The organism is Deltaproteobacteria bacterium (assembly GCA_028818775.1).
GTDB lineage: Bacteria > Desulfobacterota > Binatia > UBA9968 > JAJDTQ01 > JAJDTQ01.
On sequence record JAPPNE010000050.1, the window covers coordinates 1 to 49,562 of the forward strand.

The 49,562-nt window shown below is 65.8% G+C and carries 46 protein-coding genes and 1 pseudogene; 17 read left to right on the top strand and 30 right to left on the bottom strand.

What is annotated here, in order from left to right; translation table 11 throughout:
• The 3 genes from OXU42_05445 to OXU42_05455 form a co-directional block, all read right to left on the bottom strand.
• Nucleotides 1-446, bottom strand: a 446-nt coding sequence (locus OXU42_05445) for a M48 family metalloprotease (protein ID MDE0028836.1), incomplete at its 3' end; no start/stop codon positions are given.
• A 134-nt stretch (nt 447-580) separates the two neighbouring features.
• The gene (locus tag OXU42_05450) at nt 581-1,795 is read right to left on the bottom strand and encodes an MFS transporter (protein MDE0028837.1); all 1,215 of its coding nucleotides are present in this window, start codon (nt 1,793-1,795) and stop codon (nt 581-583) included.
• A 143-nt stretch (nt 1,796-1,938) separates the two neighbouring features.
• Nucleotides 1,939-2,190, bottom strand: coding sequence for a hypothetical protein (locus OXU42_05455; protein ID MDE0028838.1), 252 nt, complete (start codon nt 2,188-2,190; stop codon nt 1,939-1,941).
• 71 nt (nt 2,191-2,261) lie between these two features.
• Here OXU42_05455 and OXU42_05460 point away from each other — a divergent pair, with 71 nt between their 5' ends.
• Together OXU42_05460 and OXU42_05465 are read left to right on the top strand one after the other, a co-directional pair.
• Nucleotides 2,262-3,440: a CaiB/BaiF CoA-transferase family protein gene (locus tag OXU42_05460; protein ID MDE0028839.1), complete on the top strand. Its 1,179-nt coding sequence runs from the start codon at nt 2,262-2,264 to the stop codon at nt 3,438-3,440.
• Between the two features lie 210 nt (nt 3,441-3,650).
• Complete coding sequence (locus OXU42_05465; protein MDE0028840.1) at nt 3,651-4,886, top strand: hypothetical protein; 1,236 nt, start codon at nt 3,651-3,653, stop codon at nt 4,884-4,886.
• A 52-nt stretch (nt 4,887-4,938) separates the two neighbouring features.
• Here the strand turns inward: OXU42_05465 and OXU42_05470 are convergent, their stop codons facing one another.
• From OXU42_05470 to OXU42_05485, 4 genes are read right to left on the bottom strand one after another with little or no spacing between them, the layout of a single operon-like run.
• Complete coding sequence (locus OXU42_05470) at nt 4,939-5,664, bottom strand: hypothetical protein (GenBank protein ID MDE0028841.1); 726 nt, start codon at nt 5,662-5,664, stop codon at nt 4,939-4,941.
• 23 nt (nt 5,665-5,687) lie between these two features.
• Nucleotides 5,688-6,887: a TraB/GumN family protein gene (locus OXU42_05475; protein MDE0028842.1), complete on the bottom strand. Its 1,200-nt coding sequence runs from the start codon at nt 6,885-6,887 to the stop codon at nt 5,688-5,690.
• A 5-nt stretch (nt 6,888-6,892) separates the two neighbouring features.
• Entirely contained in the window at nt 6,893-7,708 is an 816-nt protein-coding gene (locus tag OXU42_05480) for a creatininase family protein (protein ID MDE0028843.1), read from the bottom strand.
• Nucleotides 7,709-7,726: 18 nt separating this feature from the next.
• On the bottom strand, nt 7,727-8,674 hold the full coding sequence (locus OXU42_05485; protein ID MDE0028844.1) for a cyclase family protein: 948 nt from the start codon (nt 8,672-8,674) through the stop codon (nt 7,727-7,729).
• Between the two features lie 93 nt (nt 8,675-8,767).
• On the opposite strand from OXU42_05485, the gene OXU42_05490 reads away from it, so the two are divergent.
• Nucleotides 8,768-9,031, top strand: a complete 264-nt coding sequence (locus tag OXU42_05490) for a hypothetical protein (protein ID MDE0028845.1) — start codon at nt 8,768-8,770, stop codon at nt 9,029-9,031.
• 28 nt (nt 9,032-9,059) lie between these two features.
• On the opposite strand, the gene OXU42_05495 is transcribed toward OXU42_05490, so the two are convergent.
• A complete protein-coding gene (locus OXU42_05495; GenBank protein MDE0028846.1) occupies nt 9,060-10,211 on the bottom strand; it encodes an amidohydrolase family protein in 1,152 nt (383 codons plus the stop codon).
• Nucleotides 10,212-10,417: 206 nt separating this feature from the next.
• Here OXU42_05495 and OXU42_05500 point away from each other — a divergent pair, with 206 nt between their 5' ends.
• Genes OXU42_05500 through OXU42_05515 form a run of 4 tightly spaced genes read left to right on the top strand, consistent with a single transcriptional unit; the run spans nt 10,418 to nt 13,415 of the window.
• Nucleotides 10,418-11,383 (top strand): ABC transporter substrate-binding protein, encoded by a 966-nt coding sequence (locus tag OXU42_05500; protein ID MDE0028847.1) that lies wholly within the window; start codon nt 10,418-10,420, stop codon nt 11,381-11,383.
• A gap of 27 nt (nt 11,384-11,410) precedes the next feature.
• On the top strand, nt 11,411-12,250 hold the full coding sequence (locus OXU42_05505) for an ABC transporter permease (GenBank protein MDE0028848.1): 840 nt from the start codon (nt 11,411-11,413) through the stop codon (nt 12,248-12,250).
• Complete coding sequence (locus tag OXU42_05510) at nt 12,247-13,017, top strand: ATP-binding cassette domain-containing protein (protein MDE0028849.1); 771 nt, start codon at nt 12,247-12,249, stop codon at nt 13,015-13,017. The genes OXU42_05505 and OXU42_05510 overlap by 4 nt, the downstream gene beginning before the upstream one ends.
• Nucleotides 13,014-13,415 carry a hypothetical protein gene (locus tag OXU42_05515; protein MDE0028850.1) on the top strand — a complete coding sequence of 134 codons (402 nt, stop codon included), beginning with the start codon at nt 13,014-13,016 and terminating at the stop codon, nt 13,413-13,415. The genes OXU42_05510 and OXU42_05515 overlap by 4 nt, the downstream gene beginning before the upstream one ends.
• Before the next feature lie 48 nt (nt 13,416-13,463).
• Here the strand turns inward: OXU42_05515 and OXU42_05520 are convergent, their stop codons facing one another.
• From OXU42_05520 to OXU42_05565, 10 genes are all read right to left on the bottom strand, one after another.
• Complete coding sequence (locus OXU42_05520; GenBank protein ID MDE0028851.1) at nt 13,464-14,777, bottom strand: TRAP transporter large permease; 1,314 nt, start codon at nt 14,775-14,777, stop codon at nt 13,464-13,466.
• 7 nt (nt 14,778-14,784) lie between these two features.
• Nucleotides 14,785-15,246, bottom strand: a complete 462-nt coding sequence (locus OXU42_05525; GenBank protein MDE0028852.1) for a TRAP transporter small permease — start codon at nt 15,244-15,246, stop codon at nt 14,785-14,787.
• A gap of 184 nt (nt 15,247-15,430) precedes the next feature.
• On the bottom strand, nt 15,431-16,453 hold the full coding sequence (dctP, locus tag OXU42_05530; protein ID MDE0028853.1) for a TRAP transporter substrate-binding protein DctP: 1,023 nt from the start codon (nt 16,451-16,453) through the stop codon (nt 15,431-15,433).
• A gap of 92 nt (nt 16,454-16,545) precedes the next feature.
• A complete protein-coding gene (locus tag OXU42_05535) occupies nt 16,546-17,613 on the bottom strand; it encodes an amidohydrolase family protein (protein MDE0028854.1) in 1,068 nt (355 codons plus the stop codon).
• 165 nt (nt 17,614-17,778) lie between these two features.
• On the bottom strand, nt 17,779-18,810 hold the full coding sequence (dctP, locus tag OXU42_05540) for a TRAP transporter substrate-binding protein DctP (protein ID MDE0028855.1): 1,032 nt from the start codon (nt 18,808-18,810) through the stop codon (nt 17,779-17,781).
• A gap of 214 nt (nt 18,811-19,024) precedes the next feature.
• On the bottom strand, nt 19,025-19,795 hold the full coding sequence (locus OXU42_05545; protein ID MDE0028856.1) for an SDR family oxidoreductase: 771 nt from the start codon (nt 19,793-19,795) through the stop codon (nt 19,025-19,027).
• A gap of 74 nt (nt 19,796-19,869) precedes the next feature.
• Entirely contained in the window at nt 19,870-22,182 is a 2,313-nt protein-coding gene (locus OXU42_05550; protein ID MDE0028857.1) for a xanthine dehydrogenase family protein molybdopterin-binding subunit, read from the bottom strand.
• Between the two features lie 42 nt (nt 22,183-22,224).
• Nucleotides 22,225-22,686 carry a (2Fe-2S)-binding protein gene (locus OXU42_05555; GenBank protein ID MDE0028858.1) on the bottom strand — a complete coding sequence of 154 codons (462 nt, stop codon included), beginning with the start codon at nt 22,684-22,686 and terminating at the stop codon, nt 22,225-22,227.
• Nucleotides 22,687-22,723: 37 nt separating this feature from the next.
• Entirely contained in the window at nt 22,724-23,599 is an 876-nt protein-coding gene (locus tag OXU42_05560; GenBank protein MDE0028859.1) for a xanthine dehydrogenase family protein subunit M, read from the bottom strand.
• A 92-nt stretch (nt 23,600-23,691) separates the two neighbouring features.
• A complete protein-coding gene (locus OXU42_05565; GenBank protein ID MDE0028860.1) occupies nt 23,692-25,038 on the bottom strand; it encodes a UbiD family decarboxylase in 1,347 nt (448 codons plus the stop codon).
• Between the two features lie 128 nt (nt 25,039-25,166).
• On the opposite strand from OXU42_05565, the gene OXU42_05570 reads away from it, so the two are divergent.
• From OXU42_05570 to OXU42_05595, 6 genes are all read left to right on the top strand, one after another.
• Nucleotides 25,167-26,282 (top strand): ABC transporter ATP-binding protein, encoded by a 1,116-nt coding sequence (locus OXU42_05570; GenBank protein MDE0028861.1) that lies wholly within the window; start codon nt 25,167-25,169, stop codon nt 26,280-26,282.
• Nucleotides 26,283-26,532: 250 nt separating this feature from the next.
• Complete coding sequence (locus tag OXU42_05575; protein ID MDE0028862.1) at nt 26,533-27,651, top strand: extracellular solute-binding protein; 1,119 nt, start codon at nt 26,533-26,535, stop codon at nt 27,649-27,651.
• Between the two features lie 45 nt (nt 27,652-27,696).
• Nucleotides 27,697-29,436, top strand: a complete 1,740-nt coding sequence (locus OXU42_05580; protein ID MDE0028863.1) for an iron ABC transporter permease — start codon at nt 27,697-27,699, stop codon at nt 29,434-29,436.
• Between the two features lie 83 nt (nt 29,437-29,519).
• A complete protein-coding gene (locus tag OXU42_05585; protein ID MDE0028864.1) occupies nt 29,520-31,763 on the top strand; it encodes a xanthine dehydrogenase family protein molybdopterin-binding subunit in 2,244 nt (747 codons plus the stop codon).
• 24 nt (nt 31,764-31,787) lie between these two features.
• Nucleotides 31,788-32,534, top strand: a complete 747-nt coding sequence (locus OXU42_05590) for an SDR family NAD(P)-dependent oxidoreductase (GenBank protein MDE0028865.1) — start codon at nt 31,788-31,790, stop codon at nt 32,532-32,534.
• A 53-nt stretch (nt 32,535-32,587) separates the two neighbouring features.
• The gene (locus OXU42_05595) at nt 32,588-33,439 is read left to right on the top strand and encodes an isocitrate lyase/phosphoenolpyruvate mutase family protein (GenBank protein ID MDE0028866.1); all 852 of its coding nucleotides are present in this window, start codon (nt 32,588-32,590) and stop codon (nt 33,437-33,439) included.
• On the opposite strand, the gene OXU42_05600 is transcribed toward OXU42_05595, so the two are convergent.
• Nucleotides 33,436-34,365, bottom strand: a complete 930-nt coding sequence (locus OXU42_05600; protein MDE0028867.1) for a sulfotransferase domain-containing protein — start codon at nt 34,363-34,365, stop codon at nt 33,436-33,438. The two genes, OXU42_05595 and OXU42_05600, sit on opposite strands and share 4 nt — an antisense overlap.
• Before the next feature lie 45 nt (nt 34,366-34,410).
• Nucleotides 34,411-35,838: a hypothetical protein gene (locus tag OXU42_05605; GenBank protein MDE0028868.1), complete on the bottom strand. Its 1,428-nt coding sequence runs from the start codon at nt 35,836-35,838 to the stop codon at nt 34,411-34,413.
• Nucleotides 35,839-35,965: 127 nt separating this feature from the next.
• Here OXU42_05605 and OXU42_05610 point away from each other — a divergent pair, with 127 nt between their 5' ends.
• Nucleotides 35,966-37,441: an MFS transporter gene (locus OXU42_05610; protein MDE0028869.1), complete on the top strand. Its 1,476-nt coding sequence runs from the start codon at nt 35,966-35,968 to the stop codon at nt 37,439-37,441.
• A 60-nt stretch (nt 37,442-37,501) separates the two neighbouring features.
• Here the strand turns inward: OXU42_05610 and OXU42_05615 are convergent, their stop codons facing one another.
• The 7 genes and pseudogenes from OXU42_05615 to OXU42_05645 all read right to left on the bottom strand — a co-directional run bounded on the left by OXU42_05615 (nt 37,502) and on the right by OXU42_05645 (nt 43,004).
• The gene (locus OXU42_05615; protein MDE0028870.1) at nt 37,502-37,846 is read right to left on the bottom strand and encodes a ribbon-helix-helix protein, CopG family; all 345 of its coding nucleotides are present in this window, start codon (nt 37,844-37,846) and stop codon (nt 37,502-37,504) included.
• Nucleotides 37,843-37,947 (bottom strand): annotated as a pseudogene (locus OXU42_05620) (VapC toxin family PIN domain ribonuclease). Before OXU42_05620 ends, OXU42_05615 begins: the two are co-directional and overlap by 4 nt.
• A 122-nt stretch (nt 37,948-38,069) precedes the next feature.
• Entirely contained in the window at nt 38,070-38,315 is a 246-nt protein-coding gene (locus tag OXU42_05625) for a plasmid stabilization protein (GenBank protein ID MDE0028871.1), read from the bottom strand.
• Nucleotides 38,316-38,355: 40 nt separating this feature from the next.
• Nucleotides 38,356-39,234 carry an inositol monophosphatase family protein gene (locus OXU42_05630; GenBank protein ID MDE0028872.1) on the bottom strand — a complete coding sequence of 293 codons (879 nt, stop codon included), beginning with the start codon at nt 39,232-39,234 and terminating at the stop codon, nt 38,356-38,358.
• Nucleotides 39,231-39,953 carry a heparin lyase I family protein gene (locus OXU42_05635; protein ID MDE0028873.1) on the bottom strand — a complete coding sequence of 241 codons (723 nt, stop codon included), beginning with the start codon at nt 39,951-39,953 and terminating at the stop codon, nt 39,231-39,233. Before OXU42_05635 ends, OXU42_05630 begins: the two co-directional genes overlap by 4 nt.
• Before the next feature lie 20 nt (nt 39,954-39,973).
• Nucleotides 39,974-41,554, bottom strand: coding sequence for an ATP-binding protein (locus OXU42_05640; protein ID MDE0028874.1), 1,581 nt, complete (start codon nt 41,552-41,554; stop codon nt 39,974-39,976).
• Between the two features lie 229 nt (nt 41,555-41,783).
• The gene (locus OXU42_05645; protein MDE0028875.1) at nt 41,784-43,004 is read right to left on the bottom strand and encodes an AAA family ATPase; all 1,221 of its coding nucleotides are present in this window, start codon (nt 43,002-43,004) and stop codon (nt 41,784-41,786) included.
• Between the two features lie 309 nt (nt 43,005-43,313).
• Here OXU42_05645 and OXU42_05650 point away from each other — a divergent pair, with 309 nt between their 5' ends.
• Both OXU42_05650 and OXU42_05655 read left to right on the top strand, forming a co-directional pair.
• Nucleotides 43,314-43,970: a hypothetical protein gene (locus OXU42_05650; protein MDE0028876.1), complete on the top strand. Its 657-nt coding sequence runs from the start codon at nt 43,314-43,316 to the stop codon at nt 43,968-43,970.
• A gap of 3 nt (nt 43,971-43,973) precedes the next feature.
• A complete protein-coding gene (locus OXU42_05655) occupies nt 43,974-44,612 on the top strand; it encodes an RES family NAD+ phosphorylase (GenBank protein MDE0028877.1) in 639 nt (212 codons plus the stop codon).
• 170 nt (nt 44,613-44,782) lie between these two features.
• Here the strand turns inward: OXU42_05655 and OXU42_05660 are convergent, their stop codons facing one another.
• From OXU42_05660 to OXU42_05670, 3 genes are all read right to left on the bottom strand, one after another.
• A complete protein-coding gene (locus tag OXU42_05660) occupies nt 44,783-45,889 on the bottom strand; it encodes an amidohydrolase family protein (protein ID MDE0028878.1) in 1,107 nt (368 codons plus the stop codon).
• A gap of 35 nt (nt 45,890-45,924) precedes the next feature.
• A complete protein-coding gene (locus OXU42_05665) occupies nt 45,925-47,031 on the bottom strand; it encodes an amidohydrolase family protein (GenBank protein MDE0028879.1) in 1,107 nt (368 codons plus the stop codon).
• A 91-nt stretch (nt 47,032-47,122) separates the two neighbouring features.
• On the bottom strand, nt 47,123-48,736 hold the full coding sequence (locus tag OXU42_05670; GenBank protein MDE0028880.1) for a fumarate hydratase: 1,614 nt from the start codon (nt 48,734-48,736) through the stop codon (nt 47,123-47,125).
• Nucleotides 48,737-49,036: 300 nt separating this feature from the next.
• Here OXU42_05670 and OXU42_05675 point away from each other — a divergent pair.
• A partial coding sequence (locus tag OXU42_05675) for a hypothetical protein (GenBank protein ID MDE0028881.1) occupies nt 49,037-49,562 on the top strand: 526 nt, incomplete at its 3' end.

Below are 49,562 nucleotides of genomic sequence, written 5' to 3' on the forward strand. Positions count from 1 at the left end.
TGGCTCACCTCGTGGCCCAGCACGGCCGAGGCCTGTTCCGGCTTCATGGCCCGCAGCAGCCCCGTGCTCACCGCCACCAGCGAGTTGTTGCGGCTCGGGCCCGTGGCAAAGGCGTTGGGCTCGGGGGAATCGTAGATCGCCACCTCCGGCATGGCGATGTTCGCGGCCCGGGCGTGGTCCTGCACGGTGTTGACGAGCCAGATCTCGGTGTTGGTCCGGGGCTCATCGATGACCGTCAAGCCCATCCATCTCTTGGCCGTCCACTTGGAGATGCGCAACGAGATGAACGCGCCGCCCATGCCGAAGACGAACGAGAAGATCAGCAACGGCCAGAAATCGATCCCGTTCTGGTAGAGCAGCCAGTCGAGACCGAGCACGCGAAGCGCGAAGGCCAGCACAAGGAGGACCGCAAGGTTGGTGGCAATAAAGAGGAACCATCGTTTCATGGAACTCGTTCCCTTCTTCTCGGGAGTTCAATGCCCGAATAAAAATCTACAATGCGCATGGCGCCGAATCAATTCGCCGGGATCGCGGCTTCCAAAGAATGTAACCATCCCTGACGGCGTGTAAAGGCGTCCGCCTACTCGATCTCCCGCACCGCGGGCAGCCGCGCCAGGCCGTACAGACCCAGCGCCGCCACCAGGAACCCACCCAGGGCCACGGCCGTGGGGGCGCCGGCGAACTCGGCCACGGTGCCCGAGATGGCGCCGCCCAGCGGCATGAGGTCCCAGGTGAGGCCGAAGAGGCCGAGCACCCGGCCGCGCAGGTCGTTGGGCAGGTTCAGTTGGAGGATGGTGTTGATGGAGGTGAGGTAGATCTGGTTGAACAGGCCCAGGAAGAAGATCAGGCCCAGCGAGAGCGCGAACGAAGACGAGTACGCGAACAGCATGAGCAGCGCGCCGAAGATCGCCGATCCCACCAGCACCTGCCAGCCCCGGCGTCCGGCCTGGGCCAGGTAGGCGACGATCAGTGTGCCGATGAGCGCCCCCACGCCGGAGAACGACTGGAGCAGCCCGAACCCGCGCGCGTCCACCTCCAGGATGATGCGCGCGAACACCGGCAGCAGGATCACGTAGGACATGCCGAACAGGCTGTTGAAGCACGTGAGCCCCAGCAGGCTGTAGAAGAGCTGGTTGCGGCGCACGAAGTCGAGCCCGGCCAGGATGTTGCGCCAGACGCCGCCCTGGGGCTGTCCGACGAGGGGGCGGGTACGGATGAACGCCCACAGCGCCACCGCCGCCGCGGAACTCACGAAACAGGCGATGAAGGTATGGCCCACGCCGAACCAGTGGATAAGCAGGCCGGCGAGGCCGGGGCCCACCAGGCGGCACGCCTGCCACACCGAGCTGCCCAGCGCCACCGCGTTGGCGATCTCCTCCCGCGGCACCATCTCCGGCAGCAGCGCGTAGCGGCTGGGGCGGTCGAACGACCGCATCAGGCCCGAGTTGAACGCGAACACGAGCACGTGCCAGAACACGACGCGCTCGGTCAGTATCAGCAGTCCCAGCACGAGATAGGCCAGGGCCAGCAGCGACTGGGTGCACACCATGATGCGGCGCTTGTCGGCCCGGTCGGCGATGGCCCCGCCCACCAGCACCAGCGACACCCGCGGCACGGCGTAGACGATGCCGGCCACTCCCAGCATCAACGGCGAGTCCGTCAACAGGAACACCAGCCAGGCCTGCGCGGCCATCTCCATGTTGAGCGCCAGCACGGAAGAGAGCTGTCCAAGCCAATAGAGACGGTAGTTGCGATAACGCAACCCGGCGAACAGCCGGCTCAGCAGGGTTCCCATGAGCGGTTTTGTTTCCCGAAGTCTTTTGGGTCCGGCGCCGGCCACGTGCGCGCGTGGATGAACATCGGCGGCGTCGCCCACGCCCACATCAAGGAATCGATGCAATGCTTCGCCGACGACGCGCTGGCCGCGGTGCGGGAGATCTAGTGCCCTGCGGTCGGGTCGAATGCGTCGTCCCGCCGCGGCGACCGCCCCAGGCGACCCATCAACACCACGAGGAAAGCGGCGCTGATCGATACGGTGGCGATCAGCAACGCCAGCCCGGCCTGCGCCGCGTGGAGCGTGCTCTGGGAGGTCAGGGCGGCGACGGCGGCGTACGCGCCGTAGCCGGCCGTCACCGCGCCCCAGGCGAACAGGACGATTGCCGCAAGAGCCACCATCCGACGAAACGTCACACAAAGGCCCCGGCGAGTCAATGTGGACCCGCTCACCCAAAATTGTTAGGGTCGTGTCGAGGCTTGAACACATGGCGGGAACACTCGAAGGCATCAGGATTCTGGAACTCTCCAGCTACGTCACCGGCCCGTTCGCTTCCATGCTCATGGCGGACCTGGGCGCCGAGGTCATCAAGGTCGAGGACCGCGAGCACGGCGACCCGTTCCGTGGCTGGGGCGGCGGCAAGATGTATTCCGCCACCTTCTGCAGCCTGAACCGGAACAAGAAGAGCATCACGCTGGACCTCCGTGCCGAGGAGGGGCAGGAGATCTGCCGCAAGCTCGCCGCCGGGGCGGACGTGCTCATCGAGAACCACCGTCCGGGGGTCATGGCCCGGCGCGGACTGGGTTATGACACCCTCCATGAGTTGAACCCGAAGCTCATCTATTGCTCCATCTCCGGCTTCGGCCAGGAAGGACCCTACCGCGACCGGCCCGGGTACGACACGGTGGGCCAGGGCATGAGCGGCCTCTTGAGCCTGCTGACCGACCCGGACGATCCCAAGGGCATGGGCATCTCCCTGTCCGATCATCTGACCGGCGTGTATGCGTGCTACGGCGTGCTGGCGGCCCTGGTGAACCGCATGATGACGGGCGAAGGACAGATCATCGAGACCTCCCTGCTGCGCGCGTCGGTGTCGTTCACCGCCGAGAACTGCGCGCGCTACTTCGAGACCGGGGTGGTGCCGAGCCGTGCCGACCGCACGCGCACAGCCGGGGTGTTCGCCTTCGTCGACCGGGACGGCCGGCCCTTCGTCGTGCACCTGTCCTCGCCCAACAAGTTCTGGGTGGGGCTCGTGAATGTGGCCGGCAAGCCCGAGTGGGCGGACGACCCGCGCTTCGCCGACAAGGACGGCCGCACCGAACACCACGACCTGTTGGAGCGGGAGCTTCAGGCCGTTTTCGAGGGGGACTCGCGCGACGTGTGGCTGAGGAAGCTGCGGGAGCACGACGTGCCCTCCACCCCGCTGAACAACCTGGAAGACATGTTCAACGACCCGCAGGTCAAGCAGTACGGCTTCCCCATCGAGGTGGAGCACCCGAAAATGGGCAAGGTGAAGCTGGTTGGGAGCGGCGTGAACATGAGCCGGACGCCGCCCGAGACGCCCACGCCGCCGCCCATGCTCGGGGAGAACACGGGCGAGATCCTGCGGAGTCTCGGGTACAGCGCGGAAGAGGTGGAGGCACTGCGCGACCGGCAGGTCGTCTAGTGAGTGTGCCGTGACGACCGGGCGAACGGCGCGCCCTCCGTTGGCGCGTCGGATGGGCGCGGCGAGCTTTTGCGTTGCTTGTTGCCGTCCAAATTTGATAAGTAACGGGCTTTATTCCGCAATGTTGGCCTACGGCGCCGGCCGCGCCGACCGGATATCACCCGCGCGGTTTCGATGGACCGCCGATACCGGAACGAAACAGGATTGATCATGACCTACGCCACAAAGACTACTTGCCTTGCAGTCGCGCTCTGCCTGTCCCTTGCCGCTTGCGTCTCCAGCGACGAGCACGAACAGGTGAAGCAGGAAAGAGACCAGGCGTTACAGGCAAAGGAGAGTGCCGAGAAGAAGGTGGCGGAGTTGACGAAGACGCTGGAACAGCGCGGCCAGGAGGTAAAGGGTCTCCAGGCCAAGGTCCAGGGGATGGAGCAGGAAGCAACGAAGTCCCGGAGCGCGCTCGAGCAGAGCGCGAAGGAACTCGCGGCCACGCAAAAGCAGGTCAACGAGTTGAAGATGGGAGTGGCCGCCGTAACGGACGAGCGGGACAGCGCGCGCAAGAGCGCCGACGACCTGACCAAGCAGCTTGGAGAGAAGAGCAAGGCGGCTGATGACCTCGCCGCTCAACTCGCGGCAAAGGCCAAGGCAGCCGACGACCTCGGCGCCCGGCTCGCGGACAAAACCAAGGCGGCCGATGACCTCGGCGCTCAACTCGCGGCGAAGACCAAGGCCGCCGACGACCTCGGCGCCCAACTCGCGGCGAAGAGCACGGCGGTACAGGACTTGGAGAAAAGAGCCGGAGAACTCGCGGCGGCCAAGGCCGAGCTGGAAAAGACCGCCGCCGCGCTTTCGGGCAAGCAGGACGAATTGAACGCGCGCGCAAAGGGCCTCGAGGAGCAGGTGGCGGAGAAGGACAAGGCCATCGCGGGAATGCGCGCCGAGGCTGATGGGCTGAACGCGGCCAAGCAAGCCTTGGAAGCGGATGTCGCCAAGAACACGGAAGCCCTGGCCCAAGCGCGGAAGGAAGCGGCGGCAGCGGCGCAGTCATTGGAGCAAGCCCGCGCGGAAAAGAACAAGGCCGCGGCCGACCTCGCCGCCACCCAGCGCTCGTTGGAACAGATCCGCGCCGAGAAGGACAAGGCCCTGGCCGACCTCGCCGCCAGGAACAAGGCGCTGGCTGAAATGGCCACCCGCGAGAAGGACGCCGCTCAAAAGCTCGCGGCCGCCACGGCCGACCATGACAAGGCCGTTCAGGGACTCACGCAGCAACTGGAGCAGGCCCGCGCCGAAACCGACAAGGCGCGTGCCGACCTCGCCGCCAAGGAGAAGGAACTGGCGGAGATGGCCGCCAAGGCCCAGGCACCCGCGGTTGAACAAGGCGCTGCTCCGGGACAGGGGGGAGCCCAGGAGCAGAGCGGCGCCCAAGGGCAAGGCGCTCCTCAACAGTAACGCCCCCCGTCCGCCATCGCGGGGCACCGCCTCTTCGAGGGGGCGCCGGCCGTCAACTCCGGATGTCGGGCCAGTCGTGCAGCAGCTTGCCGTAGCCGGAAATGCTGCACGAGAAGCCCACCCTGGAGAGCATGTACCAGAGCATGCCGGGATTGCTGGCGACCACGGGCCGCGCCAGATCCTGTTCGAGCCGGTCCAGGATCTTCAACGGGTCCAGGACGGCCCCCTGGAAGTAGATTGCCTGCACCTCCGGATTGGCCTGGAAGGCCTTTTCCGTGAGGGCGTACACGTCCTCAGGCCCCACCTCCATGGCGTCGCGATAGTCGTCGAAGGTGTCCGCCGGCGAGATGGCCTCGATGCCGCAGCCTGCGAGATAGTCGCGGATCAGCTTGTTCATGGACTCCACGAACGGAGTCAGCAGCAGCACCCTGGGGGTCGAGAGAGCCTTCAGGGCCTCGGCGCAGGCCTCCAGCGCCGTGGTCACCGGCACGTCCACCGCCTCCTTGAGCCTTCCCAAAAGCCCCGGATTGAGCACCTCCACCGGCGCGCCGCTGACGATGACGCCGTGCCAGCCGCGCTCCCGCGCCAGTCGCGCGGAAGTTTCCACCACATGGTCGCCCGTGCCCCGGAGGCTCTCCAGCGGACCGCGCACGATGCCCAGTCCCTCGAACTCCATCTCCACTTCCGCGGGAATGCACGCCCGGAACGGCTCGAAGTGCGGGCTCGAGCTCGATATGGGTGTCACGAAACCGACCTTGACCTTTGCCGAATCTGCCATGGATACCCTCCTCCAAGCTGAAACTAGAACGAGCGCGCGGCGATCCAACTGCCGCCGATGAACGTGCCCAGCGTGCTGCCCAGGTTCGAGAACACCACGACCAGAAGGATGCGCGACACCGGGTTGCGCCACAGTCCCTTGGGAAACGCGGTCACCACCTCGGACATGCCCTCCAGGTCCGCCACCGTAGGCTTTTTGACCCACGCCTGGACGAACCCCGAAACCCAGCCCGCGGCGATGGTGGGGTTGAGGCTGGTGATGGGCGCGGCCAGGAACGCCGCCAGCACGGTGATCGGATGCCCCAGGGCCAGGGCCGCTCCCGCGGCCGCGAGCACGCCGTTCACCAGCACCCAGATGGAGATGGACTCCAGCGAATGGGCGGCGCCGGCGCTGTAGAACCCGTAGGCGATGATGGCCAGGATCAGGGCGGGCACCACCCACTTGATGCTCCTGGTCCAGAGCGATGGCTCCGGGACCTCTTCCAGGGCGTCGAGAGACTGTTCCCGTTCGATGGCGCGCGCGATCCCCGGGACGTGTCCCGCGCCCACCACGGCCACGACACGCGCGCCCGGGGCCTCGCGGATCTTCTGCGCCAGGTAGACGTCGCGCTCGTCGATGAGACTCTCCTTCACCGCCGGGAAGGCCCTCGCGAACTCCAACAGGACATCCTCCAGACGGTCCGCCTGCTTGAGGTCGTCCACCGCCTTCCTGTCGACCTCCGGCTCCGCCAGCGCGCTGCTCAGAAGCACGAACAGCACCTTGAGCTTGTTCCAGAGGCTCAGCCTCCTCCAGGTGCGCTTGAGGGTCACCTGGACGTCGCGGTCCGCCAGCACCAGGTCCGCACCCCGCTCCCGCGCAAGCCGCACCCCCTCCAGCATGTCCGCCCCAGGCCGCACCCCGAGCCGGTCCCCCATTCGCTTGTAGAACGCCGACATGATCAGGTGGCTCAAGAGCAGCGCCGCCTTGCCCTCCTTGATGACCTTGAAGACGTTCATCTTCTGCCACGCGTCGGGCCGGGTAAAGGACTCGTAGCGGGCCTGGCACAGCTCCACGCATATGGTGTCGGGGTCCACCTGCTCGACGGTCTCGCGCACGTCGTCGACGCTTTCCAGCGAGACATGCGCGGTGCCGACGAGGTAGACCTCCCGGCCCTGGGTGCTCAACCGCCGCGTATGCGCCGGAAGCCCGGCAGCGCCCGGGCCCTGTGCGGCATCGACTTCCACGCGGGTCAGACCTGAGCCACCGGGCCGTCGTAGTTCCTGAGCCAGCCGATGAACTGCACGATCTGGTCGACCATGTAGTCGTGGTAGGCCTTGCCCTTCTCGGGCGACGCCTTGATGGAGGGGCTGAAGGAGCCCGTGGGCACGATACGGCGCTGCTCCGTGCTGGTCCACGGGATGTCGATGACCTCGTGAGGTGCGTAGAAGAGGTCGCCGTGGGACCACGGCGAGAAGTTCTTGTCGAAGTCCACCTGCGACGTGGTCAGCTTCTCCTGCTTGACCAGGTGCGGGAACTTGTACCAGCACTCCGAGATCTCCAGCTCGCCGCTGTGGTGCTCCTTCGCTTCCTTGATCTCGTTGGCGATCTTCTTGGCGATCTTCACCGGGTCGATGACGGCGAAGAAGACCTCCGGCATCTCGTACTCGCGCAGGTTCTTGGTGGCCGCCAGCAGGCCCGGCAGGTTGGCGCCCTTGTGCCCGTTGATGATCAGGATCTTGCGGAACCCGTGCTTCGCCAGGCTGCGGCTCATGTCCTGGATCACCGCCATCAACGTCTCGGTACGGAGCGAGATGGTGCCCGGGAAACCCAGGTGGTGCGGCGAGTCGCCGAACCAGAGCGGCGGCGCGCACACCGTTCCGGTGGCGCGTGCCACGTCCTCCGCCAGTGCGATGGCGATGAGGCAGTCGAGGCCCAGGGGCCCGGCCGGGCCGTGCTCCTCGGTGCTGCCCACCGGGCAAATGATGATGTCGGAGTCCTCCAGGTAGGCCGCCACGTCCTCCCAGGTCAGCTCCTGGAGCCATACGGAACCGAGTTGCGCCGGCATTTCATCTCCTCCCGTCGTTCACTTGATGGCCAACGGATTCGTCGGCGACCCCACAGCGCCCGTGACCGGCAGCGCCGGGCCCACGAACATGAACTCGTAGCGGCCGTCGACCGCGCAGTCTTCCGCCAGCTCTTCCAGGTGGAAGATCTCCCCTACCGTGAGCCCCATGTTGGGGATGCTGACCCAGTGCCAGGGCTGGGTGGCGTCGCGGGTCTGGTTGGGCCGGACCTCCACGCCCCAGGTGTCCGTGGCCACGGCGGCCACCTCCCGGGCATGGAGCCAGTCCAGCGTATCGAACCCGAGTCCGGGGGCGTCCCCGCCGGGATAGCCGTCCCAGGATCCGGCGTCCAGCTTGGCCTTCATCTGTCCGGTGCGCACCAGCAGGTAGTCGCCGCGGCGCACCTCCACCTCCTGCGCCGCCATGGTCTTGTCCAAATCTTCGCTGGTGATGGCGTAGCCGTCCTCCAGCCAATCGCTTCCCTTGACCCGGGCCACGTCCAGCAGCACGCCGCGCCCCACCATCTTCTCCCGCGTCTTCTCGATGCCGTTCCTGGCGGCGCCGCCGGAGGTTACCAGCCGCACATCGTAGCCGTTGTACATGTAGTCGTCGTAGAAGATATGCGCCAGACCGTCCCACTGGGTGCCGGCCTGTAGCGGCATGATGATGATGTCGTCGGCGCCGCGGATGCGCCGGTGGTCGAGCACGCCCGAGTAGGCGTCCGTACCGGTGCGCAGCATCAGGTGGATGGGATTGAACCGGCCCATGGCCGGGTAGTTGCTCTTGCCGCTCTGCGGTCCGTCGGCGTCGTAGGCCAGGGCCAGCGAGAACACCCGCCCGCGGCGCACGAGTTGCGCCGCGGCGACGATGTCCTCGGGCGTGGTGAAGTTGAGCGTGCCGATCTCGTCGTCCTTGCCCCAGCGCCCCCAGTTGCGCAGCCGCTCCGCGGTCTCGCGGAGCCGTTTCATCGTCAGTTTTCGGCGTCTTCCGGTGGCCAAACCCAACCTCCTGAGGGACTCCCGGGTTGAAAGTCTTGCCGGGATTGCCTATGAAACTCCGTCATGTCGTCTTTCGCCGACAACGGCAAGGGCCGCAAAGTGATGCTCGGCTTCGTGGTGCGGCGTTGCGCCAGGGAGTTGGGCCACCATCCCACCCCGGACGAGTTCGCCCTCTGGGCCAACAACCAGAGGCGGGACGGGGAACGCTACCATATCTTCGGACAGGCCATCTCGGCCGAGGCCGCGAAGATCATGCTGCGCAGCCTCGACCGGCTCGTGACCGTCCGCTCGCCGGAAGTGATACTCGGACAGCGCGAAGCCTCCTGAGGCCTCGGGCTCCCTCCGTTCCGCGCCTTCAGGAAGCCTTCCTCGCAGCGTCGCTGATGTCCAGGTTGTAGAGCCGGGCGCCGTTGTCCCGCAGGATCTTGGTCTTGACGCTCTCGCTCAGGTCCGTGCGCTGCTTGAGGTAGTCGCTCGACAGCACCTCGCGGTCGCCGTGGGGCATGTCGGAGCCGTACACCACCTGCCCCTCTCCCACCAGCTCCACCACCTGCGGCAGCAACGAGTCCTCCACCTCCGCGCTCAGGTAGAGGTTGCCCTGCCGGACGTAATCCATGGGCGCCAGCTTGGCCTTGGGCACCGTGTCCGGAAGGATGTCGGCGAGGAAGTTGCCCGAGTGGCCGAAACGGTGGTCGAGCCGGTCGATCATGAAGTGGACCCACTGGCAGCCGGCCTCCAGGAATCCCACGCGCATGGTGGGGAACCGGTCCAGCAACCCGCTGTTGATCATGGACGAGAAGCCCAGGAGCACCGGCATCAGGAATGCGTTCACCGACGACGGATAGATGTGGGTGAACAGGCCGGTGATGGCCGGACAGGCCCAGCCCACGTGGATCGCCAAGGTCAGGTCCCGCTCCACCAGCGCCTCGTAAAACGGCAGGAAGGCGGGGTCGTCCAGCAGCCGGTCGCCGATGGTGCCCAGCACCATGACGGCGATGGCGCCCAGCTCGTGGGCTTCCTTCACCTGCGCCACCGCCCCTTCGACGTCGTCGAGGTTCACCACCGCCGCCCACTTCAGCCGCTCGTGGGCGCCGATCTGGTCGCCGAGGAAGCGGTTGTACGCGGTGCTCATGGCGGTCACGAGCGCCGGGTTCGCGGCCAGCGGATAGGCGAGGAAAAGGGTCGGATAGAGGACCTGCAGCGAGATCCCCTCCTTGTCCATGGCCTCGATGCGCTCCTTGACGCCGTGGATCTCCATGCTGCCGATGGTGTCGGACTTCTTCTGCGCGTGGGGCGTCTTCTTGCCATGGTAGCTCGCCGGGGTGCCGAGGTTGTGGGCGCCGCGCCCGACCCGGCGCGGGTACATCTGCTCCTCGATCATCCAGTAGACCATCTTGTCGATGGCCACCACCCGCGGCTTCTGGGCGCGAAACTCAGGGTCGAAGTACTTGTCGCTGAACGTGGTTTCGCTTTCCTCGACGTGTCCGTCGGCATCCACCAGGTACATGAGTCACCTCCGTCGGTTGGGCCGCGCCCTCCGGTCGTCCGCGAGCGCAACCTCTGAAGGTAGCCCAACCGATGGGGCAGTTCAAGGCTGAGACGCGTGGAACGGCGTGCGTTGACACCGTCGGGAAAAATCTCTAGGGTTCACAACTTTACCGGTGAGACACCGTATCACTGGACGAACTCCTGACAACCGACGAGGAGGGAATCATGGTCCGACTCATTGCAAGTTTTCTGACAGCCGCCATGACGCTGGCAGGCGCCGCCACGGTGCTGGCGCAGAACATGCCGGTGGTGCAGATGTCGTCGTTCGACAAGCCGTCCTTCGGCCACACGACGGCTTCGCTGATCGAGGCCAACGACTTCGACAAGAAGCACGGCATCGACATCCAGTGGGTCTTCAAGCAGGGACGCGCGGCCAACACGGACTTCGCCACGGGCAGGGACAAGATTACCATCGCCTCGGCGCTTCTGTCGGAAGCCAACCGCCGGCTCAAGGGCGTGAAATCGGTTTATCTGTTCAACGTGCTGAACGGCCACGGCGCGCTCTTGACCATGGACCCGGCCATCAACAGCGTGGCGGACCTCGAAGGCAAGAGCCTGGCGGCAGTCACGGTGACCACCAACTACGCCATGTTCCGGTACTTCGCCCAAAAGGCCGGCACCGACCTGAACAAGGTGTCGATCCAATCCACCAACACCGCGGGACTGGCCACCTTGCTCATGGCCAAGCGTGCCGACGCCATACACATCTGGGAGCCGAACTACTCCAGGATGCTGGTGACCAACCCCGGCAAGCTCAAGATGATCGAGTACTTCCACCAGTGGGAAGCCATCCACGGGGCGCCGCAAAGGGGCTTCCTGGGCGTGGCGGCCCATGAGGACTGGATCAACGCCAACAAGGAGCTGATCCCGAAGATCTACGCGGCCTTCGCGGAGCTGGCGAAGTGGCTGCCGACGCACCATGACGAGGCCGCCGCGATCATCGAGAAGGCGGCCGGCGTGCCCAAGGAGGCCTTCCTCATGGCCCTGAGCGCGGCGCGCTATCCCCTGGACGTGGTGCCCGCGGCGGAGATCGAAGGCAACATCAAGGCCCTCTTCCAGGCCGGCATCGACAGCGGCTACATGAAGCAGATGCCGGACGACGGCGTCCTCTACCGGGGCAAGGTCCGCTAGCGAGAGCCCCGCAACGCATCCGCTGGCATGGAATCCGAGGCAACCCGCACCGAGTTGTCACCGGCTCAGGCCCAGGAGGCGTGGCATGCGCGCCTCCTGAGCCTCATGACCGCCCGGAAAGAGCCGATCATTTCCTTCGGCGTGATCCTGGCGGCCTGGCAGATCGCTTCCTTCTTCCTGCCCCCCTACCTGGTTCCGGGCGTCGGCGCCATCCTCGCCGCTTTCATCGAGATCGTCGCGAGCCTCGCCTTGCTGGGGGACGTCCTCACCACCATGGGGCGCATCTTCCTGGGCCTCGTGCTGGCGTTCATCACCGGCACGATCCTCGGCGTCTTCATGGGCTTTACGGAGACGGTGGAGAAGTACACCCTGCCGGTGCTGCATTTCATCATGGGCATTCCGGCGCTCTCCTGGGTGGTGTTCGCCATCATCTGGTTCAGCCACGTGGAGACGCGCATCGCCTTCATCCTGCTGGCCGGCTGCCTGCCCAACTACGCCCTCATCATCCACGACGGCATCAAGAGCATCTCCAAGGAATACCTGGACATGCTGCGGGCCATGCGCCCGACGCGCAAACAGCTCTTCTCCAAGCTGATCCTGCCGGGCATGATCCCGGCCGTGCTGACTTCCTGGAAGGTCAACCTCGGGCTCGCCGCGCGCGTGGTCATCGTCGCCGAGCTGGTGGGCGCCAGCCGGGGCGTGGGCAACAAGCTGCTGCTGGCGCAGGAACTCTTCGAGATGCCCAAGGCCATCGCCTGGACGCTGGTGCTGGTGGCCTTCCTGCTCATCACCCAGTTCGTCATTCTCTTTCTGGAGCACAAGCTGCTGCGCTGGCGTCCGGCGAAGCAGGGAGGAATGGCAACGTGAGCACCGCCGAACCCGTCGTCCAAATGCAGGACGTGCAGATGGTCTTCACCTCGGTGGACGGCGACCGCTTCACCGCGGTGGAAGGGCTCGACCTGGAGGTGGGGAGCGGTGACGTCGTCGCCATCGTCGGCAAGACCGGCTGCGGCAAGTCCACCACGTTCAACCTGTTGCTGGGCCTGGAGCAGCCCACGTCGGGTTCCATCGCGCTCCTGGGACACGATCCCTACAGGGAATTCGACTGGTTCCGCTCCAAGCTGGGCGTCATCTTCCAGACCGACCGCCTGCTGCCCTGGCGCACCGCACTGGAGAACGCCCGGGTCGGGCTCGAGATCCTCGACTACAGCGAAAAGGAACAGAACGACATCGCCCTGCAGTGGCTGCACAAGCTGGAACTACAGGGCTTCGAGGACGCCTATCCCCACGAGCTGTCCGGCGGCATGCGCCAGCGCGTGGGCATGGCCCGGGCCTTCTGCCTCACGCCGGAGATCTTCTTCGCCGACGAGGCCTTCGGCCACCTGGACCAGTCCACCGCCCGGCGCCTGCGCGAGGTATTCCTGGAGCTCGTGAACGAGAGCCGGAAGACCTGCCTCCTCATCACCCACAACATCCATGAGGCGCTGGAGATCGGCTCCCGCCTGGTGATCCTCGGCAAGCCCGGCCGGGTCCTCGCCGACATGGAAACCCCCACCAACGCCACCCGCGCCGAGATGGCCGAGTTCGAGGACCGGGTCCTCGACATCATCGAAAGCAACGAAGTCGTCGGGTGAAGCGCTACGGTTTCTGGCTCCTTGCACTGGGATGGCTTCCGGCGGGGGTCATGCTCCAGGCGCTGTTCCGGTTCTTTCCGGGCGGGGGCGAGGGCTGGACTCCGGAGCTCATCCTCATGGCCGGCGTGATGATGATCCAGAGCCTGATTCCCGTGGCCGTCTGCGGCCTGCCGCTGGCGCTGGCCTGCCGGCGGATCTGGCGCATGGACTTTCACCGGACCGCCTGGAGCCTGGGTGTCGGCCTGGGCGCCGTCACCACGCTCGCAACGGTGCTCGCGGGTCTGCTGGGACCGTTGGCGATCCTCATTGCCGCGTTGGTGCTGAGCCTGCCGGCATGGGTCGTCGCCTTCCTGCTCGGGCGACGAAAGCGGGAGCGGAGTGGAACAAACGGTGTATAGGGGCGACCGACCGGTTACCCCTACCGCGTCTATCGCCGTTGCAGGTTCCTACCCCAGCATCCGGTCCGGCAGCCACAGGGAGATCTGCGGGAAGGCCACCAGGATAATGAGGGTGAACACGTCCATCAGGAAGAACGGCAGGATGCCCTTGAAGATCTCCTCGAGGCGCACCATGCCGTGGGCCGCGGCGTTCACGGTGTAGACGTTCATGCCCACCGGCGGCGTGATGAGGCCGATCTCCGAGGTCTTGATCACCAGCACGCCGAACCAGATGCCGCTGAAGCCCATCTGGATGATGATGGGGAAGACGATGGGCAGGGTGATGGCCATCATCGCGGCCGGGTCCATGAACATGCCCAGGAACACGTAGAGCAGGAGGAAGCCGGTCAGGACCAGGTGGCGCGGCATGCCGGAGCTCACCAGGTAGTCCGCCAACCGCGGGCCGACGTTGGTGATGGCAAGGAACCGGCTGAAGATGTAGGCGCCGATGATGATGGTGAAGAGCATCGTGGTGGAGGTGGCGGTGTCCAGCACGGTGTTCCGCAGCCTCTCGCGCGAGAAAGCGCCCTTGACGATCATGATCACGAACGCGCCGAAGGCGCCGAAGGCGCCCGCCTCCGTGGGCGTGGCGATGCCCAGGTAGATGGCGCCCATGACGACGATTGAGAGCGTGACGATGCCCCACACCCGGTACAGGGACAGGAGCTTCTCCCTCAATGGCGGCCTTTCCTCGAGGATGGGCGCAATCTCGGGCCGGAGCCGGACCCAGCATGAAATCATGCCCATGTAAATCAGCGCGGAGAGGACCCCCGGAATGAAGCCGGCGATGAGCAGCTTGCCGATGGACTGCTCCGTAATGATCCCGTAGATGATCATCAGGCCGCTGGGAGGAATCAGCGCTCCCAGCGTCCCAGAAGCCGCGATGGCGCCGGTGGCAAGCCGCTTGTCGTAGCCATACTTGGTCATTTCCGGCAGGGCCACCTGGGTGAAGGTGGCGGCCGTGGCCACGCTGGAGCCGCAGGCCGCGGCAAACGCGGCGCAACTCGCCGTGGTGGCCATGGCGAGGCCGCCGCGGACCCGTCCCAGCCACTTGTGAACCACCGAGTAGATATCCGCGCTCAAGCCGCCATAGTTGGCGAACTGCCCCATCAGGATAAAGACGGGGATGGCGAAGAACGTGAAGTTGGCCACCACCTTGTACGGGGTCGTCCGCAAGAGACCGATGCCGGCGGCCCAGCTGTCGGTGAGCACGACGAAGCCCAACACCCCGACCAGCCCCAGCGACACGGCCACGTGAAGGCCGCACAGGAGCAGGAAGATCAGGAGAAAGACGCTGATGATCGCCAGGAAGGTTGGGTCCATGTGATGTCTACCCCGGGGTTATGAGACTGCGAAAATGCTTCCAGGCGTCTCTCAACATCTGGATGGCGATGAGAGCGGCGCCGAACGGGATGGCGAGCTTGGGCGGGTAGACCGGAATCTGCACCAGTCCGTCGGACGCCTCGCGGTATTCCAGGGCGGAGAGCCCGGCATGCCACGACTGCCAGGCCATAAGCACGAAGAACACCGCCGCAATCAGGAGGACGAACACCGCGAGGCCGTCGCCGATCTTCCCCGGCAGCCGCTGGGTCACCAGCTCCACGCAGATGTGCCGCTTGGTGAGCTGGACATACGCCAGGCTGAAAAAGACCACGAACACGATGAGGAACTCGGTGAACTCCAGCGTCCCGGGGATCGGGCTCGAGAACACGTAGCGCCCGGTGACGTCCACCGTGATCAGCAGCATCATGAAAAACAGGACGTAGCCGCTGATCTCGTTCAGGAAGGTCATGAACCGGGTCATCCAGGTATGGTCGCCTTCCGGCGCCGCGAAACCCGGGGTTACGGCGGATTCAAGAGTATCCTTAGATGGTTCCAAGACAGCCTGACCCCTTGACGTTGCGCAGGGACGGCATCACCGCCGCCCCCGCAGCCGCGTGTTGTGGAGGGAGGGTTGCCCCCGCCCCATGACCGGTTTATTCGCCGCGGAAGACGGCCAGGGTCTTCTTGCCCGGCAGGCCCAGCTTCTCCATGCTGGCCACCCAGTCGCCGGCGATCTTCTTCACGCCCGGGCTGTTCTTCCACTTCTCCCTGTCCGAGGCGGAGAAGTCGACGATCTTGACGCCCTTGCCCGTCAGGTACTTCTGGAACTTGACGTCGTCGTCCTTCATGGCCTGGGCTTCCCACTTGCCGACCTTCTCACCCTCTTCCAGGAGGATCTTCTGGTGCTCCTTCGACAGGGAGTCCCACTTCCTCTTGTTGATGGTGAAGGTGTTGACGCCCGCGATGCAGCCCATCTCGATCTTGCTCATGTACTTGGCCACCTCGTAGGTCTTGAACCGCTGGGCCGCCTCGAAGGAGAGGATGCGCGCGTCGATGGTCTTGCGTTGCAGCGCCTCGTACATCTCGCCGCCGGTGGTGCTCACCGGAATCCCGCCCCCCGCCTTGATGGCCTTGGGCGCGATGCGGCCGAAGGTGCCGACCTTCTTGCCCTTGAGCTCCGCCAGGTTCGTGATGGGGTAGTGCGCCACGAGTTGGTAGCTCGCCGTGGCGGTCATACCCACCACCACGTGACCGAACTTGGCCAGCTCCGCGCTGGCCTCCGGGATCTGCGCGAGCACGCGCATGCCGCCGTCGCGCGACTGCACCGGATCACTCACGGCGAAGGGAAGCCCGCCGACCTGCAACAGCCGGATCTTGTCGGAGAAGTATCCGATGGCCAGATCCGCCATGTCGGACGTGCCCAACTGCACCGCCTCCAGGGCCTCCTTGGCGTGCACCAGCGAGTTGGCCCAGAAGATCTGCACCTCGATCTCGCCGTTGGTCCTCTTGGCCACGCCGTTCTTGAAATGCACCAGGTAGTCGGCGCGCGGAGTTCCCGGGCGCGCTGACTGCGTCGCTACCTTGAGGATGATCTTGGATTGGGCGTCCTCCGGGACTGTCAGCCCGGCGACGCACAGGACACCGGCCATCAGGAAGACCACTAACGATTTCGACATTGCCTTCATCTTCTCCCCTTTCTGATACAAACCTTGCCGTGACGCCGACGCATCATGGCCCTTAGTCGTCCGGGTGGGACACCCGGCCGGAATCACAGGTTGAAAAACCGCTTGGCGTTATCGCCCAGCACCGCCTGCTTGTCCTCCCTGGACATGTCGTCGCGTTCCACCACCTCCTCGATCTCGTGCTTGGCGGCCGGCAGGTCCACCTCGTGCGGATAGTCGGAGGCGTAGGCGAACGCCTCGATGCCCACCCTGCTCGCGACGTACGCGAGGGTCTCCTCGCTCCCCTCGCACCCCAGCAGGATTCGCCCGCCCTTGAGATACTCCACGGGACGCATCCTCGGCTGGTCCGCGGCGTCGAAGTAATTCTCGTCACGCACCATGCGGTCGATGAGGAAATCGAGCCAGCCGCAGCCGCCCTCCATGAACGCGGCCCGGAGCTTCGGATGCGCGTCGAAGACGCCGTGGTAAATGAACGAAACCAACGCGATCATCAACGGAACGGAATGGTGCAGGACGTGCGAACCCGTAAAGTTGGTGAACGTGTCCATTCCCATGCCCAGGTTGGAGCCGCCGTGAATGGCGATGGGCACGCCGAGTCGCTCGGCTTCCGCGTAGACCGGCCAGTAGCTCTGGTGGCCCAGATGGAGCGGCAGCCCCGTGGACGGCAGCATGCCGCCGACGAAGCCGAGCTTGTCCACCGCGCGCCGGAGCTCCTTCACGGCCTCGGGCACGTCCTGCATGGGCAGCAGCGCCACGGGCCGCAGCCGGTCGCTCACCTTGGCGAACTTCTCGTGGATGTAGTCGTTGTAGGCCTGGCAGACCTCTACCGCGTAACGGGGTATCTGGATCATGCCCACGGAGAGCCCTTCGGTGGTGAACAGGACGGTCTTGTCGATGCCAGCCTGCTCGAGAAAGGCGACCCAGTCCTCGCCGCTCCCCGGCATGTACTCGCTGGCGGTGACCCGCTCGTTGCCGGTGGTCCCGGCGTGGAGGGCGAAATGCATTCCGTCGATGGAAGGGAACACCCCCTGGCGGTCCCGGGCCGGGTTGGTGGCCTGCATCCTGATGCGGTCGCTCATGTAATCGGCCATGTCCGGGACCCACTCCACCACATGGCCGTCACAGTCCACTACGGAATAATCGTCATATGACACGGCATCCTCGCGAACCGCTCGCCGTCCCAGGCCAGACCCCTCCGGTCTCACGGCGTGACAAAGGACCCTAGTCGAAGCCCTGAACCGATGTCAAGGGGCAATCCTGGAAGCTGACAAAGATTGCCCATGCGCCGAAAGCGGGCCCGCAACCCGAGCCCCACGGAACTATTCTCCCAGGAAAACTTCGAGGGCCTTCTTGCCGGGCAACCCCGCCGCTTCCACGCTCGCTACCCAGTCCGCGTTGATCTTCTTGACGCCCGCCGTGTTCTTCCACTTCTCCCGGTCGGAGCGGGAGAACTCGATGATCTTGACGCCCTCGCCCTTGAGGAAGTTCTGGAACTTGACGTCGTCGTCCCTCATCGCCTTGGCCTCCCACACTCCCACTCGCTCGCCTTCCTCCAGGATGATCTTCTGGTGCTCCTTCGACAAAGAGTCCCACTTCGCCTTGTTCATGGTGAACGGCGTGACACCGGCGATGCATCCCATGGCGATGGTGTTCACGTACTTGGCCACCTCGTAGGTCTTGAACCGCTGAACGGTCTCGAAAGACATGATGCGCGCGTCAATGGTCTTGCGCTGGAGGGCCTCGTACACCTCACCGCCGGTCGTGCTGACGGAGACCGCTCCCGCCGCCTGGATGGCCTTGGGCGCGATGCGGCCGAAAGTGCCGACCTTCTTGCCCTTGAGAGCCGCCAGGTCCGGGATGGGCCCGCGAGAATTGAGATGATACTCCGCCGTCGCGGTCATGCCTACGAACACATGACCGAACTTGGTGATCTCCGCCAGCGCCTCCGGGACCTCCCTGAGCAGGCGCATCCCGCCTTCACGTGCCTTCACCGGATCACTGACGGAAAAGGGCAGACCCGCCACCTGAAGCAGCTTGATCTTGTCGGAGAAATACCCGACGGCCAGGTCGGCCATGTCCGCCGTGCCCAACTGCACCGCCTCCAGAGCCTCTTTGGCGTGCACGAGGGAGTTGGCCCAGTAGATCTGGACCTCGATTGCCCCGTTGGTCCGCTTCTCTACCCCGTTCTTGAAGTGAACCAGATAATCGGCGCGCGGTGTCCCGGGGCGGGTCGACTGCGTCGTCACCTTGAGAATGATCTTGGCTTGGGCGTCGTCCGGGACCGCCACGCCGGCCGCGCCCATCAACCCTGCCAGTATGAGGACTACCAACGATCTGGAAAGTGCTGCCATTGCGTGCCCTCCTTTCTGTGGTCAGACGCCCGACACTATTCGAAGCCTTGGAACGATGTCAAGGGACTTGCAACGACCGAGCTCTACGATACCAGTGCGCACCGCGCCGGTCGCGCCAGCAGGAACGTGCAAGAACCCGCTCCCGCCTGCGCTCCGTTGCATCGCTTGGCACAGGGACAGAGCGACGCACGGCAACCAGGTTCGGCCGATCCCCTCAGTTCGCCGACACCCGGTCCTTGGGAAAGTTCGAGGCCGCGGTGACGCCGCCGTCACAGATGAGGTTCTCGCCCCACACAAAGCCGGAGTCGTCGCTGGCGAGGAACAGCATGGCCTTGGCCTGGTCCTCGGCGGTGCCCAGCCGTCCCGCCAGGTTCTTGAACTCCCGGCCCACGGCGCCCTCGTCCTGGCCCACGGGCGAGCCCGAGCGATTGGGGGTCAGGCAGTTGACGCGGATGTTGTACTGCGAGAGCTGCACCGCCATGCCGCGGGACAGGTTGACCACGCCGCCCTTGGCGGCCATGTAGGCGATGGCGTCGGTGCGGCCGGAAAGGCCCGAGGTGGAGGCCACGTTGACGATAACGCCTCCCCTCCCCTGCTTCACCATCTGCTCGGCCACGTAGCGGCCCACCAGGAACGGTCCCTTGAGGGTCACGTCGATGACCAGGTCCCACTCCTCCTCGGAGATGCTGAAGATGGTCTCATGGTCCGTGATGGCGGCGTTGTTGACCAGGATGTCGATGCCGCCGAAGGCGTCCACCGTGGCATTCACCATGGCCTTCACGTCTTCGGTGTCGGCGACGTTGCACTTGGCGTAAATGGCCTCATGGCCGGCGGCCTTCAGGTCGGCGACAACCTTCTCGCCGCGGCCCGGGTCCATGTCCACGATGCAGATCTTGGCGCCTTCCGAGGCAAACAGCTTGGCGGCGGCCTCGCCGATGTTGCGGCCCGATCCGGTGATAATCGCAACGCGATCCTTGAGCTTCATGGTTCACTCCTCCTTGCCCCACTACGATCAGATCGTTCAGGGTCGGTTTGGTTGGTTTGGTTGGTACAGGGGCTCTACGACTTGTCGAGCATCCCCAGGAATATTTTCTCTGAAGTCACGGGCAGGTCCTTGATGCGCACGTCGACCGCGTCGTCCACCGCGTTGGCGATGGAGGGGGCCACCGGGATGAGCGAGGTCTCGCCGATGCCCTTGGCGCCGAACGGCCCGTTCTTGTGCGGCACCTCCACCGCGATGGGCGTGATCTCGTCGGGCATGTCGCCCAAGGCCGGCAGCACGTAGTCCACGAGGTTGGGGTTCACCAGGATGCCGTTGTCCCAAATCATCTGCTCGAACAGCGCCTGCCCCATGCCGGTGATGGCGCCGCCCACGAGCTGCTGCTGGCACCCCAGGGGCGTGATGACCTTGCCCACGTCCACCGCCGTGGCATGCTTCAGCACCCGCAGCCGGCCGGTGTCCCTGTCGATCTCCACCTCGCTGCCGCCGGCGCCCACGAACCAGAACGAGGAAGTGGTCTTGTCCCCGGTGTCGGGGTCGACGGTGCTGGTCTTGACCTCGCCCCGGCCCACCAACGTGCCCCCCTGCATGCCGAAGTGGTTGAACAGCACCTCGCGGATGGTCAGGGCGTTCTCGCGGAACAGGACCTTGCCGCCCTCCATGCGCGTCTCCTCCAAGGGCACGCCATGCTCCTCGGAGACGAACCTGCGGAGCTGCTCGCACAGGTCCAGGGAGGCCAGCTCCAGGGCCTTGCCCATGTGGAACGTCGAGCGGCTCGACGAAGTGGTGAGGTCGTAGGGCACCACGTCGGTGTCCACCCCCAGCACCGAGACCTGCTCCAGGGGTATCCCCAGGGTGTCGGCGACGATGGCGGCCATGGCCGTGTCCGAGCCCTGGCCCATCTCCACCGTGCTGGTGAACACGTTGACGCTGCCGTCCTCGTTGAGCTTGATGGCGGCGCACGAGATCGACGGGGTGATGGTGGCCTTGATGAGCGCCGCGAGCCCCTTGCCGCGCACCTTGGAAGGATCCGCCGGCGTCTCCGGCGGCTCGCCCCACTTCATCTCCTGGGCGACCTTCTCCAGGCAGCCCTTGACGCCGATGCTCCAGAGTCTCTCGCCGGTGACGAACTCGTCGCCCTCGTCGTAGATGTTCTGCATCCGCAGCTCGTAGGGGTCGCGCCCCAGCGCCTTGGCGATGATGTCGGTCTGCGACTCGCTGGCCCAGGCCGACTGGGACACACCGAAACCCCGGAACGCCCCGGCCGGCGGCTTGTTGGTGTAGACCGACTTGGCGTCGATCTTCACGTGCTTGAACTTGTAGGGCCCCGCCGCGGTGTAGGCGGACTTCTTGGCCACCCGCGGGCCGATCTCCGCGAAGGCGCCGGTGTCGAGGAACACCTCGGCCTCCCTCGCATGGAAGCTGCCGTCGGCCGTGACCCCGGTCTTCATGCGGATGAACGCAGCGTGCTTGGTCACCGTGTAGAAGACCTCTTCCCGGCTCAGCAGGATGCGCACCGGACGCTTGGCCTTCTGCGCCAGGGCCATGGTCAGCGGCTCGATCTTGGGATAGACCTTGCTGCCGTAGCCGCCGCCGAGATACGGCACCATGATGCGGATCTTCGACACCGGCATCTTGAAGATGTTGGCGAGCTGGGTGCGCACCACGAACGGGTTCTGGGTGGTGGACCACAGGTTCACGCGCCCGTCGGGCTGGAACGCCGCGATGCAGCCGTGGGGCTCCAGCGCCACGTGCTGGGTGGTGGGCAGGATGAACGTGTCCTCGAAGACATGCGCGCACTCCGCGAACCCCTGCTCGATGTCGCCCTTGCGCAGCTTGAAGTGGGTGCAGACGTTGGTGTTCTCGATGGGCTTGAGCTCCGCCAGGTCGGCGAACCCGTGCTCCGGTATGCGCACGGTCTCGTGCACCAGCGTGGCGTCCTCCTTCACCGAGTCGCGCACGTCCATCACCGGCTGCAGGTCCTCGTACTCCACCACTATAAGGTTTGCCGCCTCCTCCGCTGCTTCCCGGGTTTCAGCCGCCACCGCGGCCACCGGATCGCCCACGTGCCGGACCTTGTCCACCGCCACGATGGTCTGGTCCTTGAAGACCGGGCCGTAGTACGGCTCGATGCCGGTCCCCTCGACCACGTCGTCCTTGGTGTAGACCGCCACCACCCCCGGCACCTTGAGGGCTTCCGACGCGTCCACGTAGCGGATCCACGCGTGCGCCACCGGACTGCGCAGGATGGCGCCCTCGCACACTCCCGGCATCTTCATGTCCGCCAGGTACGCGGCCCGGCCCGTGAGCTTGGCCTGGTAGTCCAGCCGTTGTCCGTCCTGCGCGCTCAGCGGCCTCTCGCTTATCGCCATGACACGCTCCTTTGGAACCTCGCGCCGTCGCCTGTCGTGTTCCTATGCCTGGGCCACGCTGCGGATGGCCTGCATGATCTCCTGGTAGCAGCCGCAGCGACAGAAGCTGCCGCCCATGTAGCTCTTGATCTGTTCGTCGTCGGGGCGGGGATTCTCGTCCAGCATGGCCTTGGCGGTGAGCAGGAAGCCTGAAGTGCAATAGCCGCACTGAAGCGCCCCGTGCTTCATGAACGCCTCCTGCAACGGGTGCAGCCGGTCGCCGTCGGCCAGCCCCTCCACCGTGGTGACCTTGCGCCCGTCCGCGTCCACCGCCAGCACCGAGCACGCGCTCACTGGCTTGCCATCCAGCAGCAGCGTACACGCGCCGCACACCTGGATGTCGCAGCCCAGCTTGGCGCCGGTAAGGTCCAACTCCTCCCGCACCACGTCCAGCAGCGTGCGCCAAGGGTCCACCTCCACCTGGCACGACGCGCCGTTGACATCCATGGTGACGGCCTTCTTCATCCCGCAAAGTCCTCTCTGTCCGGTGTGTTGTTCGACCTCAACCGTGGCTTTTCGCGTTCTCGTACACCTTGGGCGCCAGCCGCCGCACCAGCGCCGCCACCATCTCGCGCTTGTAGCGCTCGGAGCCGCGCAGGTCGTCCATGGGGTCGCATTCATCGGCGGCGGCCCGGGCTGCCGCCTGGAGGTTCTCGTCGGTCAGCGGTTTCCCCTCCAGCGCCGCCTCGGCGTTGCGGGCGCGCATGGGCGTGGGCGCGACGCAGCCAAGCCCGATGCGCACGTCGCCGCAGGCGCCGTCGTCCGGGTTCACCGACATGCGCACGGCCACGCCGATGCAGGGCTTGTCCACCACGGAACTGCTGGAGAAGCGCACGTAGTCGATGGCGCCGTGGGCCGGCAGCGGCGGAATCACCACGTGGGTCAGCACCTCGTCCTCCCCCAACTGCGTCTCGTAGTAGTCCAGGAAGACGTCTTCCAGCGGCAGCCTACGCCCGCCCGAGGTGTTGGCGATGCGCACGGTGGCATCCAGGGTGATGAACACGCACGGCAGGTCGGTCAACGGCTCGCCCGAAGCGATGTTGCCCCCTACCGTGGCCATGTTGCGCACGCGGATGTTGGCCACGTCATGCTCCAGCTCGCACAGCACCGGCAGGCGTTCGGCCAGGAGGCTCGACGTCTCGATGTCGTGGTGCGTCACCAGCGCGCCGATGACCAGGTCGCCGCCGGACTCCTCGATGCGCCGCAGCTCGTCGATCTTCTTGATGTTGATGAGCGCGTCCGGCTGCAGGAAACCCTGCTTGAGCAGGATTGTGAGGGAGCTGCCGCCGGCGAACACGCGCGCGTTGCCGGCATACTGCTTGAGCAGCCCGCACGCCTCGTCCACGGTACCGGGTTCCAGGTATTCGAAGTGCTTCATGATCAGTGGGAAGAGTCTCCAAGGCGGTGGTGTCAGGGGTTACCGTTCATGCCGTTCGTCCTGAGCGTAGCGAAGCGAAGTCGAAGGGCGCCTCAGAGGTAGTCCACCTTGTCGACGCCCGGCACCACGACCTTGCGGTAGTACTCGTTGTCGTGGAGCGGCATGGTGGCGTCGATGCCCCAGACCGCCGTCGTGCGCGGTGCCGGAGCGGACGGGTCCAGGGTGGACATGGCCAGGTTCGGAACGATGATCACGTCCTTGTCCGGCTGGACGCGCGTGTTGACGGCCCATTCCACGTCCACCGGATCGTGCACGTTGATGTCCTCGTCCACCACCACCACGCGCTTGAAGCCCGCACCCGTGGCCAGCAGCGCCAGGATGACGTTGCGCGCCTCCGCGTCGTGGCGCTTGCGCATGGACACCACGGCGTGGTGCCGGAAGGTGCCGCCGGCGCTGACGCTGAAGTCCTTGACCTCCGGGGTGATGGCGGACACCGTGCGGTAGACCAGCGCCGCGTTGGCGCACTCGATGAGCGTATGGTTCTCGGTCACCGGCATGCCCGTGAGGCAGGTCTCGTAGATGGGGTTCCGGCGCATGGTGATGGCGGTGACCTGGATCACCGGCGCCTGCTTGCTCTCGCTGTAGGTGCCCGGGTACTCGCCGTAGGGGCCGTCCGACACCCGCTCCCCGGGAACGGTCACGCCCTCGATCACCACCTCCGCGTGGGCGGGAACGTCCACGTCGATGGTGTCGCACCGGGTCAACTGCACCGGCGCGCCGCGCAAGCCTCCGGCCACCGCGAACTCGTCCACCCCGTAGGGGACCCGGGACTGGGAGCCGATGATGATGGCCGGGTCCACGCCGATGGCGGTGGCCACCTCCAGCCCTTCGCCCCGGTCCTCGGCCTTGAGGATCATCCGCCCCAGGTGATGGTCCGGCGGCGCCCACAGCGACAGCCGGTCCTTGCCCAGCCGCAGCATGCGGTGGATGGACACGTTGGGAATGCGCGTGTCCGGATCCTTGCCGATCTGGACGCCGATGGTGACGTAGGCGCCGCAGTCCTTCTCGGAATGGACGCAGATGGGGAGCTTGTCGAGGTCGATTTCGTCGCCGGTCCAGCGCACCTCCTTGACCGGACCGGTGGACACCATCTCGGAGGGGATGCGCGCCTCCTCCAGGGTCAGGTAGCGCTCCAGCAGCTTGTCCTCGGTGACCCCCAGGCCCAGCGCCACCAGCCGCCGGGTGGCGTACAGCGCCCCCAGCACGCGCCAGTCGGGATGGTCCTTGACGTTGTTGAACAACAGCGCCGGACCGCCCACGTCGGAACTCTTCCGTATGCCGGCGGCGACCTCGAAGCGCGTGTCCACCTCCCGATTCACCTCCAGCAACTGGCCCTCGCGCTCCAGCACGTCAAGGAATTCTCTCAGGTCTTGATGCAATGTGGGTCTCCCGTTTACCGCTCCCTCTCCGTCGGCCCCCGGAAGCGGGAATCCAGACTAATTACCAAAAGGGACCTGGGGAGTCTACCATTTGACACCGCCACCCCAGGGGAGTACGGACAGGGCGCATGATCACGATTCGAGCCCTGCGCAAGGAGTTCATCGTCACCGACGGCAAGGTCGCCGCGATCAAGCGTCTCGACCTTGACGTGGACGAGGGGGAGTTCTTCGTCATCGTCGGCGCCAGCGGCTCGGGGAAGACCACCCTTCTGCGCTGCGTGGCGGGGCTCGAGACCCCCAACGGCGGCGAGATCCGCATCGCCGACCGCACCGTGTTCGGGGACGACCCGCCGGTGTGGGTGCCGCCCCAGGACCGGAACTTCGGCATGGTGTTCCAGTCCTACGCCGTGTGGCCGCACCTGACGGTGTTCGACAACGTCGCCCTGCCCTTGCGCGAGGGCGCCCAGAAGATTCCCCGCCAGCAGGTCAACGACCGGGTGCGCAACGCGCTCCACATGGTGCAGCTCGACGAGCAGATCGAACGCCCGTCCACGCTGCTGAGCGGCGGCCAGCAGCAGCGGGTGGCGCTGGCCCGCGCCATCGCCGTGAACCCCAAGGTGCTGCTCATGGACGAGCCCCTGAGCAACCTCGACGCGCGCCTGCGCGAGGACGTGCGCGGGCGCATCCGCGACCTGGCCAAGCAGCTCGGCGCCACCGTGTTGTACGTCACCCACGACCAGATCGAGGCCATGGCCATGGCCGACAAGATCGCCCTCATGAGCCTGGGCGAGCTGCTGCAGTATGGCAGTCCCACGGACCTTTACCGCAGCCCCAACTGCACCGAGGTGGCCGAGTTCTTCGGCTCCGTCAACTGGCTTCCCGGCCGGCGCGTGGAGGGCAACTTGGTGGAGACCCGGATCGGCCGATTCCGTCCGTCCGGCGATACCGAGCCAGGTACGGACGTGTTCGTAGGGTTCAGGCCCGAATGCATCCAGTACGCCGAGCCGTCGGACGAGGAGGCTGAAAACACTTTCGAGGCGCGCCTGACCTCCAGCGTGTTTCTGGGCGACCAGTTCGTCTACGACGCGACCGCCGGCGACGTCCCGCTCACCGGCAAGAGCCGCGCGGTGCCCACGACCCACGGGGACATGCTCTCGCTCCGCGTGATGCCCGACGACGTCATGGTGTTCGCGGCGGACGAGAAGAACACCACCTTCGTGAACTCGGTGGGCAAGCAGAGCTAGTGCTGGTGCCGGCTCCCGACCACCACTGACCCCCAACCCTACCCCGACTGGGCAGGCCCCTGGATTCAGTCAAGTCATCCTTCGTCAAGTCATGCCTTGACAAGTTATGGCTTGATGAACTCCAGTCCGTTGCATCGAATTCATCCCGCCATCTCACCGTTTCCGAAGGGGTCATCCCCGGTTTGCACTAACGCGGAAAACTGCTAGAAGGGAGTCCGTGTCAGAAACCCAACACCTAAGGAGGAGACTGATGCTAGATGTCAAACGTAACCACAGGTGGGCCTTGGCCCTGGGTGCGGCGCTCTGCTCCCTGTTCCTGGTCGCGGGGGCCTATGGGGCCGACGCTCCCAAGAACCTGAAGGAGCTGGTGGAGGCCGCCAAGAAAGAGACCACCATCAGAGCCATGTGGTCGTCGTCCAGCCTGAGCGGCGGCAAAGGCTTCTCGGAGGTCGTCGCCGCCATGAACAAGATGTACGGCACCAACCTCAAGCCGAAGTTCACCCCGGGCCCGTCCATGACCCGCATGATCGGCAATCTGACCCGTGAGATGAAAGCCGGGCAGCCCGCCAGCACGGACGTCGTTTGGGGCAACTCCGGAGGCGTGCTGCAGGCCAGCAAGGTGGGGCTGACGCGCTCGCTGCCCTGGAAGGCGTATCTCGGCCGCCCGATGCTGGACCCCGAGCCCGGTTTCGATCCCGTGGGCCCCAAGGGGAACGCGCTGGCCTCCGCCTCGACGCTCGTCGGCATCATGTTCAACTCCGACGTGGTGAAGGGCGACGACATCCCCAAGAGCATGCACGACGTCCTCGATCCCAAGTGGAAGGGCAAGATCGCCTCGACCCCTTATGCCGCGGGCGTGCGTGAGTTCGCCATGGACGACCTCCTGGGCAAGGAAGTCATGGTGGACTACACGAAGAAGCTCGCCAAGCAGATCGGCGGCCTGATCCGGTGCGGCGCGGTCGACAAGCTCACCAGCGGCGAGTTCGCCATGCTGGTGTTCAGTTGCGGCGACCAGTACGTCAACCGGTACGCCAAAGACGGAGTCCCGCTGGGTTACGCGGTGGTGAAGGAGGCGGTGGTCTCCCACACCCGCTACGGCTCCGTGCCGGTGCATTCGCAGTCTCCCGCCGCCGCCGCCCTCTTCGTGGCGTACCTGCACACGCCGGAAGGCCAGAAGTGGATGTGGGACAGGAACGGCCTGGACTTCCACCTCTATCCCGAGTCCCACCAGCGCAAGACGCTCGATGGGGCCAAGGCCCAGGGCGCCAAGGTGGTGGTCAACTCACCGCAATGGCTGGGGAGCCAGACCACGTATCGCAAGACCCGCAAGGAACTCGAGAAGATCCTGGCGGAAGGCAAGACCAACTAGCGGCGCAGAGGACGCGGGCGGGCCGGCGGCCCGCCCGCAGCCATCATGGAACAAGTCGCAGGCTGGCCGCGGCTGCGCGCCCTCCGGCCCAAAGCGTCCCCGCTTCTCACGGGGCTCGCCAGCATCCCGTTGCTGGTGATTTTCGTGTTGGTGGCCGTGCTGGTGTGGATCAGCTTCCAGACCGGCATCCTGGGCAGCTTCGAGGCCGACTACAGCCTTGACAACTACGCCGAACTGCTGGGCGACGCCTTCGTCGCCCGGGTCACTTTCAACACGCTGATTTTCACCATCGTCACCACGCTGGTGGCGCTGGTCATCGGCCTGCCCATCGCCTGGCTCACCGAGCGCACCACCCTCCCCGGCAAGGGTCTGGTGTACGCCACCATGACCCTCGGGCTGCTGATCCCCGGCATCTACACGGCCATGGGGTGGACCTTCATGGCGCACCAGCGCATGGGCTTCGTCAACCGCTGGCTGGTGGGCACGTTCGGCCTCGAGCAGGGACCCTTCAACATCGCCACGCCGACGGGCATGGGCTTCGTGCAAGGGCTCAGCCTCGCGGCGCTGGCGTTCATCCTGACGGCGCAGATGTTCCGCGCCATGAACCCGTCGCTGGAGGAGGCCGCGAAGATCCACGGCATGAGCTTCTTCGCCACCTTGCGACGGGTGACCTTGCCGCTGGCCTTCCCCGCCATCCTGGCCGCGGTCATCTACATTGCCACCATCGCCATCGCCACCTTCGACATCCCGGCCATCATCGGTCTCGGCAACCGCGTGTACATGCTCAGCACCTTCGTCTACCTCAAGACCAACCCCGGCGACGACGAGTTCCCGGAACACGGGGTCACCGCGGCGCTGGGCGTGCTCATGATCGGCGTGGCGGTGCTGCTGACCTGGTGGTACAGCTCGGTGCTGCGCCAGGGCCACCGCTACGAAGTCGTCACCGGCAAGGGCTACCGCCCCACGCTCGTGGACCTGGGCCGCTGGGGCTGGGTGGGCTGGGCCTTCATCGGCATCTACGTCGTCGCCTCCAAGCTGCTGCCGCTGCTGCTCATCGCCTACGTCGCGCTGACCCCGTACGTGGCGCCGCCCTCCTGGGAAATGCTGAGCCGGATGTCGTTCATGGCCTTCTCGCGGGTCGACTGGGACCTGGTCTACCGGGGGCTCACCAACACCGTGCTGCTGGTGGCGCTGGTGCCGACCGTGACACTAGTGGTCGCCTTCGCCATGTCGTGGCTCATCGTGCGTTCCGGCAGCCGCTACCGCTACGTGCTGGAGTTCGGCGCGTTCCTGCCCCACGCCCTGCCGGAGGTGATCCTGGCCATCGCCGCGCTGCTGCTGTCGCTGTTCGTGCTCAAGGGGTTCCTGCCGCTCTACGGCACGGTATGGCTCATCGCCATCGTCTATGTGGTGTCGCGGCTGGCCTTCGCCACCCGCGCCCTGAACAGCTCGCTGCTCCAGATCCACAAGGAACTGGAGGAAGCGGCCTACACCTCGGGCCTGTCACCGGTGCGGACTTCCTGGCGCATCCTCGTGCCGCTGCTGCGTCCCACCATCATGTCGGTGTGGATCTGGTCCGCCATCCTGGTGTACCGGGAGCTCACCGTGGCGGCATTCCTCATCAGCCACGACAACATCACGCTCCCGGCGGTGATCTGGAGCTACTGGAACTCGAGCGCCACCAGCCTGGCGGCCGCGGTCACGCTGGTCATGACCGGCGTGCTGACGCCGCTCATCCTGATCTTCTGGTGGTTCGGCCGGCGCTCGCTGATGCCGGAATCGTAAGAGGTTGGCGGAGAGGATTCCCGGTTGCGCGGGAACGGCGGCCTTCCAACTCCAGTTCATCTAGTTCAGACGGGACCGCAGCCATGACGGACTCCAGAATAGTCGGTGCTCCCATTCTTCGCGCCGAGGGCCCGGACAAAGTCACCGGACGCACCCGCTATGCCGCGGACATTCCGCTCCAGGGGATGCTCTGGGGCAAGATCCTGCGCAGCCCGCATCCCCACGCGCGCATCCGCTCCATCGACGCCGGGCGGGCGCGGAAAGCGCCCGGAGTCCGGGCCGTGGTCACGGGGCCGGACGTCCCGAACCACTTCATGGGCAAGCAGATCCGCGACCTGCCGGCGCTGTGCTGGGACCGTGTGCGCTACGTCGGCGACCGCGTTGCGGCGGTGGCGGCGGACACGCCCGAGCAGGCCGAGGCCGCCCTGGCGCTCATCGACGTCGACTACGAGGTCCTGCCCGCGGTGTTCGATCCCGTGGCCGCCACCGAGCCCGACGCGCCGCTGCTGCACGACGACGTCGCCGGCTACGACGGCGCCCCCCACGAACGGCTCGCCACCGACGTGCGCAACGGCCTCACCCGCTTGGCCTGGAGCAAGGGGGACGTGGAGCAAGGTTTCCGCGAGGCCGACTTGGTGCTGGAGCACACCTTCCGCATACCTGGCCGTCACCAAGGCTACCTGGAGCCCCATGCCGGGCTCTTGTCCATCGATCCCGACGGGCGCGTCCAGGTGTGGGCCTCCACCAAGGACCCCTTCCGCACCCGCCGCATGCTCGCCGACACCCTCGGCATGGAGCACGCGCGCGTCCGCGTCCATTCGGTGAACGTGGGCGGCGAGTTCGGCGGCAAGGGGGACGCGCGCGATCTGCCCGTGGCCTGGTTCCTGGCGCGAGAATCCGGACGGCCGGTGAAGATCGTCATGACCTACGCGGAGGAACTGGCCGCCTGCAATCCGGACGAGGCCACGGTCATGACCATCCGCAGCGGCGTCACGCGCGACGGCCGCATTGTTGCCCGCCGTCTCAAGGCGTGGCACGCCGGCGGCGCCTACGGCGGCACCAAGGCGAGCGCATCGTTCGCCACCTGGCACTACGTCGGCGGCCTCTACCGCGTAGAGAACGCCGAGTTCGAGTTCCTGCAGGTCTACACCAACACCACGCCCGGCGGTTACTACCGGAGTCCGGGCTCCATCCCGACCTTCTTCGCGCTGGAATCCCACACCGATATCCTCGCCCGTGAACTGGGCATGGACCCCGGCGAGTTCCGGCTGCGTAACGTGCTGCGCGCCAACGAGGAGGACGCCATCGGCAAGCGCCTCCCGGGCCTCCAGGTCCACTCCGTGCTGGCGCGGGCGCTGGAGGCGGCGGACTGGCACACGCCCCGGTCCGGCCCCAACCGCGGGCGCGGGGTGGCCATCTACGGCCGCCACATCTCCGGCGGCGAGACCGGCATCGCCGTCACCGCCGAGACGGACGGGACGCTGACCGTGCTGAGCCCCACCGTGGACCAGGGCACCGGCACCCACACCGTCCTGCGCCAACTCGTGGCCGAGCAGATGCAGTTGGCCCTGGAACAAGTGCGCGTGGCCACGGGCGACACCGACACCGTACCCTATGATACCGGCGCCCGCGCCAGCCGCGTGACATACGTGGCGGGTCTGGCGCTGGAGCGCGCCTGCAACGAACTGCGCGACAAACTCGCGGTTCACGCCGCGCGCATGCTGGAGTGCGACCCCGCGGAAGTGTCCTACGCCGAGGGGGCGTTTTCGCTGCGCGCGGAACCGGGACAGAGCGTGACCCTGGCACAGGTGGCGACCCGGTATCCGGACGACCGCGCGGTTACCGTGGAAGAAGACTTCCGCTACCCCGACGAGACCACGTACGTGTGCGCGCAGGTGGCGGAAGTGGAGGTGGACCCGGAGACCGGCGCCACCCGGGTCGAGCGCATCGTCACGGCCCACGACGTGGGCACCGTCATCAACCCCATCACCCACCAGGGGCAGATCGACGGCGGCGTCGTCATGGGCCTGGGCCAAGCGGTGATGGAGGAACTTACGCTGGACAACGGCAAGGTGGCCAACGCCAACCTGGGCGACTACAAGCTCCCATGCATTCGCGACATCCCGCGCCTCGACACGGTGCTGGTGGACTCGGAGGGCGGGCTCGCGCCCTACGGCGGCAAGGCCATCGGCGAGTTCGCCAACAACAACCCCCCGGCGGCCATCGCCAACGCCGTGGCCGACGCCGTCGGCGTGCGCCTGTTCGAGATGCCGGTGACGGCGGAGAAGGTATACCTTGGACTGAAGGAACAGAGAGGGAAGCTGTAGGAAGGCTTCCGAAGGAGGGACGACATGCTGGAAGGCAAAGTGGTCGTGGTGACGGGCGGCGGCAAGGGCATCGGACGCCATGCCGCACTGACGTTCGCCCGGGAAAAGGCCAAGGTGGCGATCATCGACGTGAGCCAGGACTGGCTCGACAAGACCGGGCCGGAACTCGGCGAGCTGACGGACGCCCTGGGCATCAACGCCGACGTCCGCGACGAGAGCGCGGTGCGGCGCGCGTTCGAGGATGTAGTGCACCGCTTCGGCCAGATCGACGTGCTGGTGAACGACGCCGCCATCGTGCCCCATTTCGCCTGGGGCATCCCGCGCTGGCCGCTGGTCCGGGACATGGACCTGCACTTCTGGAACCGGGTCATCGAGACCAATCTCGGGGGCACGTTCCTGTGCTCGAAGCACGTGCTGGCGCACATGGAGCCGCGGCGCACGGGGCACATCATCAACCTCTACGGAGGCGGCGGGGTCTCGCCCGGCGGCGCCTGCGCCTACGTGGTCACCAAGGACGCCATCTGGACCTTCAGCCGCTACCTGGCGGAGGAGGTGCGGGAGTCCAACGTGTGCGTGGTGACCTTCTCGCCCCGCGTCCCCATCGTCACCGAGGGAGCACCCGAGGACGCCTACGGGCGCCTGCCCAGCCCGGAGATCCTGGGACAAGGCTTCGTGCTGGCCGCACAGGTGCCCATGGAGGACTCGGGGCGGTGCTTCTACTACGAAGACGGCAAGCTCGTACCCACCAAGGACGGAAGGTACGACGAGTAGCGGGATGACAGGCGGGTTTGAAACCGGCCGCAATAGACCGCCAGCGAGAGACGATGAGAAAGTCCGAACAGAAAAAACGCGCCGAAACCTTCGCGGCGATGCACGAAGGCAATGAACTTCTCCTCCTGCCCAACGCATGGGATGCGATCAGTGCGTGTGTCCTGGTGGAAGCAGGGTTCGCCGCCGTGGCGACCACCAGCGGCGGTTGTGCGTTCGCACTCGGATATCGCGACGGCGAGAACATCTCGTTGCGGGAGATGGCTGGCGCGGTGCGCCGTATCGCCAACGCCGTTCCCGTTCCGGTCTCGGCGGATATGGAGGCGGGTTACGGTCCCGCGCCTGAGAACGTGGCGGAAACGACACGCCGGACCCTTGGAGCCGGCGCGGTCGGGATGAACATCGAGGACGGTGACAAGCGGAACCCGGGACAACTTATCGAGTTCGCGGTGGCGGTGGAACGCATCCGCGCGGCCCGCGCGGTCGCCGATTCGGCCGGCATTCCGATGGTCATCAATGCCCGCACCGACGGATTTCGTAATGGTGACGGCGAGGACGTGTTTTCCGAGACGGTCCGCCGCGCCAACGCCTACCTGCGGGCCGGCGCCCGCTGCGCGTTCGTGCCGTTCGTCAGCGACGGCGCGCTGATCGGCCGGCTGGCCGCCGCCATCGACGGACCGATGAACGTACTGGCCGGCGCCAACACGCCGCCGGTTCCGAAGCTTCGCGATCTGGGTGTCAGGCGGGTGACCGTCGGCAGCAACCTTGCCAAGGCGGCGATGTCGCTGGTGCGGCAGGCCGCCGATGAGTTGCGCGGCCCGGGCACCTTCGAATTTGCCCGCGAGGTCTACACGCAAGCCGACATGCACCGAATGCTGACCAGCCCGGGCGCTAAAGGCGCTCCCTAACCGAGGGCCAGCGAGCCGTCGGCGGGGCCGAGGGCGGCCACCATGTCCCGGTAGGAAGCGAGCCCGAAACGGCTTTCCATCGCCTCGCGCCAGATGCCGTCGAGGGTTGCCCGCACGTCCATCGGCAGGCTGTCCACGTGGTCGCCCACCCGGCCGCTTCTCAACTTGGACGATGCGCCTCCGGGCGGCAGGCCGTTGGCGGCATTGCGCGCGGCGCGCAACACGTGGTCGTCGAACTGAGTTCCGTGCGCCTTCATGAATCCGATGGAGGACTGGCGGACCACGGTCTCCAACAGCTCGTCGTCAAGCGGACAGCCGATGAACCCGGCGATGCGCCGCACCGTTCCGGGCACGTCCGCCTGGGCCGACTCGTAGCTCAGCATCAGCACGTCCTCGCGGCCGCGTTGCGGCCACCACGAGGCCACGTGTTTCCAGTAGCCACGGTCCCGCTCCGGCGCCAGGAAGAAATTCCGGGAATAGTCCCCCAGGGTGATGGCGCCGGCCTCGAAACGCCAACCCTCGTGGAAGTGGTACATGGACACCAGCACGTCCCCGGGGTCCCGCACCATGGTGATGTAGCGTCCCCCCTTGGGGACGTCGTGCCAGCTCAGGTGGCTCTTGAAGGCGCGTGGCTCGGCCACCTGGGGCGCATCCGGGTCGATGCCGAGGTCCAGCGCCAGCTCGAGCCAGGGCACCACCAGCGTGATCTCCTCGAAGTCCATGGATCCACGGGTCCTGAGCCCGTGCACGATCTGTTGCAGCCAAGTGGTGCCGCACTTGGGAAAGGTGGCGATGAGGACATCGGTGGGTTTCGGACGAAACGCTAGCGCCGCGGCCCGGCTGGCCGCGCTGCCGATGCCGCCCCGGAAAGAGATCATCTCGGCGACCGAGCGGGCGCGCCTGAGAACAGGTGACAATCCGCTCATATCGTTTTCATCACGTGCTGAACGGCGTTCCGGCCCCCGGAAACGTCACCAGTCCTTGTTGATGAACTCCAGCATCCGGTCGGCGCCCTCGCGCTCCGTGAACTGCATGTAGGCGCGCCGCCGCTGGTTGTCCGGGTCGCCGCTCTGAAGACGCTCGTAGAGTTGCCCGCGCTTGCCGAAGGGCGTCATGACCAGGTCCGCCGCCACCGCCAGCAGCCTCAGGTGCTCGCGCGTGCTCGGGGCGCAGCCGCGAAAGTAGCGGTCCACCAGCGGCCCCAGCTCTTCGTTGGCCAGGTCCGAGCCGCCGCCGGTGAGCACCAGCGAGCTGGTCAGCAGGTCCTCCATGTTGCCCATGGCCCGATCGCACGCCTCGATGCTGTGCACCCGGTAGGCCGGCGTGAGGCGCGGCGCCCAGAGGCCCCCGCTCGTGCGGAAGGCACGAGCCTCTCCCATCTCCACGCAGTCACGCAGGATCTCCAGGTCCTTGACGAACGAGGCCAGCCGGAGTTGCGAGTTGGGGTTCTTGTGGCGGCCGGACCACTCCGTCAGGAGCTGCCCCACCGCGAGGAACGTCTCGATCTTGATGATGAGGCGGACCAGGGTGGCGTAGGCCGCCCAGGTCTGGATGCTGCGGTGAAAACCGGCCACGAGCTCGGGCTTGCGGTAGGCGAACACCCGGTTCCAGGGCACCAGGACGTCATCGAAAATGAGCGTGGCGTCTACCTCGTCGAAGCGCGCGGTGATCGGAAAGCGCTCCGGGTCGGCGTGCTCGGCGTAGAGGTCCCGGCACACGATCTTCAGTCCGGGTGCGTTCATGGGGACGGCGAAGGCCAGGGCGTAGTCCGGCTCGTCCGGGTCCCGCGGCCGGTTGGGATACACCAGCGCCTCGTCGGACAGCGGCGCCAGGGTGGCGAGGTTCCGGAGCCCCCGAACCACGGGCCCCTCCGAGGTCTCCCGGACCACGTGGAGGACCAGGTCCGGATCGGGCTGCTCGCTTACCCGCTTCGAGTGGTCGTAGAACTGGTCCTGCAGGGCATGGGTGAGGCACAGGTCGCCGGCGATGCAGTGGCGGTAATACTCCCGGGCGTTTTCGCTCCAGCGCGGATCGTGGTCCGCCAACGTGCCGGCGATGTCCAGCAGTCCCACCACCAGCTCGGCGCAGAACTCCGGATAGCGGCCCATCTGGCCGAAGGTTTCGCGGGACCACAGCTCGATGTTGCCGCGCTTGGCGAGAAGCTCCTCGGCGTTCACCGGCGGCAGGTAGCTGTAGGAAATGCGCTCGCCGTCCCGCGCGACGCTCATGGTGTCGCCGTCTTCGGCCGAGGCCTGCCGGTCGTAGAGGTCCGCCAGGGTCTTGATGGTGCCGGTGAAGCCGGGATGGACGGTCACGTCCTCGATGCGCCTGCCCGCGTGCCATACCTCGCGGCCGTCGCGCAGCGACTCGATGTAGTTTTTACCGGATCGAATGGCCATACCCTGATCTCCTGACGAAACCGCGCGAACGCCTCAAGTGCGCGAATCCGTCCGATCGTTTTCGTGCCGAGCGAGAAGCCGCTAAGAAGGATGGGGCGAACCCACGCCCGTTTCCGGCACACGCGTCATGACACCCCGGCTCAGAGACTTCATCGACAACCGCGTCTTCGGCCCCAACCACCGGTGGTGGGCGCTGTGGGTAGTCGTTATCTCCGTCTTCATCGCAACCACGGATGTCGGCATGCTTACCATAAGCCTGCCGGTCATCATAACCGAGTTCCGCACCGATATCACTTTCGCCGGCTGGATCGTCTTCGTCTACGCTCTGGTGACGGGCGCCCTGTACCTTCCGTGCGGCCGGCTCTCCGACCTTCTCGGGCGCAAGCTCACCTTCTCCGCGGGCTTCCTGGTCTACGGCGTATCCTCGGCCCTGGCGGGTCTGGCCCATGGACCCACTCAGTTGATGACCTGCCGCGTGGGTCAGGCCGTGGGCGCCGCGCTGATGATGACCAACACCTTCGCCCTCACCGCAAGCCTGTTCACCGGCCCCGACCGCGGCCGGGCCATGGGCATTTCCGGTGGACTGGTGTCGGCCGTCGGCTTCACCCTGGGTCCCGTGGTGGGCGGATTCATCACGTTCACCCTGGGATGGCGCTACATCTTCTTCATCTCCAGCGCCCTGTCGTTCATCGGCTTCGCCGCCGCCCGCTGCCTCCTGCTGGACGACCGGGACGCGGGCGAACAGAAGCGACGGGAGCCCTTCGACTTCGCCGGCGCCGGCCTATTCGCCGTCGGACTGACGTTCCTGCTGCTGGGCATCACCCGGGGCGGTTTGGGTTACTGGGGATTCCTGTTGAGCGCCGTCTTCCTGGGCTTGTTCGTCTGGCGGGAAGCCACCTGCCCCTACCCCATACTCGATCTCGCGTTGCTGCGGATCGTCCCCTTCGCCGCCGGCAACATCGCGCGCCTGTCCACCTTCGTGGCGCTGAGCACCAACGAGCTGATGATGCCGTTCCTGCTCCAGCTCGTGCTCGGAATGGACCCGCTGGAGTCCGGCGGCCTGATGACTGCCATCGCGCTCGTGCTCATGGTGGTATCGCCCTCGGCCGGCTGGCTCACCGACCGGATCGGGTCGACCCCGCCCGCCGCCGCCGGGGCGGTGGTGGTGGCCGTAGCCATGTACTCCTTGAGCTTTCTGGGGCCGGACTCCGCCCCGGCCGAGATCGTGCCGCGCCTGGCCCTCCTGGGCGTGGGGCTCGGGCTTTTCCAGACCCCCAACAACCACGGCCTCATCAGCTCCGTGCCGCCCGAACGGCTGGGCATCGCCTCCTCCGTCATCTCCATCATCCGCAGCGTCGGCCGCTCCCTCGGCACCGCCGTCGCGACCGCCTTCGTCGGCATGCGCCTGGCCGCCGTCACCAACGAGTCGGGACCCCAGGACCTGGCCGCGTTGAATCTCTCGGAAAACCCGAGGCTCATGGAAGCCTTCATGGAGGGATACGGCTACGCCTACATGACAGCCGCGTGCCTGGGACTGAGCGCGCTCGTGTTCACGCTGATCGGGGCGGCGGGGAAGGGTGCGGGCACGAGCAAGCGGAGCTGAGAAGGCTGCCGGACCTGTCTGGACGGGCGAAGCGGTACCAGCGGATCTCGCTTCGACGCATCACTCGTCCTTCCACGGACCGTCGCCCCAAGCGTGATCTGCTTCCGGTATACCGAACTCCTGATTGGAGGGAGGTTTCTCACGGTACCCGGCTCTGTGAAGCTCCTCCAATTCCGCCTCGTCGTAGCGCTCCAATGCAGCTCTCAACGCTTCACGCGTAAACCCGGAACGGGTGGTACCGAGGCGCTTTGCTCGTCTATCGACCCGCCGAACGAGGTCAGCATCCATCGTCAACTGTATGACTTTCCTGGCGGGCCAACGCGATCCGATCGACGAGGAACAGCCCGCGTCCTGGAGCAAGGCGTCGATCTTGCCGCGTGCAAAGGCTTCGGTCGTGCTGCTCATACCACCGTCCAGGGATCCACGAGTTCGATGTCCGTGCTTTCGAAATCCCGCACGTTGCGCGTCACCAGGACAGCGCCACGGGAACGCGATATGGCGGCAATCTCACAGTGGCCTCGCCAATCGGCCGACCAGCTCGGCAATCCACGCCGCCACGGCGGGATTCGGCACAGGGCGCATGAGTTGGGACGCGACATTGGTGTCTATGACAAAAATCGCGAGCGTCTCAAGAGAAGTCTGGAGGCTCGCGCATCGGACCGCGCGGAGGAAGTTCGAGCTCGACGCCACCAAGGGGCGCGAAGCACTCGCGGGTGAACTTCGCCAGATCCCGGGGACCGGTCCGTCCGGCGTCCACCGCGTCACGCAGGATAACGCGCACCTCTTCCTCCATGGAACGGTGGTGCTCTGCCGCGCGCACGCGCAAGCGCGTTTTGACTTCGTCGTCGAGATTGCGGATCGTGATACTCGCCATGTTGTCCCCTCCCATGGGCAATCTACGCGAGGATTAGTACCTAAGGACTACCGGCCTTCGGATTGACGAGAGCCTGGGCGTCGCCGAGAAAACCGGGGTGGGCGACAAGGACCGGGCCTCCGCGAATCAGGTCGATCTCGGGCAACGCAGACCGGCAGCCGGCCTCGGCGCATATGACGAGGCCAGCCGCACAGTCCCAGCTATTGAGGTGGGCTTCGTAGTAGGCGCCGGCGGAACCCCGAGCCACCAGCGCGAGGCTCAGCGCCGCCGAGCCGAGCCGCCGGTAGTCGTGGTCGGACCGCACTATCCGGTCCACAAGATCGAGATACGCTGCGTGATCGGTGCGGTTCGAGCGGCCCAGAAGAATCAGGTTGTGGCACGCCGATGCGTCGCCGACCTTCATCGGAACGCCGTTCAGGTTGGCCCCTTTGCCCCGCGCCGCGACGTACATCTCGTCCCGGTCCGGTGCGTAGATCACGCCGAGTTCGATCCGGCCCTTCAGCGCGAAACCCACCGAGATCGCCCAGAGGTCCAGGCCCTCTGCGAAGTTCGTCGTGCCGTCGATGGGGTCGATGATCCAGAGCCTCTCGCCCTCGGCCGTCCCGTGTGTTTCCTCCGCGAGGATCGAGTCATCGGGGAACGATCCGCGGATCGCCGCCACGAGGCGGGCTTCCACCGCGAGGTCGGCGTTGGTCACCAAATCCTGCTTGCCCTTCTCGGAGACCGCCAGGGAGGACTGCCGCAGCGATCGCGCCAGCGACCCGACGTCACGGACGATGGATAGAGCCAGTTCGAAGCGGGGAGTCAATGGGTCTTGTAGTGTCATGGTCAAACCACCCGCCGACCGTCCCTTGCAACGCCGGGCTGTCCAGCCGTGCAACACGCCGACACTGTCGATGCCAACGACCTCGAAGCTCACTTCCTGTCGACCAGCCTCACCTTGTCGACATCCATCACCGACAGCCTGTCGCCGATGGCCTGGGCGTCCCCCGGGCGATAAATCCCGATCTTCAAATGCGGCTCGCCGCACGCACGTTGCCGGTGGATCATCCTGTTGTCAACGACCTTCTTGCCGTCAAGATACAGGTCGTAGGATCGCGCGGGTTTGAAGTCGAACCTGACGTCCACCCATTTCCCGAGAACTTCCTCGACGAAAAAGGGCCTTGTAGCGCCCAGAAGGTATCCATCGCTGAATTTCACCATGACGAGGGGGCCGCCCCGGCAACCGCTGACGGATTGGTGCAGTTGCAGAAAGTCCTCCCGGTCGTTGTCAAAGCCCTTCACGAACCTCACCTTGTAGGTGAGCGAATAATCGTGGTCCTTCTCAAGGGTAGTCGTCTGCTTGATTTCCGCCCGCTCCCAGTAAGGCGCCCGGGACCTGGAGCGGTTGTCGCTGCCGCATCCCCCGACCTGTCCGTTCTTCAGGGTGAAGCGCAGGAACCTCTCGCCTTCCTCCTGAATCCATTGTGTGGAGGAGTATTCCGGAAGATCACAGTTCTCATAGAACATGACGTTCCAGTCCCGGTCCTTGTAGGCCGTCTTACTGAAGTAGTCGAAGCTCCGGCCGGGGGTGTAATCGGCCGTGGCGACGTGAATGCCGGTCAGGAGCAGCGCGGCCGTTATGAGGAAACTCCGCATCTTCCTTCCCTTGGCGCGGCTCACATGCCCCACACCTCGATACCGGCGCCGGCGACGGGCTCGCGGCGGTGGAACAGCTTGTCCTCCCAGCTCCGGCTCTCGTCGCGGTCGAAGATGACCAGGTGGCCCGCTTCCGCGGCGCAACGGTCCATGCAGGCCGCGGTCTGCTCAAGGCCGTCGGCGATGGTGCGCTCCAGGCTCTTGTGCAGCACCTTGCACTCGATCACGAACCTGCGCGTCCGCTCCCCCTGGGGCCAGACGATCAGCAGATCGGTGCGCCCCCGGCCCAGGCCGTATTCCCGCTCGATGCGGCCGCCGCCGTTCACCACCCTCTGCAAGAACGCCTGCAACAGGAGTTGCGGCCCGGCCTCCTTGTAGTCGAACCGCGCCACCCAGTGCTCGGAGTGCTCGCGGAAGAATTCCTGGAAGGCCGCCAAAAGCTTCCCCACCTCCAGCCCGCCGTCCGCGTCCACGTACCAGGCCATGTCCTGCACCAGCCCGGCCTGGGCCGCGTAGGTCAGCTCCCGCGGCACCACCTCGGCGTAGATGGGATTGGCGATGCGAAGCGGGCCGTCGCTCGCCACCAGCCCCAGGTCCCGGACGTATTCGAGGTCGCGGGCCGAGAACTCGCGCTCGTCGCCGCCGCTCAGGAGCGGCCCCATCACCCGGCGCACCCGGTCCTCCTGGAGCTTGTCCGCCAACTGGTCCAGGTGGGTCTCCCGGCGCGAGATGAGGCGCTCCCGCGCTTCGGTGACCGAGGCCGCGGTGACCGGCCGGCTGCGGTCCCGCCCCGGCTTGTGGCGGAAGCAGGCGTCGTAGGCCAGCGCGTTGACCAGCCACGGCTGGCCCTGTGTCAGCCGCCAGACCTCGGCCAGTGCGTCTTCGGTGAACGTCTGCCCGGTCTCCTCCGTGTGCTGCGCCAGCAGCCGGCGCGTTTCGGCCTCGGAGAAGTCGCCCAGGCGCAGCGACTCGGCCTTGACGTTGAACGCGCTGCCGCCGGCGACCACCTGCTTCTCGGCGCTGGAATGGATGCGGTAGTCGCGCACGTCGCGCACCCCGCAAAGGAGCACGCTCTGAGGAAAGCTCCCGGGACGCTGGACGTATCCCGCCCGAAGCTGGCGCAGCACCGACAGCAGGGTGTCGCCCACCAGCGCGTCGATCTCGTCGATGAGCAGCACCAACGGCCTCGGATCGGCCTCCGACCAGCGACTCAGCGTCTCGCGGAGCGCGCCGCCCGGACCGGCCGTGGCCAGGATGCCGGGCCAGGCCTCGCCCAGGAATTCGTCGTTGAGCGTGGTGCGCGCCCAGAACGCCAGCTCGCTCAGAATGGCGCGCATGGCCGGCTCCAGGTCCTCGCGCGCGGCTTGGGCGGCCTCGACGTTGGCGTAGACGCAACGGTAGGAGCCTTCGGCGCCGCCGTTCAACAGATCCCGCAAAGCCAACAGGGCCGAGGTCTTGCCGGTCTGCCGGGGCGCGTGCAGCACGAAGTAGCGCTCATCGCGGACAAGGGCCAGCACCTCGTCCAGATCGAACCGGCTCAGCGCCGGGATGCCATAGTGCTTCTCGGGCCGAACCGGGCCAGTGGTATTGAAGAAGCGCATGGCCGCAGTATGCCACGTTCACGGACGGCCGCGCCAATGTTCCCCGCGGTCAGGTTAGAGCAGAGCGACAACGTCCCCTGTTTCCTCAAAGTGCCGCACGCGGCCCGTCCGTTTTGCGGCGCGGAAGATCGGGCAACGTGTACCGCAATCAGCAAGTTACTCTAGTTTCAGCGCCCCATCGGCCCGACGGTCGTCGTAATCGCCGCCGTGGCAAGGGGGCCGCGGATTCCTATTTCATTCGGCCCACCGCGCGGGAAGCCGCGGCTCCGTCGTGAGGATGGTCCATGAACACCTGCTGAAGGGCCGCCGGCGTGACGCTATCGTTCGGGAGGACCAGGCGGGCATCGGATTCGGGGTAGAAGCATCGAAACATCGCCTCGGCTTCCGTGTGGCCGAACGGCTGCAGGTCGATCCGTACGTCGACCCGACCTGGGCGCATCAGGGCCGGGTCCAGGTTCTCCGGAAAATTGGTAGTCATGAAGACCACCAGACCTTGCGGGCTCATGGCGCCGTCGAGTTGATTGAGAAGGTTTGACAGGGTGATCGGCGTATCGTCGTCGTCATCCTCTCCGCCGGCGGCGGCCGAGGCGACCCGCGTTCTTGTTGCGGCATCGATATCCTCGAGCACCATTATTCCGTTGATTCCACACCGCGCAAAGGCCTCCAGGAGGTCGTTGTCGTTCTTGAGCGACCCGACATTCAGAACGTACAGCGGCCTGCGCAAGTGGCTGGCCAGGGCGACGATCACGGACGTCTTGCCGGTTCCAGGTTCACCGGCCAGCAGGTATCCGCGACGGTACGAAACGCCCCGCTGCTCGTACCAGCGTTCCGCGTCATAGAACCAAGTCAGATCCCGCAGGATGCGCTCCCTGATCTCGGGCTTCATGATGACCGTGTCCAATGGCCGCAAGGCGCGCGTGGCGGCCAGTCGCCACCAGCGGTCCCAACTATAGATCTTCAGGACACTCGTCCCCGCAACGCCCTGCCGGGCCTCCTCGATGATCGCCCGGACCGTGGCCTGGCTCGTGCCCAACGTCCGCACCTGGAATCCCTCCACGGGATTCATTCCGGATCGCTGGTCGTCCAGGTACCGCTGGATGAAGACCGGCCTTCCATGAAAGAACAGTACATGGTGGCCATCCCCCAGGGTGATTTGGGTGCGCCGAACCCCTTCTACCTCGTCATCGTCGCTGTACGCAGTAACCCGTGTTCGGAGGCACCTGTCCATGTACGGCTGAACGCTCAACCACTCGCTTAACCACCAGAACACGTCCGTGTCGCTGAGGATGATTGTTTCCACGGTGCAGCGCCGCAGGAAGACGTTCCACAAGGTCACCGGGACATGTCGCAGGTAGTAACCGGCGGTCATGAAGGCCGAGGCGCCCACGACGCCCCCGAATACCTGGTTATGCTGCAATTGCTCAAGAATCCACTGATAGATTTCGGTCACGGTGGCTCTCCCGTCCTGGTTCGTGCCTCCTTTGTCTTCTCAACGGAGGCCGAAAGGCGCCCCTCGGTCCGGGCGAAAGCGGCGCCTCGGTGGCTCCGCGCAGCGTCGCCCTCGTTGACTGGTCAAACACCACCACTGTCGCCGCCAATACCAGCAGGGCGTACCCCCATAGTATAAATTCGAATCTCGCGGCGAGAACTTTAGTTCGTAATGTTACATTCTTGTTAAGAAACGATGTGCCCTTGCCTTGGAAGTAACGTGAGAATACTGATATATTACCTTTATCAGCCTTCTCAAGGAGCGTGAGCCATGAACGGCCCGGTTGTCATACCTCACAACATCGTGGCGCGGATGCCGAAGGCCTTGCGCATCGAATTGGGTGTCGATGCCGGCCGCGCGGACGAGGTTATCGCATTGACCGTCCCCTCACGAAATGCCGCCCAGGCGGTCCGCATGTTGCGGCTGTTGGCGTCCGACATGGATTCAGAACAGGAGCGGGCGCGGAGCGAGGAGCGCATGCACACATTGCTCGGCGCCATCGCCGATCTCGACCGACCTTCCGATCTGGAGGCCGATCTTGAAATAGACAATGCCCTGCTGCGGAAACAGTATCTCGACCAACACAAGACCTTGACCAGCGGACAGGTCCGGGAGGCTTCGGGACTGAAGACCCGGAATCCATCGGAGCCCGCGTCGCGCTGGAAAAGGCAGGGCAAGATCTTCGGCGTACCCGTCGGCAGGTCCGATCGCTATCCGGCGTTCCAGTTTATCGATGGCCGGCCGCGGACTGAAGTCACGGAGATCCTGACCTCGCTTCCCCGGTCCATGTCGCCTTGGCAGATTGCGTTCTGGTTTGCTACGGGGAATGGTTGGATCGAGAATGATGCGGCACCCCAGGATGCCCTTCACGACATGGCTGGCATACTGGCTGCCGCCGCCGATTTGACCGCCGACGACCTGGGTTGAACCGTGGAGTTCTCCATCCCTGTCCCCCCGGCGACACTGACTCCCCTTCCGCCTCTCGAACGGCTGCCGGCCGGCTCACGGTTACACCGAATTCACGGAATCAAATGGCGCAGCGCCCAGTTCAACGCCGGTAACCACCTGTCCCGCTTCGCTCCCATCAGAGATGCCGGAGGTCGCCGCATACCCGTCCTTTACGCCGGCAGGACCTTCGAAGTCGCGGCCTACGAATCACTCTTCCACGCCATGGAACCCGGCCATGGACTCCGTACCTGGCCAGCCGGCGAACTGACCAATCTGGCACATTCCACCCTGGAAACCGGTCGAAACCTCGACTTGGCTCCCCTATTCCAGAGAAATCTCACTGGATGGAACGTCTCCGACCTCGAGATCGTCAAAGCGCCGGCCCGATACTATCCGGACACCGCGCGGTGGGCCGAGGCCGTACATCGTTCAATCATGGATGCTTCCGGGATGGTGTGGATTTCCAACCGCGAGGGCAGCGACCGCTGTTACATCTTCTTCGGAGATCGCGTCGAAGAGGCGGACTTCATCGTCTCCCATCAACGCCAAGGCGACGACGAAAGCCTGCTGGCCGACGTGCGGCGCGCCGCGTCGCACGGTGGGATCACCATAACAATTTGACGAAGTGACGAAGCCCAACGCCCGTTTCACGCGGGCGCTTGGCCCAAGTGCAACAATCGAGCCCCGTGCCGTCCGCCTCCGGGGTTACGGCCCATGCGACGGCCTCACGGGTACCCCGTAGCGGTTCGTCAAAGTCACGCGCCGGTTTCGGTCCAAGACAGGATCGTCCGCTACAGCCCGTAGAGCCGGCGGGCGTTGTCGCTCAGGATCTTGCGCTTGACGTCCGCGGAGATGTCGGTGCGTTCCCGGAAGATCTTGATGGCGTCGACGTCGCTGGAGACGTCGGTGTGCCCGTAGTCGGTGCCGATGACGAGGCCGTCCTCGCCGCTCTCCTGCACGATGTAGGCGAGATCGTCGCTGTTCTCGCAGGTGACGAACATGCCGAACTCCGCCATGGCGTTCTCCGGCCACTCCCGTCCCAGGACCCGGCAACGTTTTTGGACCTCGTGAAGCATCCAGGGCACCCACTGGGCGCTGGCCTCGATGAACCCCCAACGCAAGTCCGGGAACACTTGCGGGATCTCGCTCAGCATGATGTCGCTGAAGGCGCCCACGGTGGGTATCCGGAAACGGTGGAAGTTGGCCGCGTTGGACACCGGATGGCTGCAGAGGTCGTTGAACCAGGGGCTGCCGTTGGCGATATGGATGGCGATGGACATGTCCAGCCGGCCGGCTTCCTCGTAGATGGGGTAGAAGTAGGGGTCCACCAGGAGGCGGTTGCCTTCGTACGGCCGCATCAGCACGGCGCATGCGCCGTGTTCCTTGCCGAAGCGGACTTGGTCCAGCGCATCGGACAGGCTGAGAGTGGGCGCCAGGCACGACCACCGCAGCCGTCCGTCCGACTGGGACCAGATGTCCGCCAGCCACCGGTTCCAGCTTCCGCACAGGGCTACTTCCACCGGGGCGCGGTCGGTGACCTGCTCGATGAACATGGTGTTATGCAGCACCTGGACGTCGACTCCGGTGTCGTCCATGTGCTCCAGCCGGAGCCCCACGTTGCCCAACTCCATGGACTCGTCGGCGTCGGCGAACTTGCGGCCCACCTGCCGCTCACGCTCCCGCAGCGCTTCCTCCGAGAACGCGGGGAAACGGAAACCCTTCACCTTGCCGTCCACTACCCAGAACTGCTGCCGTACGCCCGCCTCCTCCGGCGACGCCAGCGGCACCGGGCGGTACTGGCGTTCCGAGGGATCGAGGTAGTCCCAGGTGCGTTCGCATTCCACCACGTGGGCATCCGAGTCCACGATCAGAGGGTTTCCGTTGGTGTTCGCGGTCATGTCTTTTGCTCCTTCGGACCACAAGAGCGCGGCCCCTACAGCGCGTACAACCGCCGCGCGTTGTCGCTCAGAATCTTCTGCTTGACGTCCTCCGACAGGTCCGTGCGTTCGCGGAACACCCGAATGGCATCCACGTCGCTCGACGTGTCCGTGTGGCCGTAGTCGGTGCCGATGACGAGGCCGTCCTCGCCGGTCTCCCCCACGATGTAGGGCAGGTCGTCGGTGTTCTCGCAGGTCACGAACATATTGAAGGCTTCCATGGGGTTGTCCGGCCAGTCGCGGCCCATGGTCCGGTAGCGGTTGCGGACCTCGTGCAGGATCCACGGCAGCCACTGGGAGCTGGCCTCGATGAAACCCCAGCGGAGTTTCGGGAACATCTCCGGCACCTCGCTGAAGAGGACGTCGGCGAAGCCTCCCACGGTGGGGATGCGGAAACGGTGGAAGGTGGTTCCCAGCCGCAGCGGATGGGTGTAGAGGTCGCTCAGCCAAGCGCTGCCGTTGGCGATGTGCACGGCGATGGACATGTCCAGGCGGCAGGCTTCCTCGAAGATGGGATAGAAATACGGGTCCACCAGCATCCGGTTGTTCTCGAACGGCCGCATCAGCACCGCGCAGGCGCCGTGCTCCCTGGAGAAGCGGATCTGGTCGAGAGCATCGGACATGCTCAGGGTGGGGGCGAGACACGACCAGCGCAGCCGCCCGTCCGACTGCGACCAGATGTCCGCGAGCCAGCGGTTCCAGCTCCCGCACAGCGCCACCTCCACCGGCGCCCGGTCGGTCACCTGCTCGATGAACATGGTGTTGTGCAGCACCTGGACGTCCACGCCGGTGGCGTCCATGTGCTCCAGCCGGAGCCCCACGTTGCCCAGCTCCCGGGCCTCCTTGGCCTCGGCGAACTTGCGGCCCACCTGCTCCTGGCGCCGCCGCAGCTCCTCCTCGGAGAACGCGGGGAAGCGGAAGCCGCGCACCTTGCCGTCCACCAGCCAGAACTGGAGGGCGGCGCCGTCCTCCTCCGGGGACGCCAGCGGCACCGGCCTGAACTGCTTCTCCGAGCCCTCCAGGTAGTCCCAGGTGCGGTCGCACTCCACCACGTGGGCGTCGGAGTCCACGATCAACGGCGTTCCGTTGGTATCTGCGCTCATGGCCTGCTCCTTCGGGGTCCGCGGACCCGTGTTCCGGCGGGCTCGGTTGGCCCGCACCGGTTCCTTGCAATCCTTCTACCGCTAAACCCTTTTACTGCAACTCGGCGAAAAAGTCGTTGCCTTTGTCATCCACGATGATGAAGGCCGGGAAGTTCTCCACGTCGATCTTCCACACCGCCTCCATGCCCAGCTCGGGATAGTCCAGCACCTCCACGCGCTTGATGTTGTCCTTGGCCAGCACCGCCGCGGGACCGCCGATGGAGCCCAGGTAGAATCCGCCGTGCTTCTTGCACGCCTCGGTGACCTGGCGCGAGCGGTTGCCCTTGGCCAGCGAGATCAGGCTGCCGCCGTGGGACTGGAACAGGTCCACGTAGGAGTCCATGCGCCCGGCGGTGGTGGGGCCAAAGGAGCCCGAGGCGTAGCCTTCGGGGGTCTTGGCCGGCCCGGCGTAATAGACCACGTGGTCCTTGAAATAGTCCGGCAGGGGCTCGCCCGCGTCGAGCCGCTCCTTGAGCCGGGCGTGGGCCAGGTCGCGGGCCACCACGATGGTGCCGTTGAGCGACAGCCGCGTCTTCACCGGATGCTGCGACAGCGTGGCGCGGATCTCGTCCATGGGGCGGCCGAGGTCGACGCTCACCACGCTGTCCGCGTCATCCTCTTCCACGAAGTCCGGCAGGTACTTGGCCGGGTCGGTCTCCAGCCGTTCCAGGAACACCCCGTCCCGGGTGATCCTGGCCTTGGCCTGGCGGTCCGCGGAACAGGACACGCCGATGCCCACCGGGCACGAGGCGCCGTGCCGCGGCAGGCGGATGACCCGCACCTCGTGGGTGAAGTACTTGCCGCCGAACTGCGCGCCTACGCCCATCTCGTGGCTGATGGCCTGCACCCTGGCTTCCAGCTCCAGGTCCCGGAACGCCCGGCCGTACTCGTTGCCGCTGGTGGGAAGGCTGTCCAGGTAGCGGGTGCTCGCCAGCTTCACGGTCTTGAGGTTGAACTCCGCGGACATGCCGCCCACCACGATGGCCAGGTAGTAGGGCGGACACGCCGCGGTGCCGATGGTCTTGATCTGCTTCTCCAGAAACTCCACCAAGGAGGCCTCGTTCAAGAGCGCCGGGGTCTGCTGGTAAAGGAACGACTTGTTGGCCGAGCCGCCGCCCTTGGTGATGAACAGAAGCTCGTAGGCGTCGCCGGGCGTGGCGTACAACTCCACCTGCGCCGGCAGGTTGGTGCGCGTGTTCTGCTCCTCGTACATGCTCAGGGGCGCGAGCTGCGAGTAGCGCAGGTTGGTGTTGGTGTAGACGTCGTAGACGCCGGCGGAAAAGGCCTCGTCGTCGTTGGCGCCGGTGAAGACGTTCTCGCCCTTCTTGCCGATGACGATGGCGGTGCCCGTGTCCTGGCACGCCGGCAGCACGCCGCCGGCCGATATGTTGGCGTTCTTGAGCTGCTGAAGGGCCACGAAGCGGTCGTTCTTCGACGCCTCGGGATCGTCGAGGATGGCCCGCAGCTTGGCCAGGTGGCTCGGGCGGAACAGGTGGGAGATGTCGCGGATGGCCTCGGCCGTGAGCTTCCGCAGCACCGCGGGGTCCACCTTGAGGATGGTGCGGCCGTCCACCTCGATCTCGGACACGCCCTCCTTGCCCAGGCTGCGGTACTCGGTGGTGTCCTGGCCGAGCTCGAAGATGGGTTGAAACCTGTATTCCGACATGAAGCGGGGTCTCCTTTTCGGACGCCCTTCCCCCTCCACCGCCACCCCTGGATTCCCGCTTTCGCGGGAATGACGGAAGAGAGGCCGGGTGCGGCGGCGGTCGCGGCGGGGTACGTGTGGCGGGTCCGGAGTGTCCTTGTATTCCTGGACAGGATTATACCCAAACCCTTGACGCCAACGCAAAGTCGCGTAAGATTCGTTCAGCGTTGCCGCCGGACCGTTGACGACCTCTTTGACATCCCTTGGTCGACATCCGTTTCCGGCGGCACGGAGAATAAGCTTCAAGGAGTTCCCCATCTCATGAGCATACGCGGCAACACGGCGATCGTCGGCATCGGCGAAACCCCGGTGGACCGTCTGGGACGGCGCCCGGGCGAGCGCCGCCGGACCATACCGGAATATCTGACCTGGGCGGCGCGTCTGGCCATGGAGGACGCCGGACTCACACGCAAGGACTTCGACGGCCAGGGGCTGGCGGCCATCTACACCACCAACTACCTGCAACCCTTCTGGCCGGAGGAGACGGCGTCGATCCTGGGCATCACGCCGGCGCTGTCCATGGCCAACGCCAACGGCGGCGCCGCCACGGTGTCGGCGCTGGGGCAGGCGGCGGCCGCCATCCAGGCCGGGTTGGTGGAGCGGGTCCTGTGCGTGGCCGCTTCGTGCACGTTCGTGGAAAACCATAACGGGGCGGAGCCGCGCGACGTGCGGGACTTCGAGGTGCCCTACGGCCTCATGGGCGCCAACAGCGGCATCGCCCTGGTGATGCGGCGGCACATGCACGAGTACGGCACCACCCTGGACGCTTTGGGGAATATCGCGGTCA

Coding starts and splice junctions, on each gene's coding strand:
- OXU42_05595 (MDE0028866.1), top strand. CDS start 32,588: ATGAGAAAGTCCGAACAGAAAAAACGCGCCGAAACCTTCGCGGCGATG.
- OXU42_05485 (MDE0028844.1), bottom strand. CDS start 8,674: ATGAAACGGCTCCGCGAGACCGCGGAGCGGCTGCGCAACTGGGGGCGC.
- OXU42_05460 (MDE0028839.1), top strand. CDS start 2,262: ATGGCGGGAACACTCGAAGGCATCAGGATTCTGGAACTCTCCAGCTAC.
- OXU42_05490 (MDE0028845.1), top strand. CDS start 8,768: ATGTCGTCTTTCGCCGACAACGGCAAGGGCCGCAAAGTGATGCTCGGC.
- OXU42_05635 (MDE0028873.1), bottom strand. CDS start 39,953: ATGCGGAGTTTCCTCATAACGGCCGCGCTGCTCCTGACCGGCATTCAC.
- OXU42_05500 (MDE0028847.1), top strand. CDS start 10,418: ATGGTCCGACTCATTGCAAGTTTTCTGACAGCCGCCATGACGCTGGCA.
- OXU42_05670 (MDE0028880.1), bottom strand. CDS start 48,736: ATGTCGGAATACAGGTTTCAACCCATCTTCGAGCTCGGCCAGGACACC.
- OXU42_05640 (MDE0028874.1), bottom strand. CDS start 41,554: ATGCGCTTCTTCAATACCACTGGCCCGGTTCGGCCCGAGAAGCACTAT.
- OXU42_05465 (MDE0028840.1), top strand. CDS start 3,651: ATGACCTACGCCACAAAGACTACTTGCCTTGCAGTCGCGCTCTGCCTG.
- OXU42_05590 (MDE0028865.1), top strand. CDS start 31,788: ATGCTGGAAGGCAAAGTGGTCGTGGTGACGGGCGGCGGCAAGGGCATC.
- OXU42_05650 (MDE0028876.1), top strand. CDS start 43,314: ATGAACGGCCCGGTTGTCATACCTCACAACATCGTGGCGCGGATGCCG.
- OXU42_05605 (MDE0028868.1), bottom strand. CDS start 35,838: ATGGCCATTCGATCCGGTAAAAACTACATCGAGTCGCTGCGCGACGGC.
- OXU42_05525 (MDE0028852.1), bottom strand. CDS start 15,246: ATGACCTTCCTGAACGAGATCAGCGGCTACGTCCTGTTTTTCATGATG.
- OXU42_05575 (MDE0028862.1), top strand. CDS start 26,533: ATGCTAGATGTCAAACGTAACCACAGGTGGGCCTTGGCCCTGGGTGCG.
- OXU42_05660 (MDE0028878.1), bottom strand. CDS start 45,889: ATGACCGCGAACACCAACGGAAACCCTCTGATCGTGGACTCGGATGCC.
- OXU42_05570 (MDE0028861.1), top strand. CDS start 25,167: ATGATCACGATTCGAGCCCTGCGCAAGGAGTTCATCGTCACCGACGGC.
- OXU42_05625 (MDE0028871.1), bottom strand. CDS start 38,315: ATGGCGAGTATCACGATCCGCAATCTCGACGACGAAGTCAAAACGCGC.
- OXU42_05610 (MDE0028869.1), top strand. CDS start 35,966: ATGACACCCCGGCTCAGAGACTTCATCGACAACCGCGTCTTCGGCCCC.
- OXU42_05615 (MDE0028870.1), bottom strand. CDS start 37,846: ATGAGCAGCACGACCGAAGCCTTTGCACGCGGCAAGATCGACGCCTTG.
- OXU42_05545 (MDE0028856.1), bottom strand. CDS start 19,795: ATGAAGCTCAAGGATCGCGTTGCGATTATCACCGGATCGGGCCGCAAC.
- OXU42_05520 (MDE0028851.1), bottom strand. CDS start 14,777: ATGGACCCAACCTTCCTGGCGATCATCAGCGTCTTTCTCCTGATCTTC.
- OXU42_05495 (MDE0028846.1), bottom strand. CDS start 10,211: ATGTACCTGGTGGATGCCGACGGACACGTCGAGGAAAGCGAAACCACG.
- OXU42_05585 (MDE0028864.1), top strand. CDS start 29,520: ATGACGGACTCCAGAATAGTCGGTGCTCCCATTCTTCGCGCCGAGGGC.
- dctP (MDE0028855.1), bottom strand. CDS start 18,810: ATGGCAGCACTTTCCAGATCGTTGGTAGTCCTCATACTGGCAGGGTTG.
- OXU42_05505 (MDE0028848.1), top strand. CDS start 11,411: ATGGAATCCGAGGCAACCCGCACCGAGTTGTCACCGGCTCAGGCCCAG.
- OXU42_05450 (MDE0028837.1), bottom strand. CDS start 1,795: ATGGGAACCCTGCTGAGCCGGCTGTTCGCCGGGTTGCGTTATCGCAAC.
- OXU42_05480 (MDE0028843.1), bottom strand. CDS start 7,708: ATGCCGGCGCAACTCGGTTCCGTATGGCTCCAGGAGCTGACCTGGGAG.
- OXU42_05555 (MDE0028858.1), bottom strand. CDS start 22,686: ATGAAGAAGGCCGTCACCATGGATGTCAACGGCGCGTCGTGCCAGGTG.
- OXU42_05600 (MDE0028867.1), bottom strand. CDS start 34,365: ATGAGCGGATTGTCACCTGTTCTCAGGCGCGCCCGCTCGGTCGCCGAG.
- OXU42_05665 (MDE0028879.1), bottom strand. CDS start 47,031: ATGAGCGCAGATACCAACGGAACGCCGTTGATCGTGGACTCCGACGCC.
- OXU42_05580 (MDE0028863.1), top strand. CDS start 27,697: ATGGAACAAGTCGCAGGCTGGCCGCGGCTGCGCGCCCTCCGGCCCAAA.
- dctP (MDE0028853.1), bottom strand. CDS start 16,453: ATGTCGAAATCGTTAGTGGTCTTCCTGATGGCCGGTGTCCTGTGCGTC.
- OXU42_05470 (MDE0028841.1), bottom strand. CDS start 5,664: ATGGCAGATTCGGCAAAGGTCAAGGTCGGTTTCGTGACACCCATATCG.
- OXU42_05560 (MDE0028859.1), bottom strand. CDS start 23,599: ATGAAGCACTTCGAATACCTGGAACCCGGTACCGTGGACGAGGCGTGC.
- OXU42_05550 (MDE0028857.1), bottom strand. CDS start 22,182: ATGGCGATAAGCGAGAGGCCGCTGAGCGCGCAGGACGGACAACGGCTG.